Annotated in this window: 53 protein-coding genes, 1 tRNA gene, 6 pseudogenes and 2 riboswitches (1 of these 62 only partly in view); of the genes and pseudogenes, 30 read left to right on the top strand and 30 right to left on the bottom strand. The window is 60.0% G+C overall.

Annotated features, from left to right (window positions below):
• Nucleotides 1–174: 174 nt before the first annotated feature.
• A riboswitch (SAM riboswitch) is annotated at nucleotides 175–284 on the top strand.
• Between the two features lie 287 nt (nucleotides 285–571).
• The 9 genes and pseudogenes from GKZ67_RS20190 to GKZ67_RS20150 all read left to right on the top strand — a co-directional run bounded on the left by GKZ67_RS20190 (nucleotide 572) and on the right by GKZ67_RS20150 (nucleotide 10373).
• A complete protein-coding gene (locus GKZ67_RS20190; RefSeq protein ID WP_173246119.1) occupies nucleotides 572–1573 on the top strand; it encodes a RimK family alpha-L-glutamate ligase in 1002 nt (333 codons plus the stop codon).
• 2 nt (nucleotides 1574–1575) lie between these two features.
• Nucleotides 1576–2600 (top strand): annotated as a pseudogene (locus GKZ67_RS25385) (LLM class flavin-dependent oxidoreductase).
• A gap of 372 nt (nucleotides 2601–2972) precedes the next feature.
• Complete coding sequence (locus GKZ67_RS20180) at nucleotides 2973–4205, top strand: NADP-dependent isocitrate dehydrogenase (protein ID WP_173246116.1); 1233 nt, start codon at nucleotides 2973–2975, stop codon at nucleotides 4203–4205.
• Between the two features lie 633 nt (nucleotides 4206–4838).
• Nucleotides 4839–5549, top strand: a complete 711-nt coding sequence (locus tag GKZ67_RS20175; protein WP_173246113.1) for a hypothetical protein — start codon at nucleotides 4839–4841, stop codon at nucleotides 5547–5549.
• On the top strand, nucleotides 5528–6016 hold the full coding sequence (locus tag GKZ67_RS20170) for a TolC family protein (RefSeq protein ID WP_173246110.1): 489 nt from the start codon (nucleotides 5528–5530) through the stop codon (nucleotides 6014–6016). The genes GKZ67_RS20175 and GKZ67_RS20170 overlap by 22 nt, the downstream gene beginning before the upstream one ends.
• 266 nt (nucleotides 6017–6282) lie before the next feature.
• On the top strand, nucleotides 6283–6954 hold the full coding sequence (locus GKZ67_RS20165) for an HlyD family efflux transporter periplasmic adaptor subunit (protein WP_173246107.1): 672 nt from the start codon (nucleotides 6283–6285) through the stop codon (nucleotides 6952–6954).
• Nucleotides 6924–7121, top strand: a complete 198-nt coding sequence (locus GKZ67_RS20160) for a hypothetical protein (protein ID WP_173246104.1) — start codon at nucleotides 6924–6926, stop codon at nucleotides 7119–7121. Before GKZ67_RS20165 ends, GKZ67_RS20160 begins: the two co-directional genes overlap by 31 nt.
• 31 nt (nucleotides 7122–7152) lie before the next feature.
• On the top strand, nucleotides 7153–8769 hold the full coding sequence (locus GKZ67_RS20155; RefSeq protein WP_173246101.1) for an efflux RND transporter permease subunit: 1617 nt from the start codon (nucleotides 7153–7155) through the stop codon (nucleotides 8767–8769).
• Nucleotides 8709–10373: an efflux RND transporter permease subunit gene (locus GKZ67_RS20150; protein WP_254244968.1), complete on the top strand. Its 1665-nt coding sequence runs from the start codon at nucleotides 8709–8711 to the stop codon at nucleotides 10371–10373. The genes GKZ67_RS20155 and GKZ67_RS20150 overlap by 61 nt, the downstream gene beginning before the upstream one ends.
• Nucleotides 10374–10441: 68 nt before the next feature.
• On the opposite strand, the gene GKZ67_RS24010 is transcribed toward GKZ67_RS20150, so the two are convergent.
• From GKZ67_RS24010 to GKZ67_RS25380, 7 genes and pseudogenes are all read right to left on the bottom strand, one after another.
• Complete coding sequence (locus tag GKZ67_RS24010) at nucleotides 10442–11140, bottom strand: prolyl oligopeptidase family serine peptidase (RefSeq protein ID WP_254244967.1); 699 nt, start codon at nucleotides 11138–11140, stop codon at nucleotides 10442–10444.
• On the bottom strand, nucleotides 11065–12654 hold the full coding sequence (locus GKZ67_RS20145) for a DPP IV N-terminal domain-containing protein (protein ID WP_254244966.1): 1590 nt from the start codon (nucleotides 12652–12654) through the stop codon (nucleotides 11065–11067). The genes GKZ67_RS24010 and GKZ67_RS20145 overlap by 76 nt, the downstream gene beginning before the upstream one ends.
• A gap of 524 nt (nucleotides 12655–13178) precedes the next feature.
• Nucleotides 13179–13328: a hypothetical protein gene (locus GKZ67_RS24005; protein WP_254244965.1), complete on the bottom strand. Its 150-nt coding sequence runs from the start codon at nucleotides 13326–13328 to the stop codon at nucleotides 13179–13181.
• Nucleotides 13301–13474, bottom strand: coding sequence for a chloride channel protein (locus GKZ67_RS24000; RefSeq protein ID WP_254245292.1), 174 nt, complete (start codon nucleotides 13472–13474; stop codon nucleotides 13301–13303). Before GKZ67_RS24000 ends, GKZ67_RS24005 begins: the two co-directional genes overlap by 28 nt.
• Nucleotides 13475–13517: 43 nt before the next feature.
• Nucleotides 13518–14596, bottom strand: a pseudogene (locus GKZ67_RS20140) (chloride channel protein).
• Between the two features lie 544 nt (nucleotides 14597–15140).
• Nucleotides 15141–15512, bottom strand: a complete 372-nt coding sequence (locus tag GKZ67_RS22780; protein WP_254245291.1) for an amidohydrolase family protein — start codon at nucleotides 15510–15512, stop codon at nucleotides 15141–15143.
• 466 nt (nucleotides 15513–15978) lie between these two features.
• Nucleotides 15979–16251, bottom strand: coding sequence for a hypothetical protein (locus tag GKZ67_RS25380; RefSeq protein WP_410505095.1), 273 nt, complete (start codon nucleotides 16249–16251; stop codon nucleotides 15979–15981).
• Between GKZ67_RS25380 and GKZ67_RS23995 the strand changes: the two genes are divergently transcribed.
• Complete coding sequence (locus tag GKZ67_RS23995; RefSeq protein ID WP_254244964.1) at nucleotides 16237–16377, top strand: hypothetical protein; 141 nt, start codon at nucleotides 16237–16239, stop codon at nucleotides 16375–16377. The two genes, GKZ67_RS25380 and GKZ67_RS23995, sit on opposite strands and share 15 nt — an antisense overlap.
• 142 nt (nucleotides 16378–16519) lie before the next feature.
• Here the strand turns inward: GKZ67_RS23995 and GKZ67_RS22770 are convergent, their stop codons facing one another.
• From GKZ67_RS22770 to GKZ67_RS20120, 4 genes and pseudogenes are all read right to left on the bottom strand, one after another.
• Nucleotides 16520–16663: a hypothetical protein gene (locus GKZ67_RS22770; RefSeq protein ID WP_217278642.1), complete on the bottom strand. Its 144-nt coding sequence runs from the start codon at nucleotides 16661–16663 to the stop codon at nucleotides 16520–16522.
• 17 nt (nucleotides 16664–16680) lie between these two features.
• A complete protein-coding gene (locus tag GKZ67_RS20130; RefSeq protein WP_217278641.1) occupies nucleotides 16681–17487 on the bottom strand; it encodes an aspartate carbamoyltransferase catalytic subunit in 807 nt (268 codons plus the stop codon).
• A 647-nt stretch (nucleotides 17488–18134) separates the two neighbouring features.
• Nucleotides 18135–18317 (bottom strand): annotated as a pseudogene (locus tag GKZ67_RS25375) (IS3 family transposase); the annotation flags it as partial.
• A gap of 63 nt (nucleotides 18318–18380) precedes the next feature.
• Entirely contained in the window at nucleotides 18381–18542 is a 162-nt protein-coding gene (locus GKZ67_RS20120; protein WP_173246099.1) for a hypothetical protein, read from the bottom strand.
• Nucleotides 18543–19222: 680 nt separating this feature from the next.
• On the opposite strand from GKZ67_RS20120, the gene GKZ67_RS20115 reads away from it, so the two are divergent.
• Together GKZ67_RS20115 and GKZ67_RS20110 are read left to right on the top strand one after the other, a co-directional pair.
• Entirely contained in the window at nucleotides 19223–19465 is a 243-nt protein-coding gene (locus GKZ67_RS20115; RefSeq protein ID WP_173246096.1) for a hypothetical protein, read from the top strand.
• A gap of 103 nt (nucleotides 19466–19568) precedes the next feature.
• Complete coding sequence (locus GKZ67_RS20110; RefSeq protein WP_173246094.1) at nucleotides 19569–19763, top strand: hypothetical protein; 195 nt, start codon at nucleotides 19569–19571, stop codon at nucleotides 19761–19763.
• A 297-nt stretch (nucleotides 19764–20060) separates the two neighbouring features.
• Here GKZ67_RS20110 and GKZ67_RS20105 read toward each other — a convergent pair whose 3' ends face one another.
• The 3 genes from GKZ67_RS20105 to GKZ67_RS20095 all read right to left on the bottom strand — a co-directional run bounded on the left by GKZ67_RS20105 (nucleotide 20061) and on the right by GKZ67_RS20095 (nucleotide 22321).
• A complete protein-coding gene (locus tag GKZ67_RS20105; RefSeq protein WP_173246091.1) occupies nucleotides 20061–20708 on the bottom strand; it encodes an HNH endonuclease in 648 nt (215 codons plus the stop codon).
• Between the two features lie 9 nt (nucleotides 20709–20717).
• Complete coding sequence (locus GKZ67_RS20100; RefSeq protein WP_173246088.1) at nucleotides 20718–21992, bottom strand: AAA family ATPase; 1275 nt, start codon at nucleotides 21990–21992, stop codon at nucleotides 20718–20720.
• A gap of 256 nt (nucleotides 21993–22248) precedes the next feature.
• A tRNA-Gly gene (locus GKZ67_RS20095) sits at nucleotides 22249–22321 on the bottom strand.
• Between the two features lie 208 nt (nucleotides 22322–22529).
• Here GKZ67_RS20095 and GKZ67_RS24165 point away from each other — a divergent pair.
• From GKZ67_RS24165 to GKZ67_RS20085, 3 genes are all read left to right on the top strand, one after another.
• Nucleotides 22530–22652: a hypothetical protein gene (locus GKZ67_RS24165; protein ID WP_262889618.1), complete on the top strand. Its 123-nt coding sequence runs from the start codon at nucleotides 22530–22532 to the stop codon at nucleotides 22650–22652.
• Nucleotides 22653–22855: 203 nt separating this feature from the next.
• Nucleotides 22856–23254, top strand: coding sequence for a GNAT family N-acetyltransferase (locus GKZ67_RS20090; RefSeq protein WP_173246085.1), 399 nt, complete (start codon nucleotides 22856–22858; stop codon nucleotides 23252–23254).
• Nucleotides 23255–23265: 11 nt separating this feature from the next.
• A complete protein-coding gene (locus tag GKZ67_RS20085) occupies nucleotides 23266–24252 on the top strand; it encodes a hypothetical protein (protein WP_173246082.1) in 987 nt (328 codons plus the stop codon).
• 3 nt (nucleotides 24253–24255) lie between these two features.
• On the opposite strand, the pseudogene GKZ67_RS20080 reads toward GKZ67_RS20085, so the two are convergent.
• Nucleotides 24256–26519: pseudogene (locus GKZ67_RS20080) on the bottom strand (B12-binding domain-containing radical SAM protein).
• 126 nt (nucleotides 26520–26645) lie between these two features.
• Nucleotides 26646–27902, bottom strand: coding sequence for an Nramp family divalent metal transporter (locus GKZ67_RS20075; protein ID WP_254245290.1), 1257 nt, complete (start codon nucleotides 27900–27902; stop codon nucleotides 26646–26648).
• 310 nt (nucleotides 27903–28212) lie between these two features.
• Between GKZ67_RS20075 and GKZ67_RS20070 the strand changes: the two genes are divergently transcribed.
• Together GKZ67_RS20070 and GKZ67_RS20065 are read left to right on the top strand one after the other, a co-directional pair.
• Nucleotides 28213–29214: a cation diffusion facilitator family transporter gene (locus GKZ67_RS20070; RefSeq protein WP_173246079.1), complete on the top strand. Its 1002-nt coding sequence runs from the start codon at nucleotides 28213–28215 to the stop codon at nucleotides 29212–29214.
• Between the two features lie 10 nt (nucleotides 29215–29224).
• A complete protein-coding gene (locus GKZ67_RS20065; RefSeq protein ID WP_173246076.1) occupies nucleotides 29225–29662 on the top strand; it encodes a GNAT family N-acetyltransferase in 438 nt (145 codons plus the stop codon).
• Between the two features lie 133 nt (nucleotides 29663–29795).
• On the opposite strand, the gene GKZ67_RS20060 is transcribed toward GKZ67_RS20065, so the two are convergent.
• Complete coding sequence (locus GKZ67_RS20060) at nucleotides 29796–30272, bottom strand: DNA-3-methyladenine glycosylase (RefSeq protein ID WP_254244963.1); 477 nt, start codon at nucleotides 30270–30272, stop codon at nucleotides 29796–29798.
• Nucleotides 30273–30401: 129 nt separating this feature from the next.
• A riboswitch (cobalamin riboswitch) is annotated at nucleotides 30402–30625 on the top strand.
• A 162-nt stretch (nucleotides 30626–30787) separates the two neighbouring features.
• Here GKZ67_RS20060 and GKZ67_RS20055 point away from each other — a divergent pair.
• Together GKZ67_RS20055 and GKZ67_RS20045 are read left to right on the top strand one after the other, a co-directional pair.
• Nucleotides 30788–32799, top strand: a pseudogene (locus GKZ67_RS20055) (TonB-dependent receptor).
• 51 nt (nucleotides 32800–32850) lie between these two features.
• On the top strand, nucleotides 32851–33894 hold the full coding sequence (locus tag GKZ67_RS20045; protein WP_173246068.1) for a YncE family protein: 1044 nt from the start codon (nucleotides 32851–32853) through the stop codon (nucleotides 33892–33894).
• Between the two features lie 87 nt (nucleotides 33895–33981).
• Here GKZ67_RS20045 and GKZ67_RS20040 read toward each other — a convergent pair whose 3' ends face one another.
• The gene (locus tag GKZ67_RS20040) at nucleotides 33982–34149 is read right to left on the bottom strand and encodes a hypothetical protein (RefSeq protein WP_173246066.1); all 168 of its coding nucleotides are present in this window, start codon (nucleotides 34147–34149) and stop codon (nucleotides 33982–33984) included.
• Nucleotides 34150–34798: 649 nt separating this feature from the next.
• Here GKZ67_RS20040 and GKZ67_RS20035 point away from each other — a divergent pair.
• On the top strand, nucleotides 34799–35371 hold the full coding sequence (locus GKZ67_RS20035) for a helix-turn-helix domain-containing protein (protein ID WP_151087123.1): 573 nt from the start codon (nucleotides 34799–34801) through the stop codon (nucleotides 35369–35371).
• 83 nt (nucleotides 35372–35454) lie between these two features.
• Here the strand turns inward: GKZ67_RS20035 and GKZ67_RS20030 are convergent, their stop codons facing one another.
• From GKZ67_RS20030 to GKZ67_RS20020, 3 genes are all read right to left on the bottom strand, one after another.
• Nucleotides 35455–35790 (bottom strand): four-helix bundle copper-binding protein, encoded by a 336-nt coding sequence (locus tag GKZ67_RS20030; protein WP_173246063.1) that lies wholly within the window; start codon nucleotides 35788–35790, stop codon nucleotides 35455–35457.
• Nucleotides 35791–36605: 815 nt separating this feature from the next.
• Nucleotides 36606–37199, bottom strand: a complete 594-nt coding sequence (locus GKZ67_RS20025; RefSeq protein WP_173246060.1) for a T9SS type A sorting domain-containing protein — start codon at nucleotides 37197–37199, stop codon at nucleotides 36606–36608.
• On the bottom strand, nucleotides 37187–39085 hold the full coding sequence (locus GKZ67_RS20020) for an IPT/TIG domain-containing protein (protein WP_173246059.1): 1899 nt from the start codon (nucleotides 39083–39085) through the stop codon (nucleotides 37187–37189). The genes GKZ67_RS20025 and GKZ67_RS20020 overlap by 13 nt, the downstream gene beginning before the upstream one ends.
• Before the next feature lie 488 nt (nucleotides 39086–39573).
• Between GKZ67_RS20020 and GKZ67_RS20015 the strand changes: the two genes are divergently transcribed.
• Nucleotides 39574–40266, top strand: a complete 693-nt coding sequence (locus tag GKZ67_RS20015) for a CPBP family intramembrane glutamic endopeptidase (protein ID WP_173246054.1) — start codon at nucleotides 39574–39576, stop codon at nucleotides 40264–40266.
• 111 nt (nucleotides 40267–40377) lie between these two features.
• Here GKZ67_RS20015 and GKZ67_RS20010 read toward each other — a convergent pair whose 3' ends face one another.
• A complete protein-coding gene (locus tag GKZ67_RS20010; protein ID WP_173246051.1) occupies nucleotides 40378–41370 on the bottom strand; it encodes an aspartate-semialdehyde dehydrogenase in 993 nt (330 codons plus the stop codon).
• Nucleotides 41371–41526: 156 nt separating this feature from the next.
• Here GKZ67_RS20010 and GKZ67_RS20005 point away from each other — a divergent pair, with 156 nt between their 5' ends.
• The 3 genes from GKZ67_RS20005 to GKZ67_RS19995 are packed head-to-tail and all read left to right on the top strand — an operon-like array spanning nucleotide 41527 to nucleotide 44104.
• The gene (locus GKZ67_RS20005) at nucleotides 41527–41955 is read left to right on the top strand and encodes a hypothetical protein (protein ID WP_173246048.1); all 429 of its coding nucleotides are present in this window, start codon (nucleotides 41527–41529) and stop codon (nucleotides 41953–41955) included.
• Nucleotides 41889–43532 carry a lamin tail domain-containing protein gene (locus GKZ67_RS20000; RefSeq protein WP_173246045.1) on the top strand — a complete coding sequence of 548 codons (1644 nt, stop codon included), beginning with the start codon at nucleotides 41889–41891 and terminating at the stop codon, nucleotides 43530–43532. The genes GKZ67_RS20005 and GKZ67_RS20000 overlap by 67 nt, the downstream gene beginning before the upstream one ends.
• Nucleotides 43533–43573: 41 nt before the next feature.
• Nucleotides 43574–44104 (top strand): hypothetical protein, encoded by a 531-nt coding sequence (locus GKZ67_RS19995; protein WP_173246044.1) that lies wholly within the window; start codon nucleotides 43574–43576, stop codon nucleotides 44102–44104.
• 553 nt (nucleotides 44105–44657) lie between these two features.
• On the opposite strand, the pseudogene GKZ67_RS19990 reads toward GKZ67_RS19995, so the two are convergent.
• The 6 genes and pseudogenes from GKZ67_RS19990 to GKZ67_RS19965 all read right to left on the bottom strand — a co-directional run.
• Nucleotides 44658–44935 (bottom strand): annotated as a pseudogene (locus tag GKZ67_RS19990) (transposase); the annotation flags it as partial.
• Nucleotides 44936–45216: 281 nt separating this feature from the next.
• Nucleotides 45217–45612 carry a hypothetical protein gene (locus tag GKZ67_RS19985; RefSeq protein ID WP_173246042.1) on the bottom strand — a complete coding sequence of 132 codons (396 nt, stop codon included), beginning with the start codon at nucleotides 45610–45612 and terminating at the stop codon, nucleotides 45217–45219.
• Nucleotides 45606–46427, bottom strand: a complete 822-nt coding sequence (locus tag GKZ67_RS19980) for a hypothetical protein (RefSeq protein WP_173246040.1) — start codon at nucleotides 46425–46427, stop codon at nucleotides 45606–45608. Before GKZ67_RS19980 ends, GKZ67_RS19985 begins: the two co-directional genes overlap by 7 nt.
• Nucleotides 46424–47113, bottom strand: a complete 690-nt coding sequence (locus tag GKZ67_RS19975; protein ID WP_173246038.1) for a hypothetical protein — start codon at nucleotides 47111–47113, stop codon at nucleotides 46424–46426. The genes GKZ67_RS19980 and GKZ67_RS19975 overlap by 4 nt, the downstream gene beginning before the upstream one ends.
• Nucleotides 47056–47466, bottom strand: coding sequence for a hypothetical protein (locus GKZ67_RS19970; RefSeq protein WP_173246036.1), 411 nt, complete (start codon nucleotides 47464–47466; stop codon nucleotides 47056–47058). Before GKZ67_RS19970 ends, GKZ67_RS19975 begins: the two co-directional genes overlap by 58 nt.
• Before the next feature lie 488 nt (nucleotides 47467–47954).
• Nucleotides 47955–48278: a hypothetical protein gene (locus GKZ67_RS19965; RefSeq protein WP_173246033.1), complete on the bottom strand. Its 324-nt coding sequence runs from the start codon at nucleotides 48276–48278 to the stop codon at nucleotides 47955–47957.
• A 450-nt stretch (nucleotides 48279–48728) separates the two neighbouring features.
• On the opposite strand from GKZ67_RS19965, the gene GKZ67_RS23990 reads away from it, so the two are divergent.
• The 3 genes from GKZ67_RS23990 to GKZ67_RS19955 are packed head-to-tail and all read left to right on the top strand — an operon-like array spanning nucleotide 48729 to nucleotide 51584.
• A complete protein-coding gene (locus tag GKZ67_RS23990; protein ID WP_254245308.1) occupies nucleotides 48729–49160 on the top strand; it encodes a hypothetical protein in 432 nt (143 codons plus the stop codon).
• Complete coding sequence (locus tag GKZ67_RS19960) at nucleotides 49121–50320, top strand: DUF1800 family protein (protein WP_254245289.1); 1200 nt, start codon at nucleotides 49121–49123, stop codon at nucleotides 50318–50320. The genes GKZ67_RS23990 and GKZ67_RS19960 overlap by 40 nt, the downstream gene beginning before the upstream one ends.
• A 37-nt stretch (nucleotides 50321–50357) precedes the next feature.
• Nucleotides 50358–51584, top strand: coding sequence for a DUF1501 domain-containing protein (locus tag GKZ67_RS19955; protein ID WP_173246027.1), 1227 nt, complete (start codon nucleotides 50358–50360; stop codon nucleotides 51582–51584).
• A gap of 7 nt (nucleotides 51585–51591) precedes the next feature.
• Here the strand turns inward: GKZ67_RS19955 and GKZ67_RS19950 are convergent, their stop codons facing one another.
• Entirely contained in the window at nucleotides 51592–52434 is an 843-nt protein-coding gene (locus tag GKZ67_RS19950; RefSeq protein ID WP_254244962.1) for a hypothetical protein, read from the bottom strand.
• A 361-nt stretch (nucleotides 52435–52795) separates the two neighbouring features.
• Here GKZ67_RS19950 and GKZ67_RS19945 point away from each other — a divergent pair, with 361 nt between their 5' ends.
• Complete coding sequence (locus GKZ67_RS19945) at nucleotides 52796–53497, top strand: energy transducer TonB (RefSeq protein ID WP_173246024.1); 702 nt, start codon at nucleotides 52796–52798, stop codon at nucleotides 53495–53497.
• A 10-nt stretch (nucleotides 53498–53507) separates the two neighbouring features.
• Here the strand turns inward: GKZ67_RS19945 and GKZ67_RS19940 are convergent, their stop codons facing one another.
• A complete protein-coding gene (locus GKZ67_RS19940; RefSeq protein WP_173246021.1) occupies nucleotides 53508–54272 on the bottom strand; it encodes an alpha/beta fold hydrolase in 765 nt (254 codons plus the stop codon).
• Nucleotides 54273–54688: 416 nt separating this feature from the next.
• Between GKZ67_RS19940 and GKZ67_RS19935 the strand changes: the two genes are divergently transcribed.
• Together GKZ67_RS19935 and GKZ67_RS19930 are read left to right on the top strand one after the other, a co-directional pair.
• Nucleotides 54689–56062 carry a DUF389 domain-containing protein gene (locus GKZ67_RS19935; protein WP_173246018.1) on the top strand — a complete coding sequence of 458 codons (1374 nt, stop codon included), beginning with the start codon at nucleotides 54689–54691 and terminating at the stop codon, nucleotides 56060–56062.
• 139 nt (nucleotides 56063–56201) lie between these two features.
• Nucleotides 56202–56746: the start of a PQQ-dependent sugar dehydrogenase gene (locus GKZ67_RS19930; RefSeq protein ID WP_173246017.1), read on the top strand. Its footprint extends 742 nt past the window's final position; the window shows 545 of its 1287 coding nt (coding positions 1–545); the start codon lies at nucleotides 56202–56204; the stop codon falls past the right edge of the window.

Raw genomic sequence — 56746 nt, 5'->3', positions numbered from 1 at the left:
GGCGGATACATTGAGGGCCGACGACAACTATAAATGTAGCTGCCAGAAATGTAGCTGCCAGCCACGCTGCCTATAACCAAGCGCTTTCCTGCTACTACACATTGCTACCATAGAGCGCTTATGAAAGCGCGTTCATACCTTTGCTGCATCAATTCCTTTTATCAGAAAGGATTGTTTTTATAACGAGGCGCGGAGAGACAGGCTCGATGAAACGCCGGCAACCTTGGCTTGTGCCAAACGGTGCCAACCGAAGGCTGGCGCACTACGCGCCGGCGGTATAAAAACAACACGCCGTGCGCTCCCTCCTCCCCTCCCCTACCCCGCTTCGCAACTTAGCCTGCCGCTCGTGGGGCTGTTGTAGCCGTGGCTGTTGAGCAGGCTACGCGACACTGCTGGCCGCCGGCTGGCTAAGCCGTCGGCACCTCACTCAGACGGGCCAATCGCATAATATATTAAATTTAATATATTATCAGTCCGAACCTGTACCTTTCTGAGGCTGTTGTTGCTATAACCCGGCGCGTGCGTTGCCTGTCAGGCTTTTGCTTTGTTCCCTTTCACTTCTTTCTTAGTTATGTCGCTTACCTCCAAGCCGATAGGCATTTATTATGAACACCCCGAGTGGTTTAAGCCACTGTTTGCGGAGCTGGACCGCCGTGAGTTGCCTTACGAAAAGATTGACGCTGCCCATCATCTGTTTGACCCGACGGAAGTTGAAAGCCCCTACGCGCTTGTTGTGAACCGGATGAGCTCGTCAGCTTATCTGCGCGGGCACGGGCAGGGTATTTTTCATACCGCAGGCTTCGCTACGCACCTTGAAGGGCTGGGCGTACGCATCATCAACGGCTCGGTAGCTACCAGCATCGAAACCAATAAGGCAAGGCAGTTGGCGCTGTTTCGGTCGCTGGGCTTAAAATACCCTAACTCACGGGTAGTAAACCACGCCTCCCGGGTGCCGGATGCGGCCCGCGAGCTGCGCTTTCCTATTGTGGTGAAGGTAAATATCGGCGGCAGCGGCGCGGGTATTATTCGCTTCGATACCATTGAGGGTGTAGAGGCTGCTGTAGAAGCCGGCCAGATTGACCTAGGTATCGACCAGACGGCCTTGGTGCAGGAATACGTGACGCCCCGGGGCGGCCACATTCACCGCGTAGAAACGCTGGAAGGCAAGTTTTTATACGCTATGAAGGTGTATACTACCGGCGAGAGCTTCAACCTGTGCCCCGCCGAGATATGCCAGATTCCGGAAGCACCGTCGGCTGATTTCTGCCTGACAGAAGCGCCTAAGAAGGGCATTCAGGTAGAAGCCTTTACGCCACCGGCCGAAGTAATTGCTGCGGTGGAGCGCATTGTGGCAGCTGCCAAAATCGACGTGGGCGGCGTAGAGTACCTGATTGACGACCGCACTGGCGACGTACTGTTTTATGATATCAACGCCCTGTCGAACTTCGTGGCCGACGCCGTGAACGTAGTAGGCTTTGACCCGTACGCGCGTTTTGTAGACTACCTCGAAACGCAAGTGCCGGCCGCCCCGGCCGCCGTATCTGCTCACGCCGAAACCGCCCTGGCTGTCTAGTTATGCGCTATGGTTATTGGATGCCCGTCTTCGGCGGGTGGCTGCGCAACGTCGAAGACGAAAATATGCGGGCCGACTGGGACTATGTGAAAACGCTGGCCCAGCGCAGTGAGGAATTAGGCTACGACCTCTCGCTCATTGCTGAGCTGAATCTCAACGATATAAAGGGCGAAGAAGCGCCGTCGCTGGATGCGTGGAGCACGGCGGCGGCCCTGGCGGCCGTTACCAAAAAGATTGAGCTGATGGTGGCCGTGCGGCCAACCTTTCACTCACCGGCTTTGCTGGCCAAGCAGGCCGCCAACATCGACCACATCAGCAACGGGCGCCTGTCGCTCAATGTTGTGTCGTCGTGGTGGCAGGATGAGGCTAAAAAGTACGGTGTGCACTTTGAGCAGCACGACGACCGCTACGCCCGTACTGCGGAGTGGCTGCACGTGGTAGATAACCTCTGGAAGCAGGACCACTTCTCCTTTGAAGGCAAGTTTTACAAGGTGACAGATTCTATTCTTCAGCCCAAGCCGCTGTCGCGGCCGCGGCCGTTTTTGTATGCCGGGGCGAGTCGGAGGCGGCTAAAAACCTGATTGCCAAGCAGTGTGATGGCTACGTGATGCACGGCGACGACCCTGCTGCCATCGGCCGGCGCATTCAGGACCTGAGCGAGCGCCGCGAAAAGCTAGGTTTGCCGCGTATGCAATTTGGCGTGGCCGCCTATTCTATCGTGCGTAACACCGAGCAGGAAGTAAAGAAAGAGCTTGACCGCATTACGAACGTGCAGGGCTCGGCAGCTGGCTACAAAAACTACCAGCAGTGGCTGGCGGGCACCCAGCTCGAAAATCAGGTGTCGCTGCAAGACTATTCGGTATCGAACCGGGGCCTGCGCTCGGGCCTCACCGGCACGCCGGCCCAGGTAGCCGACCGTATCGCGGCTTTCGAGGCGGTAGGCGTCGATTTGTTTTTGCTGCAATGCAGCCCACAGCTGGAAGAGATGGAGCGCTTTTCAGAAGCTGTCATTCAGGTGCTGGCGTAAGCAGGGCTAAATATCTTATTTTACATATATTAGCAAGGCCTTCGGAACTGTTCTTCCGGAGGCCTTGCTGCTTAACGCAAGGGTAGCCAGCCGCGAAGCTTGTGGCAGTTTATGGTTTGCCGGTAACGATTCTCCTAGCGTGCCTAGCAACATGCAAAACGGTGGAAAATGATGCCGAGCAAGCTGTTTTTATAAATAATTAGCAGCGTTTCGCCAGTGCAAACGTTTGCGACAACCTACGGCTGCCCATGCGCAGAAAGCCTTGCTTAATATTGACCCCGGTAATGACCGCGCCAGACTGGTGCGGGCTGGCCGGCTGGCTTCTTCTCTGGCCGGAGCCTGGTAAAAACCCTCAAAAAGCCCTTAGTGGACATGACTAAAATAAAAGTAGCTAACCCCGTAGTAGAGCTCGATGGCGACGAGATGACGCGCATCATCTGGAAGTTTATTAAAGACAAGCTGATTACGCCGTATCTGGACCTCGACATCAAGTACTATGACCTCGGTATTGAGTACCGTGACCAAACTAATGACCAAGTAACCATTGACTCGGCCAACGCCATTAAGCAATACGGCGTGGGCATCAAGTGCGCTACCATCACGCCCGATGAGGAGCGCGTGCAGGAGTTTGGCCTGAAGCAGATGTGGAAGTCGCCGAACGGCACTATTCGCAACATCCTGGATGGCACAGTTTTCCGGGAGCCGATTGTGATGAGCAACGTACCCCGTCTGGTGCCCAACTGGACGGCACCCATCTGCATTGGCCGCCACGCCTTCGGCGACCAGTACCGCGCTACCGACTTCGTAACCAAGGGCAAGGGCAAGCTCACCATCACGTTTACGCCCGAGGACGGCGGCGACGTGCAGTCGTTTGAGGTATTTAACTTCAAAAACGACGGCGTCGCCCTGGCCATGTACAACACCGACGAGTCGATTCGGGGCTTTGCGCACGCCTGCTTCAACCAGGCCCTGATGAAAGGCTGGCCACTGTATTTGTCTACCAAAAACACCATCCTGAAAAAGTACGATGGCCGCTTTAAGGACATCTTCCAGGAGATTTACGAGCAGGACTACCTGGCAAAGTTCAAAGCCGCCGGCATCACCTACGAGCACCGTCTGATTGATGACATGGTAGCTTCGGCCCTGAAATGGCACGGCAACTTTGTGTGGGCCTGCAAAAACTACGACGGCGACGTGCAGAGCGACACCGTGGCGCAGGGCTTCGGCTCGCTGGGCCTGATGACTTCCACACTCGTAACGCCCGATGGCACCGTAATGGAAGCTGAGGCCGCGCATGGCACCGTAACGCGCCACTACCGCGACCACCAGGCCGGTAAGCCCACTTCGACTAACCCCATCGCTTCTATCTTCGCCTGGACGCGCGGCCTGGAGTTTCGGGGTATTCTGGATGGCAACCAGGAGCTTATCGACTTCTGCAAAGCCCTGGAAGCAGTGTGCATCGAAACCGTGGAAAGCGGCAAAATGACCAAAGACCTGGCCGTGTGCATTCACGGCAACAAGGTGCAGCATGGCCGCGACTACCTCTACACGGAGGAGTTTCTGGAAGCGCTAAACGAAAATCTGAAAATTAAACTGGGCAAGTAGGTCGCGGGTTACGCCAACCCGATAGGTTTATCCTGCTGGAAACCAGGCTTACTATTACTTCCTAAATAGCTTTAGAATCAAAATCAGAATCAAAAAGCGCCGGCCCGCAGGTCGGCGTTTTTTTGTGCGTCTGCTTTCGCTATACCCAACGCAATCCCTACCATGACCGCACTAGTGCAGTTTTGCAATCAGGATACCTGTTTCGTTCTAGCTGTGGCCTCACCCCGGCCCCTTCCCCGAAATGGAGAAAGGAGAGGGGAGCCAGTCAAATAGTCGTGTACACATTTGCGCTAAACAGCGTGTTGTTTAGCTGCCCAAGGAGTTTCGCCACTGGGCATGCTTCATTTTGTGACTGCTTTGCTACGACGGGGCTAATTGTTCGTACAAGCTAGGCAATAAACTTACATTTTAATAATATTTTAATTATTACTCATATAAATTAATTTAATTTCTCCGTTTTTCTTCAGAATTTCAGCTGACCTTTATAGTATGCTTATTTGCCTTCGCTTACTACTGCTTGGCTTACTGTTAACTGGGACGGTAGCCCAAGCTCAGGTAAGCCCTTCCAGCCTGGCAACCCTGCCAACCTTACCGATGCCAGAGCCAGCCAGTCCGCGCGCGCTGCCTGGCTTTTTGGCGACAGCCTACCAGCGGAGCCCGCTGCTGAACGACCTGCGCAACCAAGTAGCGCAGAACCGCCTCGACAGCCTGCGTCGCAAAGCGCAGAATGGCCTGCAAGTGGCTGGTGTTGGGGCCGCCGTGGCCACGCCCGTTTTGACCAATAAAAATGGCGACCAAGTACTGGGCTACGACCAAGCCGTGAGCAACGGCGGCAACTACGCCAGCTATGCACAGGCGACCAAGCCAGTGCTCAACCGTTTTCAGCTGCAAACCGACTACCGCATCCTGGGCAACCAAGGGCTGGCGTTACGCAACAGCGGACAGCTTTCGCAGCTCGATTTGCGTCGCTCCGTGACCGACCAGTTTCTTACAGCCTATACTGCCCAGCTGCAGCTTGATTTTAGTCGCACACTGCTGGCGCAGCTGCGCCAGCAGGATAACCAGCTGCGCCAGCTCGTGAACGCCGGTATTTTCAAGCAGACGCAATACCTAAGCTTTTACCTATCGGTACGCACCCAGGAGGTGACGGTGGAACAAAACCGCCTTGCCTACCGGCGGGAGCTGGGTACGCTACGCTACCTGGCCGGCGTGGGCGATACGGTGCTGCTGGCGCTTACGCCCCCGAGCCGCCTACCCACCGGGGGCTGGCTGGCCTCACCTCCATTACCCAGCGGCGATATACGCTTGACAGCCTGCGGAATGTGCTGGACCGCCAAGCCGTAGATGCCACCTACCGGCCTAAGCTGAGCGCGGTGGTGGACGCGGGCGTCCAGTCGTCGCAGCCGGCATTGCTTGCCTTGGGTCACAGCACCGGCTTTGGGGCGGGCTTTCTGCTTTCGCTGCCCATTTTTGATGGCCACCAGCGGCAGTTGCAATACCAGCGCATCGACCTGACCGAGCAGAGCCGACGCGGGTACCGGCAATTTCTGACTATTCAGCGGCAGCAACAGTACGACCAGCTGCGAGGGCTCATCCGGGCCTCCGAGGCGTTGGCCGCGCGCATTCGCGAGCAACTGCGGGTGGCCGAGGCGCTGGTGGGCGCCGCCCAGCAGCAGCTGGCCACGGGCGACGTACTTATTCTCGATTACCTCAACCTGGTGACGAGCTACCGTACCCTGCAATTTAGCCTTACCCAAGCCGAAACTGACCGCCTGCGCAGCCAATATGCCCTGGATTATCTGGGTGAATGATGCGGGTAGCTCCTTTTATTCACTGCCTGACAACCTTTTATAAGCGAACCCCCAGGTGGCTTAGCCTTTTGCTGACGCGTTTGCTCCGCTAAGGTCTACCGTGCTCGTTACGAGCTGCTGACCTTTTACTATGCTTACCCCATGTCCTACCGCCTTCCGTTTGCTTGCTTACTGCTTTTACTCACTGCCTGCCATTCGGGAAGCACCCCGGCCGCTGAGGCGCCCCCGCAGGGGAGGCGGAGGTAAAGCCTCGCGCTATCGTCACGGTGGGTACCGTGCAGCACGATACGCTTACTGATGTGTTGCAACTGAGCGCGGTGTCGGCCTACCCGGCCAAAGACGTGCTACGGGCCACCACCACTGGCTACCTGCTGGCTCCGGTGCCGGTGCCGGGCCAACGCGTGGCGGCGGGCCAGACTATCTTTACGATGCAAACAAAGGAGAGCCGGGTGCTGCATCTCGACAAGCTTACCGGCGACCCCGGGCTGCGCTTTTCGGGCATTATCCGAATAAAAGCCACCCAGGCGGGCGTGCTCGCCACGGTCGATAAGCTGGCCGGAGACTATGTGCAGGATGGCGAGCAGCTGGCCATGAGCTACGACCGTAACCGGTTTGGGTTTCTGCTTGACGTGCCCGTGACGCAGCTGCGCTACGTGCACACCGGCCAGAGCTGCCGCATCAAGCTCCCCGACGGGCGCGTGCTACCTGGGCGCGTGACCCAGGAGCTGGCTACCGGCGACGCTACTCTGCAAACCCAGCGCTACACCGTGCGGCCCACCGGCGCGGTGCCCGACCTGCCCGAAAACCTGGCCGTGCAGGTCGAGCTCGACCGTACCGCTCCCCACCTCACCCCCACCCTACCCGCGCCGCACTGCTCACCGACGAAACGCAGACGGAATTCTGGGTCATGCGCCTGCTCAATGATTCGACGGCCATAAAGGTGCCGGTGACCGTGGGCAACCAGCAAACTGACCGCGTCGAAATTAAGTCCCCCACGTTTACCAGTCGCGATAAAATTTTATTCAGCGGCAACTACGGCCTCGGCGATACAGCAGCCGTGAAAGTGCAGCGCGCTGGCCAAGCTGTGCCGGCGACCACCGAATAAGGAGCGCCGTTTTTATTTTCTCAGACTTCGTATGCGCACTCCTTTTTTGCAGGCCTACAAGGCCCCCATCGCGGTGCTGCTGGCGCTGGCGCTCGCGCTGGGCGGGCTGGCTTACCGGCGCCTCACGGTAGCCCTGTTTCCGGAAGTGACTTTCCCCAAAGTGAAGGTGATTGCCGACGTAGGCCTGGCGCCGGTTGACCGCGTGATGGTGACCGTGACCAAGCCGCTGGAAGATGCCATGAAGCAGGTACCGGGCCTGCGGCTGTTGCGCTCGACCACCAGCCGGGGGTCATGCGAAATCTCGGCCTATCTCAACTGGGGCGTCGATGTGGTGCAGGCCCAGCAGCTCATTGAAAGCCGTCTCAACCAGGCCCGGGGCAGCCTGCCTGCCACTATCAACATCAGCGTGGAGCGCATGAACCCGGCCATTCTGCCGGTGATGGGGTACACACTGGAGGCGCCCGGCCACTCGGCCCTGGAGCTGCGGCGACTGGCCCTCTACACGATTAAGCCTTTTATCTCGCAGGTGGAGGGGGTAGCGGCCGTGCAAATTCAGGGCGGACGCACCAAGGAGTATGAGGTAGAGCTGATTCCAACCCAGCTAGCGGCCCTGGGCATTGGCCCCGAAGCTGTGCAGACCGCGCTGAATAACACCAATTTTGTGCAGAGCAACGGCTATCTGGCCGACTACCGCCGCCTCTACCTCACGGTGACGGACGCGACTATTCTCCAGAAAGAAGACCTGGAGAATGTGGTGCTGCGCAATGATAACCGCCGCATTGTGCGTCTGGCCGACGTAGCCACGGTGCGCATCGGCGAACAGCCCGAATACATCCGCATCAATGCCAACGGGCACGACGCGGTACTCATCTCGGTGCAGCGCCAGCCAGCGGCCAACGTGGTGGAAGTCAGCCAGGGCGTGGCCGCCAAAGTGGCTGCCCTGCGCGTGGGCCTGCCCCGCGGCATTAAGCTGGCGCCTTACTACGACCAAGCCGATTTCGTGTCGGAAGTCGTGCGCTCGGTGCAGGATTCTCTGTGGATTGGTCTGGCGCTGGCCCTGGTGGTGACGTCGCTATTCCTGCGCTCGTGGAAGGCGTCGCTCACGCTGGTGCTTACCATTCCGGTGGCCCTGGCCCTGACCCTGGCAGTACTTTACTTCGTGCTGGGCTATTCGCTCAACATCATGACCCTAGGGGCAATTGCCGCCGCCATCGGCCTCATGATTGACGACGCGGTGGTGATGGTTGAGCAACTGCACCGGGTGGGCGAAGAGCACCCGGCTGCCACGCCCGGTGAGGTAGTGGAGCGCTCAGTAAAACACTTATTACCCGCCCTGATAGGGTCGAGCCTCAGCACCATCGTAATTTTCCTGCCCTTCGCCCTGCTGGGTGGTGTGGCCGGAGCATATTTTAAAGTACTCGCTACCACAATGGTAGTGGCGCTGGTGTGCTCCTTTTTCGTAGCTTGGCTCGGGCTGCCGGTCGCCTACCTCCTGCTCAGCAAAAAGAACAAGGCAACCCAACCAACCAGTCCGCTGCCGGCCAGCGATGGCTTTGGCCCTCCCGATGCCCCGCCGATGCCACCACCGTGGCCGCCGACGACAGCCTGGAGCTGGAAAAGCGCGCATCCGGGCCTTCCAAGCAAATGAAGGGCGGGCAAGCGGTTACGGAAAACGACACGACGGCTACGACCCAGCACCACGACATACCGTGGGTGCGCTCAGTTATCCGCCACCCAGCTTATAGCGTGGTGGGAATTCTGCTGCTGCTGGGGGTGATGGCGTTCGTCATTCCACGCCTGGCCACCGGCTTTTTGCCCGACATGGACGAGGGCGCCATTGTGCTGGACTACCATTCGCCGCCCGGCACGGGCCTCGACGAAACCGACCGCATGCTGCGCCAGGCCGAAAAGCTTATCGTGAAGGTGCCCGAAGTGGCAAGCTACTCACGCCGGACCGGCACGCAAATGGGCTTCTTCATCACCGAGCCCAACAGCGGCGACTACCTCATCCGCCTCAAAACCGACCGTAAGCGCTCAACCGAAGAAGTGATTGCTGACCTGCGCCAGCGCATCGAATCCACGGAGCCGGCCCTGGTGGTAGACTTCGGCCAGGTTATCGGCGACATGCTCGGCGACCTGATGAGCACCGTGCAACCCATTGAAATAAAGGTTTTTGGCCCCGACCCCACGCAGCGCTATGCCCTGGCCAACCAGGTAACCGAGGTGGTGACAAAAACCGCCGGCACGGCCGACGTTTTTAACGGCATCGTGCAGGTAGGCCCCAGCGTGGACGTGCGCCCCAACCCGCGCAAGCTGGCCCAATTTGGCCTTACGGCTACCAGCTTCCAGACGCAGCTGCAAACGCAGCTGGGGGGCACGGTGGCCGGCAACGTGCTCAGCGGCGAGCAGCTGCTCAACATCCGGCTACGCTACCCGCAGGCGGCCGAGGCTACCCTGGCCCAAATGCGCGGTGAGCCCGTATTTCTGCCCAATGGACAGCGCCGCCGCCTCGACGAGCTGGCCGACGTGACCGTGACGACAAGCAGCGCCGAGTTGAACCGGGAAAACCTGCAAGCTATGACGGCCGTGACTGCCCGCCTCGACGGCCGCGACCTAGGCTCGGCCATGCAGGAGATTCAGCAGAAGATTGTGCGTGATGTACCGCTGCCGCCCGGCTATTTCATCCAGTACGGTGGCTCCTACGCCGAGCAGCAGCAGTCGTTCCAGGAACTGCTAACCATCCTGGGCACGGCTTGTTTGCTGGTATTCGCGGTCGGCTTATTTCTGTTCCGGGATATAAAGGCTGCGGGGCTGATTCTACTCGTCGCTATCCTGGGGCCGGCCGGGGGCAGCCTAGCGCTGTACCTTACCAATACGCCGCTGAATGTAGGCTCCTACACCGGCCTCATCATGGTAGTAGGCATCATCGGAGAAAATGCCATCTTTACCTTCCAGCAGTTCAACGACTTCCGAGCCGAAGGCGGCCCGGTGGAGGCGGCCATTGCCTACTCCATCGCCGCCCGGCTGCGCCCCAAGCTTATGACGGCACTCTCGGCCATTGTGGCGCTGGCCCCGCTGGCGCTGGGCATTGGGGCCGGCGCGCAGCTGCACCAGCCGCTGGCCATTGCCGTCATCGGGGGCCTGCTGCTGGCGTTGCCGCTGCTGCTTGTGGTGCTGCCCAGCCTGCTGCGCCTGGCTTACGGGCGGGGCGAAGCTGCTGCCACTAACAAGCCAACACCAGTTAGTATATAGAATTAATACAGCAAACGTATTAACAAGGACAAGGCACTGGCCCCGCCAGCAGCTATTCACTGCTTCGTCTACTGCACCACATTGCGCGGGTCGGGCGCGGGCTTCATTTCGTAGTCGTGCGGCGGCTGGGCACCCGCCAGGTTCTGCACAAAGTAGTCCCAGCGGCGGCGTGTCATATAGGGCGAGTAGGCGCCGTAGCCGTGCGCTGCGTTTGGAAACACTACCAGGTCGTAGCTCTTGTTGGCTTTAGTGAGGGCCTCCACCACGAGCATCGTATTGGAAGAAGGCACGTTGTCGTCCATGAGGCCGTGGGCCAGCATCAGCTTGCCTTTCAAGTTCTTGGCGAAGATGGCATTGGCCTGATTGTCGTAGTTGGTGGTGCCGTCGGGGTTGGTTTTGAGCAGGCCGATATAGCGCTCGGCCCAATCGTCTTCGTAGTTGCGGTTTTCATGGTTACCCGACTCCGAAATGCCCACTTTGAAGAAGTCAGGGTAGCGAAACATGGCCGCAGCCGTGGCGTAGCCGCCGCCCGAGTGCCCCCAGATGCCGGCCCGCTCCAGGTCGATGTACGGATACTTTTGCGCCAGCTGCCGCATACCAGTCACCTGGTCCGAGAGCGTGTTTTCGGCCATATTGCCGTAGCAGCCATCGTGATAAGACTTGGAGCGCAGCGGGTTGCAGCTGCCCTCAATCACCACCACCACAAAGCCCAGCTCGGCCAGCGCCTGATTATCGCCGCGCGCCGCCGAAAACGACCAGCTACCCACGCCCCACCCTGCGGGCCGGGGTAGATATAATTTATAATCGGGTACTTTTTGGCCGGGTCCAGCGTCGTGGGCGTGAACATCAGGCCGTAGAGGTCCGTCCGGCCGTCCTGGGCTTTCACCGTGATGGGCGCGGGCGCTTTCCAGCCGGTGGCCGTAAGGCGCGAGATATCGGTTTTCTCCACCGTTAAAATCAGCTTACCATCGGCCCCGCGCAGCACGGTTGCGCCCGGCTTGTCGGGCTGCGAGTAGGTGTCGAGAAAGTAGCGGCCCGAGGGCGCCAGTGCCACCTGGTGGTTGCCGGCCTCGGGCGTGAGCAACGTCAGGTTCTTGCCATCCAGCCCAATGCGGTAGAGGTGCGTAAAATACGGGTTGCCCGGCTCGCGCCCATCAGCCAGGAAGTAAAGCTGGCGCTTGGCCTCGTCTACCCGCAGCAGCTGCGTCACTACAAAGTTGCCCTTGGTAATCTGGTGTTTCAGCGTGCCGCTGACCGCGTCGTAGAGATACAGGTGTCCCCAGTCATCACGCTCCGAGTACCAGATAACCTCCTTGGTTTTGGGCAGGTAGCGCCAGTTGATGGCGTGCTGGCCCGATTCGTACTGCGTAGCCACGGTTTCGGCAAATACGTCGCGTACTGCGCCGGTGGCGGCATCGGCCACGCGCAGCTTTTCCTGCTTGTGGTCGCGCGAGGTCGATACAAAAGCCAGCTGGCTGGCGTCGGGGCTCCAATCCACGTCGTCGAAGGTGCCGCTGCTCGAAATATCATCCGACAGCGACGCACGGTGCGGGTCCGGAGCTACTTGCAAGCGCACCACTTTGGGGCTGTTCACTTCAATAATCACCCGCTCAATCATGGCAATGTCCTTGTCGCCGGCCAGCGGGTACTTCCACGCTTTCAGCGTGGGGTGGCCTACGTTGGTCGTCATCAGGTACATGTCGCCCACGGCGCGCTGGTCTTGCCGGAAAGTAGCAATTTTGCGCGAGTCTGGCGACCAGCGCAGCACCGGCTGGTCGCTGTGGGTCCAGCCGGCATTGTCAGTGGCGTAGCCGTAGTCCTTAACGCCGTCAGTAGTAAGCTGGGTGGCCTGGTTGGTTTTCGTGTCGCGGACCCACAGGTTATAGTCCTTGATGTAGGCGGCCAGCCGGCCATTGGGCGACTCCACTTCGTTCTGCGCGTTGGGGCCGGGCTGGGCATCACCGGGGCTTAGCTGGCCGCTGCTGAGGTTGTACTGCCAGCTTTTACCGGCGGCAGCGAAGGAAACCGACTTTTCATCGGGCGAAAAGGCAATGTCACGAAATGGCAGCCGGCCGGCCTCGTAGGTTTTGCCGCTGGCCTCAGATAGCGCCGCGGCCAGCCTGGCGTGGTCGAAAGCGGCCGTGCGGGTTTTGCGGACCGGGTCAACCAGCACAAACTCGCTACCCTTGGCCGTCAGTACGCGGTACCAGAAGCGGTCGCCCGGCAGCCAGTGGGGCTGGCCGGGGATGCCATCTACCAGGGCCTGGGTATTATAGCCCATAAAGCGCTCAGCGCGGGCATAGTCCTGGTCCGTAAGAACGGGTCGCTGCTGAGCCGTAGCCCGGCAATACTAAAAAGCGTGGCGGCCACAAGGCCAATACGTACTTAAACATAAGCTTGGCATGAGTTGCGGGCGAAAGGTAGCACGGCGCTCTCTCACCTGGCAAAGCGAATGCCCCGCTACCGGGACTTTCCTATAGCAAGTTCAGGGTGGATGTAGAGACGCCTCTTTGCGTCTCGGCGTCCGCGCCGTAAGAAAAGCCTCGCTCAGCTATCGTTCAACGCCGAGGTGAAAAGTAGTTTTCATATATTTTATATAACATATATTATAATATAATTACTCTACCTAACTGTGTAGCCAGCTTACCTCACGAGCCCCTTTGGGCCGGCCTCCTTACCCAAAGAGAGGCGGAGCCAGACGACTTGTTTTATTAACGGATTTTCCTGGCTCAGCAATAGAATTGGTTGTTGCTCACTGAGCCTCCGCAGCCCGACTTTAGTCTTTAACGGGCGCCGGGGCAGGCTTCACTCTTCAACGCGTGTTGGGGCAGGCTTTTCGTCTACGTCAGGCTGGGTAGCTACCTCCTGCGCCAGCGACTCCCGGATAAAGCCTTGCTTGAGGTGCTCATAGAGGGAGTGCGGGTCGACTAGCGCGGCAACAGCCTGAGCCAGCATGGCCCGAGCAGCAATTGAAAAATAGCCGAGTGCCGGTCTGTCATCTCCAGCACCAGGATAGCAGCCGTGAACGGCGAACGGACCACCCCGGTCAGAAAGCCGACCATGCTGACCAGGATGAGCAGGTTGCGGTCGGGCACAGGCACCCCGGCCAACCGCGCCAGGCCATCGCCCAGCAGCGCCCCGCGCTCAGCGAGGTGGCAAACACGCCGCCGGCCCCGCCGCCACTATAGCTGAGCACCATGCCCACGAAGCGCGCCGGGAACAGGTAGCCGGGGTGACCCCGCTGTTTTGAAACAGCAGCTGATTGATAATTGGCTTGCCCGTGCCGATTCCTTCGCGGCCGACCAGGTAAGCCAGGCTGCCCATCAGCACCCCACAGCCCAGCACCCAGCTCAGTTGCGCCGCCAGGGTTGTGAACCGGCGGCGGTACTGCCCCACGGCTAGCAGCGCCTTGGCAAACAGCGCCCCTGCCAGCCCGCAAGCCAGTGCACAGCCCATAGCCAGCACCTGAAACCAGCCGGCCGGAGAGGTCACCTTCGGGAAGCCTAGGTAGAGGTAGGAACCCAGAAACTGCTGGGCCGTGAGCCCGGCGATAATAACGGCCGCGAATACGGCCAGGCGGAAGCGCGACAAGTGAATCTGGGTGAGCTCCTCAACCACGAACACGATGCCCCCAGCGGCGTATTGAAGGCGGCCGCCAGGCCAGCTGCCCCGCCGGTTACCAGCGCAATCTGGCGCGAAAGGTGTGGCCAGCTGGCTGGCTGCAAGCGATTGATAGTCCGGAATATAGCGGCCGATATCTGGATAGTGGGGCCTTCGCGCCCGATTACGCCCCCACCCAGTAGCAGCACGACGCTGCTCACAACCTTGACGGCAGCAACCCGCAAACTCAGCAAATACTCGGTATGCCGATGCTGAGCGGGGTTGGATAGCTCAATGCCGGCCATGACCTGCGGGATACCGCTGCCCCGCGCAGCAGGTGCCAGGTAGTACACCAACGCCCACGAGAGCAGAAAGGCCAGCGGCGTGAGCACAAAGGCCAGCAGGGGCACGCGGCCCAGCCAGTCAAAGCTGAGTTGCTCGGCCCAGACAAATATTCGTTCATACCCTACGGCTACCAGGCCGGTCAGCAGGGAGGCAATCCAAAACGGCAGACTTTGCAAAATGAGGCGCCGCACCCGTGGCGTATACAGCCGGCGAATCAGGTGCTGGTCGAGCCAGGCAAGCACTCGCGCGTAGTGGGAGTGTGGGATAGAATCGGACATAAAAGGGGCAAGTGCCGCTGGACTGTGCTAGCCTGCACGGGCCAGCAGGGGCATTACCAGGGGCATACGTAAAGCAGCCAGCCAAAAACGAACAGGTTACCTTGTTTCTTCCGGAAATAAGTTGACCGGAGCCCTGCTAGTCTTTGCCCAACTGATACCGGGAGAAGGTAGCGATGGCCTGCCTTGCGCTTTCGTCGACGAATGAGAAAATTATTGGCAGCCAGTATATCAAATAATGAAGCTGTTCAGGAAGTTGAAAGCCCGTCAGGCTTCACTACGCTCAGCCCGACGGGCTACTTTACCTGATGAGACGCCGCCGTGGCCGACTCGGCGGCGTCTCATCAGCAATTTAAGTGAGACGGCTTCCTAAACCGTTGCAACGCATTACGACCCAGTTTAAGGCCTTGATTGCCTGATTTTTCAGTAGGGACATTCTTGCATAGCCTGCGTACGGGCCACCTCTTGCCGCCGCACACGCTCCCGATGGTCAGCTCATTGCAGGACAAACTATTCAGCCTCATTCAGGCCTCAGCGCAATGAACGGTTAGCGCTCCAGCAGGATTTCCGTGCCTAAAATCACCAGGTCTACCCGACCTTTCAGCGTCTGGTTGATAAAGGGTGTGTTCTGGGATTTGGATTTCATGAATTCCCGCGTGAAGGTCGTTTCCGCTTCGGTATCGAATAAGAGGCAGTCGGCTTGCTGGCCGACTTCGATGGCAGCTGCCGGCAGGCCCATCAGGCGGCGGGGCTCCGCCGAATAGCGCTTCACCACCAGGTCCCACCCAAATTTTCCGGGCTCGACGAAGTGGTGATAGAGCGAGACAAGGGCCGTATCGAGGCCGGTGATGCCATTGGGCGCGCTGATAAAATCCTGGGCTTTTTCGAAGGGAGTGTGCGGGGCGTGGTCGGTAGCAATGAGGTCGAATACGCCGTCGATGAGCCCGCGAGTAGGGCATCACAATCGGCCTGCGTCCGCAGCGGCGGGTTCATTTTATAGTTCGTGTCGTAATCCCCGATGTGCTCGTCGGTGAACAGCAGGTGATGCGGGGCCACTTCGGCCGTCACCTTCACATCGCCGCGCGATTTCCACCAGCGAATGGTTTCCATGCCGAGCTTGCTGGACACGTGCTGGATGTGCACGTGCGCGCCCGCCGCCCGGGCCAGGCGAATGTCGCGGTCGATAATGATTTCCTCCGCGCACGCCGGCGAGCCCTTAATGCCGAGCCGGTAGCTCATCACCCCTTCGTTGAGGGCGCGCGGCCCGGCCAGCTCCGGCACCTCGCAGTGGCTGGCAAAAAACATCCCAAACTCGGTGGCGTACTGCATTGCCCGCAGCAGTACCGCCGGGTCGCCGGTGGTGTCGCCGTCGTCGGTGAGCATTTTCACCCCAAGCTCGCGCATGCCCTCGATTTCCGCCAGCTCCTTGCCCTCGCGGTTCTTGGTGACGCAGCCGGAAGTATACACCGGAATGCGCGACCGGTGCTTGGCATTTTCCAGCACGGTGGCCACCGCGGTCGCCGAATCGAGGCCGGGCGGGTGTTGGGCATCATCACCACGCCGGTAATGCCGCCGTTGATGGCCGCTTCGCTACCCGTAGTGATGGTTTCCTTGTTCTCAAAGCCGGGGGCGCGGAAATGGACATGGGCATCAAACATGGCGGGCATCAGAACCCGGCCGTGCGCGTCGATGACGCGGGCGCCCTCGGGAATGGCCAGGCGGCTGCCGATGGCCCGGATTTTTCCTTCGACAATCAGGACATCGCTTTCGAGAAGCACTGGTGAATTTTCGGAGGCAATGCGGGCATTTTGAAGGAGAAGCATAGCTGGATGAGTGCGGTAAACCGGCAAGAGGGTGTTACTATTTTATAATTTTAATATTCAAACGCGCGGGCAAAGCCCGCCGCATCCGGCGGTCAGGGCGTAATCACCGTTGAGCTGGCTCGTTGCGGGCGGCATACGCTTCCTGCCGCGGGAACTCCCCACCCGGCGTGAGCCAGTCGAGCACGGCCATGCGAACGGAGATGCCATTTTCGACCTGGTTGGTGATAAGGCTGCGCTCGTAGTCCATAACGGCGTCGCAGAGCTCTACCCCCGGTTTACGGGGCCGGGGTGCATGATGTAGAGGCCGCGGTCGCGGATTTCCGCCAATCGGGTATTGGTGATGCCGTAGACCCGGTGATATTCGCGCACGCTGGGGAAAAACTGCACGTCCTGGCGCTCCAGCTGCACCCGGAGCAGGTACACCACATCGGGCGCCCAGGTCATGGCCGCCTCATAGTCGGTGAAGCGTCGGATGCTTGCCGGCACATACTTAGGCACCAGTGAGCCTGGGCCGAGGTAAGCAACCTCGACGCCCAGCTTTTGGAGCAGGGTGCTGGTGGAGCGCGCGACGCGGGAGTGAAGAATATCGCCGATGATGAGGACTTTTTTGCCCCTGGGGTCAGGAAATTTCTCCTTAATAGTGAAGGCGTCCAGCAGGGCCTGGGTAGGGTGCTCGTGCGCCCCATCGCCGGCATTGATGACCGCCGCCGTGGTTTGGCGGGCAATCATGCCGGGCAGGCCGGAGTGACTATGGCGGACGACGATGTAGTCAGTGCGCATGGCCTGGAGCGTCTCGATGGTCTCGCGCACCGACTCGCCCTTGGTAATGGAGGAGTGGTCGACGTTGAAATTCGTCACCTCCGCCGACAGGCGCTTGGCCGCGACCTCGAAGGAGGAGTGCGTCCGGGTGCTGGCCTCGTAGAACAGCATGAGCACGGACTTGCCCTCGAGAGCAGGGATTTTTTTCACCGAGCGGGTGAATAGTTTTTTAAACGACGTGGATTGGTCGAGCAGGAACTCGATTTCCTCACGGTGAAGGGATGCGATGTCGAGCAGGTCTTTACGTGCCATACCGAAGCTGAAGAAAATGAGATTGACTAGCTAAAACGGACAATGTGAACTCTTATCTGCCCCGGCCTACGACGGAAAAACGGGCTGCTGGCGTGGGCTAAGGCGCTGGCGGCAGCCGCCACGGTTGCGGGCAAGGCGGTTAGCGTCCACGGGGGTATAGGTGGGGTAGCAGCGGGGTTGTGAAATACAAATTGGCTGTGGGGCAGCACCCGACGAGCTCAACGGGCATAAAAAAACCGTTTCGGAATCCGAAACGGCAGCGGGGCAACAATCAAAAAAAATAACGGAAATACCAGAAGTAAAATCGGGAGAAACGATGGTAGTGAAGACCTTCCGGCTCCCTCGCGGTTCCCGGCCGAGCAGGGTTCCGCGCTTCATCAACAAGTTTTTTGGTTGAAGCATGATGCAAATTTACGGCATTATTACGCCCGGCAATTCATTGGCAATGTTGATTTTTTTGACACTGCTTGTCTCAAATCTTATTTTCGACCTAAGGAGCTATACGACACACTTTTTGTCATTCATTTCGTCATCAAAAAAATGATGGGCCGCGTAACCAGTTGCTTTGCAAGCACAATCCATCTTAACTTTAGAGAGACGTTGCAGTGAGGGGACACACTCCCCCAGCCTGGCTTGGGTTGGTCTAGTTAGGCAGGAGAGAATTGGGCGATAGTGGCAAGTTTCTGTTGATGAAAGGGATAAGGCTTTAAATAGCCAATACTGGAGCGGCGGCGCTGGTGATTGTAGTAGTCAAAATAGTCGACCACGCTGGCTTGCGCGTCGGCCGAGTCCAGGAAAACAGGCCAATCGCGAAGTTCGAGTAGCTCCGTTTTGAGGCGGGACCAGCGGCACTCCGCCTGCGCGTTGTCGTAGCAGCCGCCCCGGCGGCTGTGCTAGAGCTGGGCCTGGGCGTTGCGCAGCAGGGTTTTGTAGCCGTTGCCCAAGTACTGGCCGCCCCGGTCGGAGTGGACAATCAGGCCGGGAGCGGGCCACTGGGCGAGCAGCGCCCGCTGCAAGGCCGTAATCACCAGCGCCTCGGGCATGTCAGCGCGCACCTGCTAAGTGCCGCCCCGGCGGCACCGTGCCCACCACCTGCCTGGTACATACGTCCTGAAAGGCACAGCAGTAAACCTACTGACTGGAGGCCAGCGGCAGATACGTGATATCGCTGGCCAGGCGCAGGGCTTCGGCGCGGAAGGCCGCATCATAGCGCGGCCGTTTCGTGGGAGGCGCTTTTTCCATGGAGGTGGGAAGTTAGCACCTAATTCTCTTCTATTTCACCCGACCACCTCAGTATCACTTGCTCACCCGCCCGCCTGGCTCAGCTGCTGGCGGGCGGGTGACCTACTGGCCTTTCACAAATACCAACGAAGTTGCGCCAGCCCCCTCCAGCGTAAAGGTGCTCTTGATGGTGTAGCCCTCCTGATAAAGTTTGGCAATCAATTTTTGGTACCCTTGCGAAGTAGCCATCTTTTTTTCATCATTTTGCCCAGCCGGTATTTCCAGCACCTCGCTTTTACCATCCTCCCGGGTGATAATAGCCTTAATCGTGAATTTTGTTCGCCCATAGCTTAGGCTTACGACGACAACCCCTGGCCCACTCGTTTGGGCCAGCAGGCACGCGCAGAGAAACAGGAGCTTTTTTATAGCTCCAAAGTATAGCCCTTTTCTGATGAGTGGATGAGGGCTGCCTACCTACTGGCCTACCACCTCAAAAAACCTGCCTTCACCCCACTTGTCACTACCGCCTTTTTACCTAGTCTATGCCAACCTACTGACTCGCCGGGCCTACACGCGCCGCGACTACGTGTTCCTGGCCCAGCACTACCGCCACCGGCCGGCCGCGGCGCTGGCCCACGCCCTGGGCCGCACGCCCGGCAGTCTCTACCGCTTTATTGCCCGCTACCCGAGCTACGCAAGCAGGGCCGCCCCTGAGCACCGATTAGGTATAAGTTGCTTGCCCCAGCCTGGGGGCTAGCCCAGCTTTACCCCCGGGTTCAACAGCCCGTTTTTCATAGTCTAGCGCCGAAAACCCTGTCTGCCTCAGATGGGGCTTTTTCGTAGCCCTGCCCCGCCTGTTTATGACTACCCCCGCGGCCGTGCGCCAGGCCAATCTCGACCAGCGTAACCAGCGGATTCGGGATGCCTTTTATAAGCGCTTCACCAACGTACCCCGGGCCCAGCGGCCCGAACGGGAGCAGGTAGTAGCCCAGTTGGCCGACGAGTACTTTCTGAGTGAGAAAACGGTAGAAAAGGTGCTAGTTGGGTATCGCTAAGCGCAAGGGCCTATCGAGGTCAGAAGCTTCGTGCTGCTGGAAGGGCCCTGGAATGAGGCTTTGGTGAGCTAGGCGGCGGCCTTCCCGACCGCTACGCACGATGACATGCTCGACTGCCTTACACAGGCTATTCGCCGACATGCCACGGCTGCTATCAAGCACATTACTGTTTATCAGACATTTGGGCGCTAATAATAATTATAACACCTGCCTGTTTCGTGCAGGACTTTTCATGTCGTCTACAAATCGGTTAAGAAATGGTTAAAAAGACAATGCCAGTTAAATACCAATTAAAAACTAAATATTTAATCCTTTAGAAATAAAAAAACTTAATGAATTTTTTAGTACAAAGCTAAACTCTTTATCGGGACTTATCATTCCGATTATTTCTTTTTTATAAAGGCTTTTTAAATAAATATTTTGCTCTTTAACATATGCATCTAAATACTTTCTGAAAATAACAAGTGCTTCTTCTCTACGCTCAATTAAATTACCCCTATTTAATTCGAGAAGTTTGTATGTTATTTCTCCTCGCACGCTACCAGGCATATGAATTATCATTGCTCCTGAAGACGTAATGTGTTCATATATTGCATCTGAGTATGGGTTCAAAACCGGGTTTTGAGCATCATAATAATTAGACTTATGCCCATTGCAAACACTGCACGAAAATGTCAAATTATTCCATTCGAAAGTAAGCTTGGGGAAATCAGATTTGGGTAAAATATGCTCAATATCACCCGGATAAACATGTGTGACTTTGCTTTCACAATAAGCACATTTCCCACTAGTTTCATTTACTAATGTCTCCTTTACCTTCTTGTGATTATACTTATTGAGTACAAGCTTAGGTGGCTTTTCATTACGATTTCGGTATGCCATTAGGTTAACAGTCCAAGTTAAAGACCTTAATCTCAGCACAGCAGGCTTAGGTAATTTAATCAAAGGAACCATCTAATTAATTTTCTTATAGTTCTCAAGTAATTTCAATAACGATTCAGGTACGTACTTACCTAGTCCCGCTTTTGACAGATCATCTTTAAAGCTACTGATGCTGGCGTCACCAACTTCGACTGCTTTGTATTTCTCTATGATGCGATTAATCTCATCATCAACCCAATATGGCAAAGTATCCTCAAGTCCTAAAACCTCTTTAAGAATATCGTTAGCCGAACCAGACTTATCTACCCGATCTAAAAGAACAGAATCTACCTTTCCAACGTCATTATACTTCAAGGCGTAGGCATTGGAGTCTGACATAGACGTAATAATGAAAGGGCTATGTGTAACTACAATAAATTGACAATTAGAAAAAGCTAGTGCCATGTTTGGCAATAAGCTTTTTTGTATTTCTGGATGCAAATGATTTTCCGGCTCATCTATAGTCACCACAAATGGCTCACCACCACTGTCAAACATATATATCTGCCAAGCCAAATCAATTATAGATGCTACTCCTCCAGAAACAGCATCGATTGGGAATTCACCCGTCCTAGTTACTAGAACAACTTCAGGAGGCCTTATAGTAATCTTAATAAATCCAAGTGTAGTAGGCAAAACTTTACCTAGTATGATTTCAAAATCGTTGAATAATTTGAGAGCCTGAGGGTTAGGCGCAATAATTGCATTACCAGGGCCGTAAGTAGCCCAAGAAAGAAGTGTTTCTTTTATAAAATATGTTTCATTTTTGTTATTATTGGAATTACCGTAGAATCTATTATTACTTGAGTTCTTATAAAGATTGTAATACTGCTGTTTAGGGAACAAACTAGTTGGGATATGAGAAACTTGTTCATATTTAAACAAGGGCCTTATTGAATTTATAGAAAATCCTTTTACTGGCTGAGGATTAGGAATATGGAAGTTGTATGTAGAACTCGGATTTTGTGGAATACCAATTTCGGCTGACTGTCCATTGTCATAGTAGATAGTGCCTATTCTTGCGAACCCCGCAAACTGTTGCTGTTGATAAGGTTGAATAGGCAAAAGGGATTCAAAAAATCTACGGACTTTAGGAAAACCTGATGTATAAATTAGTCCTGCTAGGCCCATTGTGGGTACACCGACAAGCGGCTGTTGTACTCCACCTAGCTGAGTATTAAGAATATTCAGCAAGGTGGTTTTACCAGCCCCATTAGCACCAGTTATAACTGTGAGTTTTTTATGAAACTCAATGTCTATATTACCGTATTGGCGCCAATCTACTATACGTAATCTTTTAAACATCATTTTTGAATGAGCTGTGTTTTGGCCAGCTTATTTTCTGCAAATGGAAGATAGCCAACTAAGGATGAGCAATAGTACTCAAAATGTGCTTCACATCGTGAAGACCGAAGCAGAATCGGAAAAAGAAACTAAAGAGTCCTCTCAGAATGCAATATGAGAACTATAGCTTGAGCAAGCCGTAGTAACTTGTATAACCCAACGCATAACCCAAAAACAAATCAGCCACTCAGACTTTCATCTAAGCGGCTGATTCTTAACGAGCGAGAAACGAGGTTCGAACTCGCGACCCTCAGCTTGGGAAGCTGATGCTCTACCAACTGAGCTACTCTCGCGGGGTGTTTGGTAGGGCAAAGGTAGGAAAGAGGTAGCGAATCGCAAGCGCGGGAACATCGCGCGGCGGCCGGGGGTTTAGCTACTGCTTATGCCGCGTCGCCCGCCTTCCCGTCGTATTCTTTCGCCTGCTTCGCGCCGTGTGGTGGCCGGGCTGCTGATTGCCGCCGGCATCTTGTTATTTCTGGGGAGCTGCTGCGGCTTTACGTATTGCTTTACGACTGGCGGGCACTCGGCGTGCTTGGTGCCCGGCCGCTGGCGGCCGTGCTGCTGGGGCTGGGAGCGGGCGGGCTCACCAGCTATGCCGGCTGGCGCGTGGGCATGAGCCGCTAGCCGTGGCGGCGTCACAACTGGCCGGGCGGCTGCACCTTTGCAGTCAGTATGTCTTCTCCCCTGCGCATTTCTGTGGCTAAAGCCAGCCTGGCCACCGCTACCCGGCTGGCTGAACTGGGCCGCCAAACCTTCCAGGAAACCTTCGCGGCTACTAATACGCCCGCGGATATGACCGCCTACCTGGCCGAAACCTATAGCCCGAATTGCAGCTGGCCCAGCTGCAAAACGCTGATAACACCTTCCTGCTGGCCGAGATGCAGGGCCGGCTGGTGGGCTATGCTCTGGCAGCAAAAAACTCGACCCTGGGCCTGGCTGCCGCAAGTACGGCCATGGCCTGGCAGCTCGAAATCAAGCAGCTTTACATTGTGGAAGAATGGATTGGCACCGGGCTGGGCGCGGCCCTGATGCGGCGCTGCCTCGACCTGGCGCAGGCCGAAAGCTGCACGGCCGTGGTGCTGGGCGTGTGGGAGCACAACGAGCGGGCCAAGGCTTTTTACCAGCGCTTTGGCTTTCGCGAAGTGGGCGAGGTGGCCTTTAAGCTGGGCCAGGATGTGCAGCGTGACCTCATTTACCGTAAAGGGCTGGCCGGGCGCCCAAGCTAGAACTTTTGGCGATGCAGGCACAGCATATGGTGAAGCGCAGCAGTATAGGACATTGGCTATGTTTGCTCTTGATAGGCCTGGCGGGTTGCCAGGGCCGCCCTGACCAAACCAGCCGGGCTACGGCCCTGCCACTGCCCACCGGCCACTTTGCCGGAAGCCTGCAAGCCCCCGGGCACCCCGAGCTCCGCGCAGCCCTGGAGCTGCGCCACCCAAGTGCCGGCCACTACGATGCCGAGCTGGTTTTGCCCGAGCTGCCCAACCTGAGCTTTGTGGCCGATACGCTGACTTTTGCCCACGACACGCTGTATCTGGTACGCCCCGGCCTGCCTGGTGAAGCGCTAAAGCTGGCCCGGCAGGGCGATTTCTGGCGTGGCACGCTGCGGCTCGACTCCGCTCGCTATCCGGTGCTGCTGGTGCGCCGGGGGCCGCCCGAACCAACTGTGTACCGCGTACAGCGCGATGGCGTAGCGGGAACCGAAGGCCAAGCCCTGCTTTTCAGTCCCGCCGACGAAAGTCTGCCTGGTCTGGCGCTGGCGTTTTTCCCGACGCCCGCCACGGCGGCTACCGCACCGGGCTGGGCCGATGCCCTGGCCCGGCAGGGCCATACCGTACTGCTGCTGCCGGCGGCCGATACGCTCACGGCGCCGGCGCTGGCCAATGCGCTGGCCCTGCTGCGCCGCACGGCGGGCGTCGATACCGCCCGCGTAGGAGTTTGGGTAACCGGGCGGCGGGCCGGCAGATTACCCGAGCTGCTGGCCGAAAACTCAGCGTCGCGCCCTTCCTTCATCCTTATTCAGAATATGCCGGAGCCCCCGCTGTCCACGCGCCGCGACTGGCGGGAGCGGGCCCAGCGCGGCCGCCTGCTGGCGCTGTACGACCCGGCGCTGCCCAGGACGGCAGTAGCCGGTGGCCGGGCACTGCTCGGCAGCCAGCGCGTGCGGCAGGGGCCGGAGGCTTATCTGCAAGCGCAGGTAAGCGCCTGGTTGCGCGACCGTTAATCCTTAAACCAACAGCAAGCCCTTCTCACGCAGCTGCTGCCAGGCCGGGCTTTGCAGGAAGTCTTCCCAGCGGCCGGACCCGGCGGGGAAACTGCTAGCTGCTTCTTTGAGCAGGACTTTCGTCTCGTAGTCGACGCTCAGCTTCGTGATGAGCTGATGCAGCCAGGGGCCAATGGCTTCGGTGGTTTTTACCTCAAAGTCTTCGGCCTGTTCGTAAAAAGTGAGGACGACCCGCGTGGCTTTTTTATCCTTCGGGCTGGCGCCCACCTGGGTATCGAGGCGAAGCTCGGGCGCGTTGCCGAGCCAGAACAGGCGCCGGTTGGGCTGAGCAAAATCAGACTTGGCTACCGCTGACTTTTGGCTGCCGGGCTCGTTGAGGGCTTGCTGAATAAGCTGACGCGGCACCGTGGAGCGCGGCACTTTAAAATCGAACCAGAAGCTCAGCGGCTCGCGCAGGGCCACGCCGTGCATGTAGTTGTAGAGGCTTTTAGCCAGGCCGGGGCCGAAGCTTTCGTGGTCGGTGCCCAGGGGGTCGTCGTGCCAGAGGTCATTCCAGGCAAAGGGGCCGGGCTCGGGCCGATAGCCACCACCTGGTACTTGGCCGGATTTTTTCCCACGGGCGAATGGGCGGTCATGGAGAAGCGATGCCAGTAGCCGCTTTGTACAATGCCGGCTTCAAACATCTGCCGCACCACCTCCAGCGAATCAACCGTTTCCTGCGCCGTCTGGGTCGGGAATCCGTACATCAGATACGCATGCACCAGCACGCCCGCCTGGGTAAAGCCCTGCGTAACGCGGGCGACCTGCGCAATGGTCACTCCTTTTTCCATCAGCGCCAGCAATCTATCCGAGGCCACTTCCAGGCCGCCGCTGATGGCAATGCAGCCCGAGGCGGCCAGCAATCGGCATAGGTCGGGCGTGAAAGTCTTCTCAAACCGAATATTACCCCACCAGCTGATGCTCACGCGGCGGCGCAGCAGCTCAATGGCCAGGTCGCGCAGGGACAGCGGCGGCGCGGCTTCGTCCACAAAATGAAAGCCGGTCTGGCCGGTCTGGGCCACCAGCTGCTCAATCCGGTCCACCAGCAGTGTAGCCGGTGCCGCTTCGTAGCGGCCGATGTAGTCGAGCGTCACGTCGCAAAACGAGCAGCGCTTCCAGTAGCAGCCATGCGCCACGGTCAGCTTGTTCCAGCGGCCATCGCTCCAGAGACGGTGCATGGGGTTCAGCACCTCAATCACCGAGAGGTAGTCGCCGAGCTTGAGGTCGGAGTAGTCGGGCGTGCCCACCTCGGGGTGCGGCACATCGGGGTGCGGGTGGTTAATGTATTCGACCTGGCCCGCCTCATTTCTTAAAAATGTGCGCTGCAACAGCTCGCGGCCATCTGCCTGCCTCTCAGCCCGGTGCTCGTTTTTATGCTGCAGATACTCAAACAGGCGCAGCCAGGGCCCCTCGCCATCGTCGAGCGTCAGATAGTCGATGTAGTCAAAAAAACGGGGCTCCTTCAGCCCCCGCAGCTCGGTATTGGGGTAGCCGCCGCCCATTACGGTTACGGTTTGGGGGCTGACTTCCTTCGTGCGCCGAGCCAGCCGCAGGGCCGCGTAGAGGTTGCCGGGAAAGGGCACGGTAAAGCCCACAATATCGGGCTGCACTTCGGCCAGCAGCTCATCGAGCAGCTCCAGCAGCATCGTATCGACGAGGTTGGGGGACGCTTGCAGGGCTTCGTGGAGCGGGTCGAAATGGGTAGCCGACATGGCCAGGCTTTCGGCGTAGCGCGAGAGGCCAAACTGCGGGCCCACGGTTTCCTTCACAAGGTCGGCGAGGTCTTCCAGGTACAGCGTGGCCAGGTGGCGGGCCTGGTCGGTGAGGCCCATTGTGCCGAAGGCCGCTTCCAGGTCGGCCACGTTGTCGAAGCGGCTGGCTTCGGGCAAAAACCGGCCGTGGCAGATGCGGGCCGCCAGGGTAAGGTCCCGGTTTTGCAAAAACCGGATGGCCGGGCCGATAGTGGCCTCGTAGCGGTGGCGCAGGCGCAGCATCCGGCGGGCATTATCGCTGAGGCGGTAGTCACCGGCTTCGATTTCGTTGAATACGCGCGCCAGGCCGGCTTTCGAAAAAAGCCGGAGCACCAGCTCCAGGCTCAGGTCGGCCTGCCGCACCTGGTAGCCGCGCCCGCCCAAAAACCCTTTGATGTAGGCGGTGGCCGGGTAGGGCGTATTCAGCTGCGTGAGCGGCGGAGTAAGAAGCAGCAGGCGAAGCGGGGACGTTGGCACGGGACTACAAACCTACGGCAAGCCGCAGAGGTTCGGCCCGGCCCCGGCCCCAATGGTCCCAGCGACCGGCGCGGTCTTAATATATTAAATTTACTATATTATAAAACCCGCTTCCGGCAAAGCTTTTTATCCGGCTACCGTTTGCCAAAGCAGAAAAATATTCAGCCCGATAATCAGCCCGGCTACCGCCCAGGCCAGCAGGCGCACCCAGGGCTTGTTGACAAATACGCCCATCTTGAGCTTGTCGCTGGTGAAAAGTACCAGCGGCACCACCGCAAACGAGAGTTGCAGCGACAGCACTACCTGGCTGAATATTAGCAGCTGGCCGGTGCCTTTTTCGCCGTAAAGCACGGCTACCACCAGCGCCGGCACCACCGCCACCAGCCGCGTGATGAGCCGCCGCACCCAGGGCTTAAGCCGCAGATTCAGAAAGCCTTCCATCACAATCTGACCGGCCAGGGTGCCGGTGAGCGTGGAGCTTTGGCCCGAGGCCAGCAGGGCAATGGCAAACACGACGCTGGCCGCTCCCGCCCCGAGCACCGGCGTCAGCAGCTTGTGGGCATCGGCAATGTCGGCCACGTCTTCGTGGCCTTTGCCATGAAATGCCGCGGCGGCCGTCACCAGAATGGCGGCATTGACAAAAAACGCCAGAAACAGCGCCACCGTCGAGTCGATGGTCGCAAACCGGATGGCCTGGCGCTGGCCGGCCTCGGTGGGCTCAATCTGGCGCACCTGCACAATGCTGCTGTGCAGGTAGAGGTTGTGCGGCATCACGGTGGCCCCCAAGATGCCGATGGCCACGTAGAGCATAGCCGGGTTGGTGACGACTGCGCGCTGCGGTACCAAGCCACGGGCCAGGCCCAGCCAATTGGGGTGCGAGGCGAGTATCTCGTAGAGAAAGCAGACAAATATCAGAAAGATGAGCCCGGCCACCAGACTTTCAATTACCTTGAAGCCTTTGTTTTGCAGTAGTAAGACCAGTAGCACGTCGAGCGTAGTAAAGGCCACGCCCCAGGGCAGCGGCAGGCCAAAGAGCAGGTTGAGCGCAATGGCTGAGCCGATAACCTCGGCCAGGTCGCAGGCGGCGATGGCGATTTCGCACAGCACCCACAGGCTGATGGCGACGGGCCTGGAATAGTGGTCGCGGCAGGCCTGGGCCAGGTCGCGGCCGGTTACGATGCCCAGCTTCGCCGCCAGGTGCTGCAAGAGCATGGCAAACAGGTTGGAAATCAACACTACACTCAGCAGCGTGTAGCCAAACCGGGCACCGCCGGCCAGGTCGGTAGCCCAGTTGCCGGGGTCCATGTAGCCCACCGCCACCAGCAGCCCCGGCCCCCAATAGGCCCGAAACCGCTGCCAGAAAGTGGCCCCGGCGCCCGGCATTACGATGCTGCCATGTACCTCACTCAACGAGTTGCTGCTGCGGGCGTGGCGCCAGCCGGGCTCGGGCCGGGCCGGGCCGGCAGGCGTGCTAACGGGAATATCGACGGGTAACAACGCGTGGCAATTCGAATGGTTAAACAAAGCTAACAGCCATTTTTAGGCTAGCCTAAAAATATTTTTAAACTACCCTAAATACTGTTTTCTGCCTAAAAAAGTTGCTGCTGGGCTATGTTGCCGGAGAATATGCCCCGCCCTACTCTGCCCCGGCGTGCCGACCTTTGCGGCGGCTGTTGCCCCAACTCTGCTTTTTATGTCCGCATCTCCTGGCCTCAAGCGCCGCCTGGGCCTGCTCTCGCTCGCGGTGAGCGTGGTGCTGGTGCTTACTAAGTTTTATGCCTACCGCCTTACCCACTCGCAGGTGGTGCTGACGGATGCGCTGGAGAGTATTATCAACATATTTACCAGCGGCTTTGCGCTTTACAGCCTCTACCTGGCCGACTTGCCCAAAGATGAGAATCATCCCTACGGCCACGGCAAGGTCGAATATTTATCGATTGGGTTTGAAGGGGCACTGATTTTCATTGCCGGCGTATTTATTCTATATAGCGCTGGCCTGAGCCTGCTGCACCCTCACCCCGTGGCGCGGCCCGACTGGGGCGTGGCGCTGCTGGCCAGCACTTCGCTTGTCAACTTTGGCCTGGGTTTGTGGCTGATACGGGCCGGCCGGCGCGTGCAGTCGGTAGCCCTGGTGGGCGACGGTCAGCACTTGTACATCGACGCGCTCACGAGTATCGTTTCGTCGGCGGCGCTGGTGCTGGTGCACTTCACCGGCATTATTCGCTTCGATGCCGGCGCGGCGCTGGGGCTGGGCGGCTTCATTTTATTCAACGGCTATAAGATGCTGCGCAGCGCCGTGGGCGGCCTGATGGACGAAAGCGACATCGCCACCGTGGCCGAGGTTATTGCCGAGCTGCAGCGCCTGCGCCGCCCCTGCTGGATAGATGTCCACAACCTGCGCGTGCAGCGCTACGGCGCCAACCTGCACATCGACTGCCACATGCAGATGCCGTATTACTACTCGCTGGAGCATATTCACCGCGAGCTGCACGAGATTGAGGAGCTGATTCGGGCCCGCTTTGCGGCAGTTGAAGTAGAGATGTTTGTGCACGCCGACCCGTGCTCCTTTGCTGCCTGCTCGCTGTGCCACATGCCCGACTGCCCGGTGCGCCACCACGCCTTCGAGCACGAGGTAAGCTGGGGCGTGCACAACGCCGTGAAAGACGAGCGGCACCACCTGGCCCCCGTGCCTTAAGCACCACCGCATGGACTATTTCATCAGCACCGACCCGGCTCGCCTCGACCTAGCCACCATTCACCGCTACCTGAGCCAAGACTCTTATTGGGCCCGGCATATTCCGCTGGCTACCGTTGAGCGGGCTATTGCCCATTCCCTATGCTTCGGCGCCTACGCGCCTGACGGCACGCTGGCCGGGTTTTGTCGGGTTGTTACCGACCGGGCCACGTTTGCCTGGCTCTGCGACGTGTTTGTGCTACCGGCGCACCGCGGCCACGGCTTGGGCAAGCAGTTGGTAAGCAGCGTACTGGCCCACCCAGACTTGCAAAACCTACGCCGCCACTTGCTGGCTACGCTCGACGCGCACGGCCTCTACGAGCAGCACGGCTACACACCACTTCGCCATCCCGAGCGCTGGCTGGAGCGCGCCCACGCCAATCCATATCCTGCCCCAGAAGCCGACTAGCGTATCGGCTACTTCGCCGGGCTGGTCCACTTGCTGTCTTTTAGGCGAAAGCGCCAGGGCAGCGCTACGGCCTCGGGGCCGGCATACCCCAGGCCCACGCGGGAGCTGGCTAAAATATCTTCTTTTTCATATACTACACCCGCATCCTCCAGCCAAAGCAGGGGCCGCTGAGGGGCTCGCCATTCAGGGCGGGCGTGAGGCCCAGAGCTTGGCTTAGCAGCGCCGGGCCACCGGTAAGATTGCGGGCCGGCTTAATGAGGCCCCGGCGGCGCAGCATCACGTCGATTCCGGCGAGCGGCTCGATGGCCCGGATAAGCACCGCATCGGGGTGCGCGGCGTCGTGGGTAGTGATGTTGAACAGCGTATGAATGCGATATACGTTGTACAAATATGCCTGTCCTCCAGTCTGATACAAGGCCTGCGCCTGCTTACGCTTCCGCTGCAGGTGCAGCGTAATAGAGGGGTCGCCCTCGTGCCGGTACGCCTCCGTTTCGACGATGCGGCCGGTAGTCAGCTCGCCGTCGATGCGGGTGCAAAGGTGTTTGCCCAGCAGCTCACGGGCAATGCTGAGCACGTCGGGGCGCTGATAAAAAGAGAGGGGAAGTACCAAAAGTGGGCAGGTAAGGTGCAGCAGGTCGTGCTGACGAAGAAAAGACGCTGCGAGGCCTGGGTACGTACGCAAAACGCCACCGGCCCGGCGGCCCCGGCCAGGCCAACGCACTTTCCGGGTCCAAAGCACCTATCTTTGTGGCGCCACGGTGACCAGACTCCTACCCACGGAGCGAGGTTGAAAAGGGAATCCGGTTCGATGCCGGAGCTGTCCCCGCAACTGTACGCGCTACATCGGGGTGGGCACCCCAAGCCACTGCCAGCGTTAGTTATCAAGTTGATAGTCAGCGCAGCGGGAAGGCCGCCCACCCGGCAGCGCAAGCCAGGAGACCTGCCAGGGCACTCACAGGTTCAGCGCTCGCGGAGGACGAGCGGAGACAGAGAGCGACTGCTCGGCGCGACCCGCAAGGACCCGCGCCGCACGGCGGCTTTCGGCCTCAGCCCCGGCGTGTTTTTGGTTTCGACTTGGAATTTCGACAGGGTTTTGGACTGAATTTTCTGCTGAAAATTTAGTTCGTGTTGATTTTTAACATACTCCCAAGCAGTGGCTCCGGCGGGCAGTGCCGGCGGCAGGTGTGCGCCCTGCTGGCGCTGATAGCCAGCGCCGGGGCGGCCCGCGGCCAGACCGCCCCGCCCCCCGACACCCTTACCACGCGGCGGCACCGGCTGCCCGAGGCGCAGGTACGCGGCGTGCGGCCCGAGCGCTTTGCCGTGGGCAGCCCCCGGCTCGAAGTCGATTCGGCGGTGCTGGCGCAGTACCGGGGCGGCACGGCGGCCGACGTGCTGGGCGCGCGCGAAGGGCTGTATATCAAGAATTACGGGCCAGGACAGCTGGCAACCATCTCGCTGCGCGGCACGTCGTCGCAGCACACGGCCGTGCTCTGGAACGGCTTGAATATTACGCTGCCCACGCTCGGGCAAAACGATTTGGCGCTACTGCCCATCAGCGGCAATACCCAGCTGGCGGTGCAGCCCGGCCCGGCGGCAGCGCTCTACGGCAGCGGCGCGGTGGGCGGGGCCATCCTGCTGCGCACCGACCCCGACTGGCGGCCCGGCCTGCGGGGCAGCGTGCAGGCCGATGCTGGCAGCTTTGGCCTGCACGGCGGCAGCCTGGAAGCCCGCTCGGCCAGCGCCGGGGTGGCAGTGCGCGTAGCAGCCAGCTACCGCCACGCCGATAATAACTACCCCTACCTGCTGCGCGAGCCCGCCGGCCTGGTGCGCTACACCATGCAAAACGCGGCCCTGCGCCACCAATGGAGCTTCAGCCCCGACCTGGCCTGGCGCGTGGGCGCAGCCGGCGAGCTGACCGCGACCGTGTGGCTGACCGATACCGACCGCGAAATTCAGCAGGGCACCGGAGTAGCGGGCTCTAATGCCCGCGAGCTCGACCAAAGCCACCGCCTGGTGCTGGGCTACCGGCGGGCTACCACGGGTGGTGGCCAGTGGAGCGTGCGCGGCGCATGGTTTGAGGATATTATCAATTACTCCGACCAGGGCGCGGTCAGCAACTCGCGGGTGCGCACCACCCAAAGCCAGGCCGAGTACACGGCCCCGCTGGGCCCGCGCGCCAGCCTGCGCCTGGGCCTGGAGGCGCAGCACTTTGCGGCCGTGGTCGATGGCTACGGCCCCGAGCCGATAACCGAAAACCGGGCCGCCGCTTTTGCACTGCTGCGCTACGACCCACGCCCTGCGCTGCGCTTATCGGCCAACCTGCGCCAGGCGGCGCTGCCGGCCGGGCTGGCTCCGCTCGCGCCTACCGTGGGCGCCGAGTGGGACCTCTACCAGGCAGCCGCCACCGACTCACTGGCCGCCACCCGGCCGGGCCTCACCCTGAAAGCCAGCGCCTCGCGCACCTACCGGGCCCCTACGCTCAACGAGCGCTACTGGCAGCCGGGCGGCAACCCCGATTTGCGCCCGGAATCGGGCATGGGCTACGAGCTGGGCCTGCGCCACCGGGCGCGGCTGGCCCCGGCACTGGCCCTCGAAACCGAGCTGACGGCTTTTCACCAGCTCGTTGCTAACTGGGTGCAGTGGCTGCCGCTGGGCCGGGCGGCACCTATTCGCCCCGCAACCTGCGCCAGGTGCGCAGCCAGGGCCTCGAAGCAAGCACGTCGCTGCGGCTGCGCCGGGGCCGCTACCGGGCCGCCGGCCGGCTGGCTTACAGCTTCACCCAAACCCAGAAAACCCAGGGCGTAGCCGCCGACACCGACCCCACCGGCATTCAGTTGGCCTATGTGCCGCTGCACCGGGCCACGCTCACCACCGACCACCAGTGGCGTGGCTGGCTGGCCAGCGCGGCCTACACCTTCACCAGCTACGTGTACACCGATGCCTCGGGCGACGGCTTTCTGCCGGCAGTAGGGCTGCTCAGCGCTACGCTGGGCCGCACCGTGGCGCTGCCTGGCCGCACCAGCCTCACGCTGCTGCTGCAAGGCACCAACCTACTCAACCACAGCTACGAGAGCTACCCGGCGCGGCCCGCGCCGCCGCGGGCCTGCACGGTATCGCTACGGTTTAATTATCGCTGATTATCAATTCCTTACTTTTTTCTGGCCGATTACTTCCGGCACTTTCTTTTTATGAAAAAATCTTTGCTCGTGCTTTTGCTTGGTGGCCTTGCGCTGGCGGGCTGCGACCCCCAAAGCAACCCCACCCCCGCCGTGCCGGCTACTACCGGCGTGTATATTCTTAGTGAAGGCCAGTTCCAGAAAGGCGACGGAGCAGTCAGTGCGTTCGACAAATCGACCAAAACCCTGGCCGTCGATGCTTTCGCCAGCGCCAACGGCGGGGCCAAGCTTGGCGACGTGGTGCAGGATATGGGTATCGTGGGCCAGCGCGGCTACATCTGCGTGAATGCCTCCAACAAAGTAGAGGTCGTGAGCCTGCCCGATTTTAAGTCCGTAGCCACGCTGCGTAATATTCGGCAACCACGATATTTCGCCGCTACTTCGGCCACGCGGGGCTACGTTACCTCGTGGCGCGGCCCCTACACCGGCTACCTGCCCGGCCAGGTGATGGTGCTCGACCTGACCAGCAACACGGTTATCGACAGCATTACGGTGGGCCGCTGCCCCGAGCAGCTGCTTGCCCTCAACGGCCTGCTCTATGTGCCTAACAGCTACGACAATACCGTGTCAATTATCGACGCAACGACCAATAAAGTAACCTCAACCGTGACCGTCACAGCCGGACCTAAAACGGTAGTAGCCGACCAGGCCGGCAACCTCTGGGCTCTGTGCTCGCAGCCCTACGGGGCCAGCAGTACGCCACCGGCCGCGCTGGTGCGCTTCGCACCGGGCAGCACCACGGCGCAGCTAACGCTGCCCTTTGCCAGCAGCGGCCCGGCCCAGCTGCGCATCAGCCCCGATAAAACCCAGCTCTACTACAGCTATAACGGAGCTGAGTACCAGCTAAGCACCACCGCCACGGCCTTGCCCGCAATGCCCTTCATCCGGCGTAATTTCAACGGCTTTGGCATCGACCCCCGCGATAACACTATTTTCGGCGCTATCTCAACGGGCTATACCACTAACGGCCGCTTTCTGCGCTACCCGGCCGCCGGCGGCGCACCCATCGACTCGTTTGAGGTGAAGGTAGGTCCCAACGGCTTCGTATTTAATTAACTTAGCCAGCTCAGCCAGCCGCCTAAGCAAAAGAGGGTCGCCCCGGTGGGGCGACCCTCTTTTGCTTAGGCGGAAGTCAGGGGCATCTTAATCTGCTACTCCGTCGCGGTTGCGGTCGGTCGAGCGGCCCGACTCCTTATAGAGCTGCTTACCAGTAGGATAATGCGTGGTATCGCGGCTGAGGCCGGCCGCGAGCGAGTCGCCATTGGGCGTGCCCTGGTGCGGACTGGCATACTCTCCTTTAACGGACCCCATCTCAACATTGACAGACCCCGGTTTGGCCTTGTCGCTACAAGCGCTAAGCAACGAGGAACAGGCCAGGGCCAAACCCAAAAGGCGATAAGTGCGGCTATTCATAAAGTCTTAAAACTAGGTTGGCTACTCAGCAAGCAGCCGGCAGTGAGGAAAAGTGGCGCGCTAAGGTAACACCTGAGTTAAAATACACCGTCATTTGTGCCCCGGCCCCCACGTAAAAACCGGGCTCGCGGCAGACGCCTGCGCGATACTAGCGACCGCCGTAATAAATTTGTGGCCTAATGGCCCGCTCCGCTCCTGCTCCCCTACCGCTGTCCCAACGCCTGCGCCGTCGCATGGCTGCCTATAACTGGCGGCGGGCAGGCATCCTGGCAACTGCCAGCTTTGTATTGAGCAGCAGCCTGATAGGGTACTTATTCGGAGTAAGCGACCGTTTTTTTGGGCGGCTTGGTGCAGCTTTTTTTCTGGGATTTTGCCTGTTAGCTATTACTTTTCTGGCCATAATTCCGTTTATAGGCTGGGCCACTACGCACTGGTTTGGCAAAGGCTGGGCGGGCGGCCCTACCCCGCCCCGGCGCGGCGGGCCAGCTTGCCAGCACGTCGGCCGTCGGCACCACGCACTTCTACCACTTTACCCTAATTCTATTCCGTGAAAACCACCCTGCTGCACATCAAAAACATGGTTTGCCCGCGTTGTGTCGAGGCGGTTCAGAGTCTGCTGGTTAAGGCCGGCTACGAGCCCACCGATGTCACGCTTGGCCGCGCCCAGCTAGCGCCCAGCACCCCCGTCGACCCCCGCGTAGTAGCCCCGCTACTGCGCGAAGCGGGCTTCGACGTGCTGCTTGACCGGGCCGAGCAGCTGACCGAGCAAATCAAAGCTGTGTTGCAGGAGTACCTGGAGCACCTGCGCACCGCGCCGGCGCCCCTCACCACATCAGCCTTTCTGGCCGACCGCTTTGCCACCACCTACTCGCACCTGAGCAAGGTATTCTCGCGCACGGCCAACCTGACTATCGAGAAGTACCTCATTCGCATGAAGATAGAGCGCGTGAAGGAGCTGCTCAGTTACGGCGAAATGACGCTGGTGCAGATTGCCGACCAGCTGCGCTACAGCTCGGGCCAGCACCTGAGCAACCAGTTCCGGCAGGTGACCGGCCGCTCGGTAAGCGAGTTTCGCCGCATGCTGCAGCCTGAGCGCCTGTCGATGGATGCACTGGGGTAAGGCGCAGTATGAACTACCAAAAAGGACTTGCTTGCACAAGCAGGGCCTTTTTGGTAGTTGACAGCTTTGATAGATGACAGGCGCTAGGCTGCGTAGGTGCGGCAAGCCTCCAGGCATTGCTGGCAGGCCTGGGCGCACTGCTGGCAGTGGCCGTGCTGGTGCTTGGCGCACTCATCGTGGCACTTCTGGCAAAGCTCGATGCACTCCTTGATAATGTGCGGGGCGTGGGGCGAATTGCGGGCGATAAAAGCTGCCGTGAGCCGGCAGATATCGGCGCAGTCGCGGTCGGTGCGGATGCAAGGCACCATCATCTGGATGTTGTCTTCGCCCAGGCAGGCATCGGCACAATATTCGCAGGCGGCTACGCAGCGGGCCAGGGCATCGAGCAGGGAGCGGTAATCGGCAGGAGCATTTTTCATAAAACAGTGGGGCAAGTAGCCGCTGGCCTTCGTGGCCAGAGCGAGTCTGTTGTACGACGCAGGCTAAGCCGATGGCGGTATAAGGTACGGGCCTGGCACGTGCAAAATCCGGGGCTAGCCGGCTGTACGCCCGAATTGGGGCTCTTCTGCCCTAAACCTTTCCGGATAGGCGGGCTGCTACGGGCATGGCATTGCCGTTAAGTTAGCAGTTGAGTACGCGCACTCAGAGGAGAAAAGCTGCTTACTTAGCGGCCGAGGCGCCAGCCCTGGCCCAGCACGCCCCACGCCATGCCCGCCAACGCCGGGCCCGCCCGGTACTACCCGCCGCACCAAAGCGCCCATAGCCAACTCCACCACCAATACCAGTCACGCGCACCGCATGGCTATGAGCGGAGTGCCCGGCATGAGCCACGCCTAGTCGCGCAGTCGGCGCTGAACGCTGGGCGGCCCCAGGCTCAGCGTAGGTGGCCAGCTCACCGGGCAATTTGCATGAGCGCTATTACCGCGCCTTAGCGCAGATTCGTGGTCAGTGCACATATTTTGCCAGACTAGCTCCCCTCTCCTTTTCATTCCGCGCATCAAGCGGCGTAGGGGGCCGGCGCCAAAGGGGGCTCGTGAGGCGAACGCAAGAACAAAACCTGTACACTGACCCGGCTTCCGCCTTAGGCGGGACGGCGGGCTACGGCAGCAAGCAAACAGCTTCACCCTGGCCTTGCGGTGTACGTGCGGCCTGGCGAGCCGTGAATGAAGGCGTTGTAGATACTCTCTGCTCTACCCATGCGTGATGGCGGGCAGCATGCAAAAAATACCCCGGCTTACTCTACAACTATTCGCTGAGCCTGCGTGCCGCTGCGCACCAGGTACACGCCGGCCGGCAACCCGGCCGGCAGCGACACCTGGCCGGTGCCGCTGGCATCGGCCGATGCGCGCTGCACGAGCTGGCCCGTCACGTTATAGACCTCAACTGCGGCCTGCGCTGCGATGCCGGTAACGGTAAGCTGCGCGGCCGCGGGGTTTGGTGATACTTGCAACCCGCCCGGCCAGGAGCCGGGCTCGACGGCCCGCACCGGTGAATAAGCTACGTTACCCCCGATATCTACCTGCCGCAAACGATAATAGATTACGGGGCTACCGGCAGGCAAGGCGGCATCGGCCAGGGCGTAGGTATGAGGCGAGGCACTGCTGCCGGCACCAGCTACCTGGCCAATCTGGCTGAATAGCTGGCCATCGCGGCTGCGCTCCACCACAAAATAGTCATTGTTCAGCTCGGTAGCCGTTGTCCAGCTTAGCTGCACGGTGGCAGCACGTTGGATGGTAGCCGTAAAGCTGGCCAGCTCCACAGGAAGCGGGGAGCTGCTGCCAGTCAGGTAAAACTCGGAAAAATGGTCGGCTACCGTTACATTGGCCACAAACCAGGGGCACCGCTGGGTATGCTCGCCGCAGCGGACAGGGCCCGAAACTCGCCCGTGGAGCTATCATTGCTCAGGTCACAATCTTCATTGGGGCCGCTGTATTGGGTGGCATGAAGGCCTGCCAGCGTTACGGTGGGGTCGGCAGCCTGCAGGCGGGCAAACTCACTGTTCAGCCCGAAGAATCGCAGCGCTACCGTGCGGCCATCGAAGCGCCCGCCACTGGCCGTGAGGTGAAAGTTGCGGTCCAGATACTTACGGCCCTTAGCATCCTGGCGTACGGGCGCGGCTGGGTCAGCAGCCAGCATATCGACGGCCAGATTGCCGAGCGAAGCGCCGGTATAGCTATAGGCCAGCACTACCTCCCCCGATGCGGCAAGCAGATAATGCCACTGCCCATCGTTGGTACTGGCCGTGGCGGGTACTACCGACGCGCAGGTAGCCAGCAAGCTGGGGGTATACACATTCAGCACCGTAAAAGCCGGCGCACTCGCGCTCACGCCGCTACTTGTCCCAACAACTACGCTGCTGCTACCCGCGGCCAGACTACCCGGCACGGTTACCGTGAGCGAAGTGCTGGAGTTGAAGACCACGCTGGTGGCCGCCACGCCCCCAAACGACACGCTGCTAGTAGCCGCGAAGTTGGTGCCGGTGAGCGTTATGGTAGCGCCCGGCAGCTCGGCGCCGGGGCTGATGGCGGTAAGAGCCGGGGCCAGCGCCAGCTTAAAGATGCGCAGCATATTGTCGTTACACGTCACGTAAGCATAGTTACCGACGACAGTAAGGCCCGCCGGCGTGGCGCTCGTGCTGATGCTACCCACCGAAAACGGCGCGTTGGGATTGCTGAAATCCAGCACCTGAAGTGTATTGACGGAGCCTTGGTTGAGAACGTAGCCGAAGTGGTCGTCTACCATCGTCAGCACTCCGGCCGAGGCATCCAGCGTCAGGCTGCCTTTCAGCACGGGCGTCGGGGTACTGATATTCAGTACCTGGAGCAGGGGAGCCGATGGCGTATTGAAGTTCAGCACTACGCCCAGCGTGCTGCCCACTGCTACGGCCCGGTTGCTATTCGGATAAATATCCGTGCCAACCAATACTTCCCCACGCTTGGGGGCCGTGGTTGGCGTCAGGGTCATCACGTTTACCGGCGCGTAGCTGTTGCTGGTTGCGAGGGCGACACTCCCATTCACGGCAAAGGCAGTGGGGGTATAGTGTCCGGTACTCGAATTTTGCCTGAGTACGGGGCTGGCGGGGGCGCTCAGGTCTACCACGGCTACCGTCCCGGCGCCACCGCCGAAGTTATCGCTCAGCGTGTAGGCCGTAGTACCGGTCATCCCCAACCCCGCCACATTATTACCCGGAATGCCAATGCTGCTGAGTTGTGGCAGCGCGGTGGTCGGTGTAGTGGCATCATACGTCACCAAAGTCGATACCTGCACGCCATTGCGTCCGTACTGCTCGTTCAGGTTTAATACCGTAACCAGGTTGCCGGCCGCCGCCAGGTAGTGCGGGTAGGTATTATCTGGTAGCGCCGTAACGGAAGCGAGCGCCGGCGCGGCCGGATTACTGATATTGAAAGTCAGGATGGCTCCCCCATTGGTACCGCCCTTACTATTAAGCACGTAGGCATAATTACCGACAACCGCCACACTGGTAGGGCTATTGCTGCTCACCGGGCTGGTAGTAGCAGTCGTATTACTACCCGCCAGCGTTAGCGGACCGGCACTGGCGGTCAGGCGGGCCGGGCGCGCGGCTGCCGCAAGGGCATGGGGGCCGGTGGGCACGCTGGCCTCCACCCTTGCGATAGCCGCGCCGGGAAGTGCGCCAGCCCAGGCAAGCAGCCACAGGCTGGCACCCAGGACGAAGCGGGTTCTAAAAGCAGCCAAATTCTTGGCTATAAGTTGGGCGTAATTGTAAAGAAGCGCCATGCAGAAGATGAAGAAATAAAATAGCGTAATACTCTCCTCCTGCAATAATCTCGCAACCAGCGGTATTACCCATGGCAAAGATACTCAAAACAATGTGTGGTGTTTACAGTGTAGTGTTACATTATTTAAATATATTTGTAATAACGAAATCAAAAAGCCGTCATTCTTCGACAAGCTCAGCATGACGGTCAGGATAGAATAGATGGCCTTGCTAAACGGCTTCGTAATTACGATACATACCTATGCACACAATAGAGTTGATTTAGAGCGTTTGGCGCTTATTGCAGAGGAGCGCGCTACGCACTCGAAAGCCTAAGCTTTAACCTGTGTCGTATTATTTTACTCTTCTACTCTGGGGCAGTTTTTGGGGCATTTTATGCCTCATATTGTGCATAACAAGGCTAATCACAGCACCCCGGTTACTTTCGCTGGCCGTACTGGCTAGTATGCTGCACATGTGTGCGCTTGTGCTGCCGCCGTGGCAGGTGCTAGTTGCACTACTTGGTATTACTACCCCAAACGTAAATCTTCTTTACCATCCCATCAACTGGACTACTAAGGTAGTTGCCCTTCTGGTTTCTATTTTATGTTTACTGGCGGGTTGGGTAACAGCTGACGAAACCGGTTTACGCGGGCCATCGCGGGCCTCGCTACGTGTGGTAGTGCCCGTTGTGGGGTTGGTATTACTTGTCCTTTTTGCCGACGCCTATTTTTCGCGGCATGCCTTCGCGCCGCTCTGGTGGCACGAGCAGCTATTCTATGCCATCGTTCCGGGACTGGAAGAAGAACTGTTTTACCGCGGAATATTACTTGGCTTGCTTGGCCGAGTGTTTCCCCACACAATACCGCTGCCAGGCACCCGCACTAGCTGGGGCGGACTGGTAGGAGTACTATTATTTGCGCTGGGTCATGGCATCAGATTTTGGTCTGTTTCTCTTCTGGGCAACGGCTGGCAGACACTAACGCATGCTTGGTGGTGGCAATCGCTGTTGCACTTTCCATTTCCCGATGCGGCTTATTACGGGTTGATGGGACTACTTTTTTTATGGGTGCGCGAGCGTACGGGCTCTGTATGGGCTGCGGTAGCCTCGCACTGCCTTGTAAACACCGCACTCACTATTGGCCACGCAATAAGCTGACAGGCTGAAGGATGAAAGACGTAGCATAGAGAGAATAGCGAAGCCTCGACTCGCACAAACGGCGCGACCATAATGCTTCGCTATTCTCTCCATAATGCTGGGATTTCAGCGCTACACCAGTCCTTTGGCCACTAGGTACTCGGCAATCTGTACGGCGTTGGTAGCGGCCCCTTTGCGGAGGTTATCAGCTACCACCCACATATTGAGGGTGTTGGGCTGGGTTTCGTCGCGGCGCAGGCGGCCCACCAGCACGGCGTCGCGGCCGTGGCTGTCTTTGGGCATGGGGTACACGTTTTGCGCGGGGTCGTCTACCACCTCCACGCCCGCAGTGCGACCCAGGATATCGCGCACTTCGGCGAGGTCAAAATCCTGCGCAAACTCTATATTCACCGACTCGGAGTGGCCGCCCATCACGGGCACGCGCACGCAGGTGGCGGTGACGCGGATGCTGTCGTCGCCCATGATTTTCTTCGTCTCATTCACCATTTTCAGCTCCTCTTTGGTGTAGCCGTTGGGCTGAAACACATCGATATGGGGCAGCACGTTCAGGTCGATGGCGTGCGGGTAAGCGGGGCTGGTCACGGGCTCGCCCGCCCGCTCTTGCAGGAGCTGGTCGACGGCTTTTTTGCCGGTGCCGGTTACACTCTGATAAGTGCTGACGACGATGCGCTCGACCTGGTATTTTTTGTGCAAGTCGTTGAGCGCCACTACCAGCTGAATCGTTGAGCAGTTGGGATTGGCAATAATTTTATCTTCCTTGGTAAGCACCGCCGCATTTACTTCGGGCACTACCAGCTTCTTGGTGGGGTCCATGCGCCAGGCCGAAGAGTTATCGACCACCACGGTACCTACCTCCGCAAACCGGGGCGCAAACTCCAGCGACACGCTGCCGCCGGCCGAGAAGATGGCAATGGCCGGCCGGGCCGCGATGGCCGCTTCCATGCTCACCACGGGGTAGTCTTTGCCTTGAAAATGAACCAGCTGGCCCACCGATTTAGCCGAAGCTACGGGCAGCAGCTCGGTTACGGGAAAGCGGCGCTCGGCCAGCACTTTCAGCATTTCGGTGCCCACCAGGCCGGTGGCACCCACAACAGCAATCTTCATGAGGGTAGCAGTAAAGCGGCTCGTTAGTCGGGCAGCTGCGCGCCGGCCGCTAACGGGCAAATGTCGGAATAAATTCGTTATTTAGGCGCTAAAATCTAATTCGACTATTTTTTAATGAAGCAGCTTTACACTCTAGTACTTAGCCTATTTACCTTATTGCCGCAAGCCGGCCACGCCCAGCTCGTCGAGACGTTTGCCGATGGTAATTTCACCCACAACCCGGCCTGGAGCGGCGACGTGGGCAGCTTTGTGGTGACCAGCCAGACCCTGCAAAGCAACGGCCCGGCCGTAACGGGCACCCAGCTCCAGCTCGTGACGCCGTGCCAGGCCAGCACCGGCACTACCTGGGAATTCTGGGCCAATCTGAAGCTGGTCACCTCGTCGGGCAACCTGGCCGATGTGTGGCTGCTGGCCTCGCAGGCCGACCTCCGGAGCCCGGCCACCAAAGGCTACTTCGTGCGGCTGGGCGGTACCGGGGCAAGGTCAGCCTGTTTCGCAAAGACTCGGCCCGCACAGCCGTGGTGCTTATCGACGGGCAAAGCGGCAGCCTCAGCACCACCAACAACCTGGTGCGGGTGCGCGTAACCCGGTCGGTGCAAGGGCAATGGACGCTGGCCCGCGACCTGAGCGGCGGCCGCAGCTTCGGGGCCGAGCCCAATTCGCCGGCCACCGACAACACGTACCAGCGCAGCGCCACGGTGGGCGTGTCGCTGCTGTACTCGTCGGCCAATGGCAGGAATTTTTACTTCGACGATTTTTTTGTAACCGATACCACGGCGCCGCTGCTGGTGCGGGCCGTCGCCGTGGATGCCCGCACCGTAGACGCGGTTTTTAACGAAGCCGTAGATTCTGCGGCCGCCAGCCAGCCGGCGCATTACCGGCTGGCTACGGGCGCAGTACCGGCCACGGCCCAGGTATCGGCGCTCAACCCGGCCGTAGTGCGGCTGACTTTCGCGACAGATTTTTCCAGCACTAACCAGCTGCAAGTTCGGCAGGTAGCCGACCTGTACGGCAACCTCGCGGCGGGCCCGCTACCGGCAACTTTTGCGGGCGTGCCGGTGGCCCCAAAGCCGGGCGAGCTGCTCATTACCGAGATAATGGCCCGCGAAACGCCGGTGGTGGGCCTGCCCGCGTCGGAGTTTGTGGAGCTTTATAATAATACACCCGGCAAAGTACTGAGCCTGCGCGGGGTGCGCCTGCTGAAGCCCGGCAGCAGCACGGCCGCCGTGCTGCCCGATACCGCCCGGCTGCTGCCTGGCCAGTACGCCGTGGTGTGCGGCTCGACGCGCACCGCGCAGTTTGCATCGTATGGCAAGGTGTATGGGCCGACCAACTTCCCCTCGCTCACCAATGCCGGCGACCAGTTGGTGCTGCGCGGCCGCGACGGCACTACCCTGTTTGAAGTAGCCTATGCTGATACCTGGTACCGCGACCAGCGCAAGGCCGCCGGCGGGTGGTCGCTCGAAATGCTCGACCCCGCCAACTACTGCGGCGGGGCCGAAAACTGGCAGGCCAGCCAGGATGCCAGCGGCGGCACGCCCGGCCGCCGCAACAGCGTAGCCACCGCCAACCCCGACCGCACACCTCCCACGCTGCTGCGCGCCGTAGCGCTCACGGCCAGCACCATCCGGGTGTATTTTGGCGAGAAGCTGGACAGTGCCGCTGCTGCCAATCCGGCCCTCTACGCCGTGCAGGGCAGCGCCAGCACAGTACCGGTTGTGAGCCGGGCTGCGCCCCTTGGCCCCGATTTCCGGGCCGTTGACCTGGCGGTGAGCCCTGCCCTGCAACCCAGCCAGCCCCTGACCCTGACCGTAGCCCGTGCCACCGACTGCGCCGGCAACGCCAGCGGGCCGCTCCGCGCTACCAACGTGGCGCTGCCCGAGGCCGCACAGCCCGGCGATATCGTCCTAAATGAGGTATTATTCAACCACGCGCCCGGCGGCGTGTACTTTGTGGAGCTGCTCAACCGCTCGCTGCGCTACGTCAGCCTGCAAGGCTATCAGCTTTCGCATCAAAAGACCAGCGGTACGGGCACGGCCATTATCAGCCCCCCCGTGCCCTACGTGCTGGCGCCCGGCCAGCTGGTGGCGCTCACTTCGGCCCCGATATTCTGCAAGCGCAGTACCCCACGAGCAGCGACGCGGCGGCGCTGCTGGCCGTAAGTGGCTTTCCGGCCCTGGATAATAGCGCCGGCACTATATCGGTGTACGACCAGCGCGGCACTGAGCTCGACCACTATGAGTACAACAAAAGCCAGCATCTCAGCCTGCTGAGTACCCAGGCGGGGGTGTCGCTGGAACGCATTCGGGCCGCCGGGCCGAGCCTGGCCGGCAACTTCCACTCGGCGGCCAGTGCGGCGGGCTCGGCCACGCCCGGCCGCCCCAACTCGCAGGCCCAGGATGCGGTGGGCAACGGCCAGGAGCTGAGCCTGGTGCCCGAGCTGTTTACGCCCGACGACGATGGCCAGCAGGATTTTACCACCCTCAACTACCAGCTCGACCAGCCCGGCTACGTGGGCTCCGTAACGGTGTACGATGCCCTGGGCCAGCTCACGCGCCGGCTACTGCGCAACGAAAGCCTGCCCACCACCGGCTTTGTGCAATGGGACGGCCTGGATGAGCGCGGCCGCAAAGCAGCCATCGGATATTATATAGTATTTATTGAATTATTCGGACCAAGCGGTGGCGAGCGGCGCGAGTATAAGAAAACCGTGGTGGTGGGCGCCCGGCTGTAACGGCCAATGAATAGCACGGATAATATATAATTTATTTAAATACTGTCATGAGACAACTCATTTCTAAAGCCTAAATTCACCAGGTGCATTTTACTTACTACTAAGTGGTTAGGCCTAAAAATCTTGCCTATAGCCTCTGCGCCCCCTGGCTATATTACCGACTGAGGCCTGGTTCCCAGCCTCACGGCTGGGCGTAGGAATAATGGCATTATTATCCCGACTTATGCCCCAGCTTGGTTTAAGCTCCAGCTTAGGAATACCTCAAAAATGTATTATATTACTATAGAAATCTATTCAGGTTCTGGGGTTTGTTGCTTTATAATCCTAAAGACACTGTCCTAATTCGTCCCACTCAAGCTATGGGAGTTAAGACATCTGTCGCGTGGGGCATCATAGACCAAGCTACCGGCAGTTCATCGCAAGGTTATGAAGAGGTAAAGCCTGGTCCGCTCAACACGGTGGCCGTGCAGATTCCCTTTTAGCCGATGCGCCCCCTGCTTTCTCTCTGGCTGCTGCTTTTTAACACAGTAGCTGCTGCTCAACTAGACCATCCCAAAATGCTAAAATCAAACCCGGCATCGGTCAACTCCAAGCCCAGCAGATACTTCCAGTCAAGGCGACTGCGCAAGGTATCGGCCGCTTGGCGGTCGGAGAGATTTTCGGCGAATTGCAGCAGCGTCACCAGCCCTAACTACCAGGGAGCCTGGGCCGCTTGCCCCGTTGCGGAAATAAGTCGGCAAAGAGGGCATCGTCATATAGGGTGCCCAGGGTATCGCGCAGTTGCAGGTAGCAATTGCCGCGCGGAAAAGCCGCCTGTGCTACCTGGCGCGTTTGGGTCGAAACAGGCGTGCTGGGTTGGGGTGCAGAGCAGAAGCGATTAAGGCGCCTCCGAAAATAGCTTTTTTACTCCAAGACCAATTCGCCAACAGTATCCCGTTAGAAGGAGAACCCCACGTTCAGGGGCGGTGGCCGGCGTCGCGCGGCTTCCCCGGTTAGGCCAGGGCCGCGGTCCAAAAAACCTTGTAGCGCCAACGTTTGGCCAGTCGGGGGTTGTCTTTTCCAACAATCGAACGAGTAGCCCTACTGCTGGCCACCTTTACGCGGCTCCCTCCCTATTTGATGACCCGAATCAGGTTGTTGAAAAAGTCGGCCACGTACACCGTACCACCTGCGTCCACAGCCACCCCGGTAGGGTAGCTGAAGCTGGCGGCCGTGCCCGTGCCGTTGGCGTTGCCCGGCGTGCCTGTCCCGGCCAGCGTGCTCACCACCCCCGCCGCCGTGATTTTGCGAATCAGCTGGTTGAACTGGTCCGCTACGTACACCGCGCCGCCCGCGTCTACAGCCACCCCGGCGGGGCCGTTGAAGCCGGCCGCCAGTGTGCTTACGACCCCGGCCGCCGTGATTTTGCGAATTAGGTTATTATTCTGGTCCGCCACGTACACCGTGCCGCCCGCGTCCACGGCCACGCCAGCCGGGCTGTTGAAGCCGGCCGCCAGTGTGCTCACCACCCCGCGGCCGTGATTTTGCGAATTAGGTTATTGCGCTGGTCCGCCACGTACACCGTACCACCCGCGTCCACGGCCACCCCGGCGGGGTAGTTAAAACTGGCGGCCGTGCCCGTGCCGTTGGCGCTGCCCGCCGTGCCTGTCCCGGCCAGCGTGCTCACTACCCCGGCCCCCGTGATTTTGCGAATCAGGTTATTATGCTGGTCCACCACGTACACCGTACCACCCGCGTCCACGGCCACCCCGGCGGGGCTGTTGAAACTTGCGGCTGTGCCAGTGCCGTTAGCGCTGCCCGGGAAGTTGGCCGTGCCGGCTAGCGTACTTACGACCCCCGCGGCCGTGATTTTGCGAATCAGCTGGTTGCGCTGGTCCGCCACGTACACCGTGCCAGCCGCGTCCACGGCCACCCCGATGGGGTTGTTGAAGCTGGCTGCCGTGCCCGTGCCGTCGGCGCTGCCCGAGCCGCCCGAGCCGGCCAGCGTGCTCACCACCGTCCCATTGGCCGGCACCGTTGAGCCCGTAGCATCCGGTACCCGACCGGTGGTCAGATTCACCCAGGCCACGCCGGTATAGTAGTAGATGCCTGGGGTACCGTCAGTCTGAAACACGAGCAGGCCGGCGGCGGGGCTGGCGATGGCCGCCCGCTGGGCTGCCGTCAGGCGCGGGGGCAGCAGCCCCTGAGTGGTGGAGGTGACGTCGAGCCGGGCCGAGCCATCAGGGGCGGTGGTGCCGATGCCCACCCCCTGGCCGCGGGCGGTCAGGGTGCCCAGCAGTAGGGCCGACAGCAAGAGTCGTCGCAGGGAAAAGAAGGTGGTCATACGCAGGGATAAAAAGCAAATGAAAAGTGGTGCCCCGGCCCTACTCCACCACAAAGCGGGTGATAAAGCTGGCCGTGTCCGTGATGTAGCGCAGCAGATAAGCCCTGCTGGCCAGGCCGGCCAGCGGCACTTTGCCTTGGGCCTGGGCCGTGAAGTCGGTGAGGGGTGAGGGTGAAGGGCAGCGGATTGGCCGATTTGCTCACCGTGGAGCGATTGAGCACCGTGGGCGTGGCGCTCACGCTCAGGCTGCTGCTGGCATCGGCGACCGGTCCGGCCGTGCGCCGGGGCTGGCCCACGGCGGGCTGCTGCCAGGCCCGCGCCGTCGTCAGGTCGCTCAGGCCATTGGTGTTATCGGCCAGCCTGCTCAGGCTTAGCTGCACCGCCGTGGTGGGCTGGGTGGTGAGGGCCACAGTCCAAATCCGGTTGATACCCTTATTAGTACCGCCCACGTTCTGGCCGTAGCTTACATCGGGAGTTCGCAGGCCCGCCCTACAAGTGATGCTGACCGCGCCCAGGCTATTGCCCTGCGGATTGAGCACCACCCCGTGGCCGACGGGCGTGGTACCACTTACCGCGTTGCGGGTGACTTGCAGCACGCCCAACACGTAGCGGCCCGTCGTTTCCCCGCTCACGCTGGCTCCGTTGGGCAGCAGGGTATTGGCCCCAGACGTAGGCTTGTTGACCACGACCTGGTAGAGCGAGGCCCCGCCGGGGTGAGCAGTTGGTTGGCCATCCCACTGAAGGTCACGCTGCCGGTGCCCGGCACCAGGGAGCCCGTGTTGGCCAGGTCGCTGCGCACTTCCAGCGTGCCCGAGTTCAGGTCGAGCGTGCCGGGGTTGGTCAGGGGAACGTCCATGCGCAGCGTGCCCTGGTTGGTGAGCGTACCGCCGGCCTGGTTACTCAGCCCGCCCGTGCCCACATAAAGCGTCGCTCCTGGCTGCACCGTGAGCGTAGCCCCAGCAGTGGTCAGGTCCTGGGCTAGGGCTGGGCAAGCTAACACAAGCCCGCTCGCAACCAACGCAAAGTACTGTTTTTGCATACGAAAGAAGTTGGAAGGGCGCGCCGGCTCCGCCAGCAAAGGTAAACGCGACGTAAGCTCCGCCGTATCGCATGAAGAAGCTAGGCCCAGTGGGCCAGTAGAAACGGAGAGGCGTTGACTGGGCTCAAACTGGGTGCCTTCTCGACAGCCTTTGCTAGTTTAAGAGAAGACAAGGAGTTAGACGAGATACACTCCTTGTACTTTCTCAGTGAACAGGTCCATTCGATTGGGTACTGCCTTCACATGCCAGATGCTTGCTAGACAAACCGGCTCTTGACTTGCTCCCCAAAATAGGGCTAGTCGGAGGTCTTTTGTAGTGGGCTGAGTAAGCCGGGCCGCATAGGCGCTTGGTCTATACCGGCGAGATGAGTAGCTGGCAGACGGAATAGCTAGATGCTATAACCAACTTACCGGGTAGCTAAGCAAGGTGTCGGAGGTGAGGTAGTTTAGTGCTGAGGGCCGAAAAAACGGACGGAACTATCTCTTGGCTAGAAGGCAAGAGCCCCGCCTTTCCAGAGAAAAGCGGGGCTGAGCGGTCTGGGCCGGGAAGCACTATGCTTAGCGGTAGTCGTAGAAGCGATAAGCTGGGCGCGCGTCGTAATCGCGGCGGAAGCGCTGGTCGTAGTCGGCGTGGCGATACGCCCCCTCGTAGCGGGCCCGCTCTTCATAACGGGGGTGCTCGTAGCCCCGCTCCGAGCGGTAGCCCTCGCCCTGGCCGTAGCGCCCGTGGTCAAAGGTGGGGCGGCCGAAGCGCAGAGCGTCGTCGTCAGCAGGGCCGCAGTCGCAATGCAGGAAAAGAGGGAGGCTTTCATGGCAAAAGGAATTGAAAGGATTAAAAGGGAAGAACGCGTCTGCCCTTCCAAAGGCAAGGGCTATGCCAAGGCCTTCGGCAGCAATTTGCCTACTTTTGATTAATTGCTTAACTATTAATATTTTATCTTAAAATAGGCTCTGAATTCATCGCCCAACCCGGCGATTCTACCGTTCAATTCCCAGCCGTAGGCCCGCTAAGAAACCCGGGCGGTTGGGGTGCGCTCAAGCTGTTGCGAGGACTTGGTCCGTAGCGGCGCGATGGAGCAGGCGCTGGACCTGCTTTACCCGACCACCTCACCCCGCTCGTTGTTCGCGCCAGTCGTGCTTACCAAAAGCCAGCAGCCCGCCCCGCTCCCTAACCTGGGAACTGTTTTATTGCTTTTTGCAGCTAGTACCACGGCGGCTGGCTGCTCCATTAAACCTTGGCCGCTGATTAGCCTCCAACTGCCATGAACGCACAGCAGCTCCAGCATTTGTATTGGCGGGCCGGCTTCGGGCCGCGCCCCCAGGATGTGGCCGCCGGCCTCAGCACCGGCAAGGCCCTGCGGCAGCTGCTGCACGAGGCCCGCGCCTACGAGCCCATCACGAGCGCCGCACTTTCTTACAACGACCCGCAGGGGGCCGTGATGGCCGTACCGGCGGCTCCGGCTACCCCGGCGGCCGGGCCGGCAGCGGCTTCGCCTGCCCCCGCCAGCTCAGCGCAGCCGGGCACCCTCAACCCGGCCCGGATGGACGCGCTCCCGGCGGCCGTAGACGCGCTGCGCCCGCGCTCGGCGCTGGCCCTGCGCCGCCAGGGCTTGCCGCAGCTGCGCCGCGCCGACCTTACCCCGAGCAGCGCAAGCTGCAAAATGAGGCCATCCGGGATGCTTTCATTGGCATGAGCACGGCCTGGATGAATAAGATGGCGACTTCGCCCGGCCAGCTTCGCGAGAAGGTGGCGCTGTTCTGGCACGGGCACTTTGCCTGCCGCACCCGCCGCCCCGACGACAGCTTGGCCCTGCTCAATACCATTCGGGAAAAGGCGCTGGGTAAGTTTCCCGACCTGTTGCTGGCCGTGAGCCAGGAGCCGGCCATGCTGCAATTTCTGAATAACCAGCAAAACCGCAAGGAGCATCCCAACGAAAACTTCGCCCGCGAAGTAATGGAGCTCTTTACCCTGGGCCGGGGCAACTACACCGAAAACGACGTAAAAGAGGCGGCCCGTGCCTTTACCGGCTGGAGCTACGACGCGCAAAGCCGCTTCACGTTTCGGGAGCGCCAGCACGACGCCGGCCCCAAAACGCTGCTGGGGCAAACCGGCAATTTCGGGGGCGAAGACGCGCTGCGCATCATTATGCAGCAGCCGGCGGCGGCCACCTTTATTGTGACGAAGCTGTACCGCTTCTTCGTGAACGACGTGCCCAACCCGGCCCACATCGAGCCGCTGACCGTCGCTTTCCGCAAAAGCCACTACGACATCGGCGACCTGCTGGAGCGCATGTTCTCGGCCGACTGGTTTTACGAGCCGGCTGCTATGGCCACCATTATTAAGTCGCCGGTGGTGCTGGTGGCGGGCCTGCGCCGCACCCTCAACCTGAAGGTAGACAACGACAAGCAGCTGCTGGGCTACCAGAAAGCGCTGGGCCAGACGCTCTTTATGCCGCCCAACGTGGCCGGCTGGCCCTGCGGCCGCGCCTGGATAGACTCGTCGTCGCTGCTGCTGCGCCTGCAGCTGCCGAGCATTCTGTTTAAAAATGCCGAGTTTGCCGTGCGCCTCAAAGACGATGAGAACGACATCACGCCCCAAACCACCGGCAGGGAGCGCACGGTGAAAAATACCGAGACTACCCACCTGCCGCTGGCCCCCATTCAGCAGCTGCTGGGCGGGGCACCCACTGAAAACCAGCCGCAGCTGCTGGCCGATTTTCTGCTGCAAGCGCCCCTACGCCCCGAAAATCTGGCCCTGGTGCAGCAGGCCGCGGCTAAAGCCACCACACCCGAAGAGCGCCTGCGCAATACGCTGCTGAGCTTGCTGAGCCTGCCGGAGTATCAGCTGGCGTAGCACGCATCTGTTTAACTAACTTTATTCCCTGGTTTATATGCAACGCCGCCAGTTTCTGCAATCTTCCGCTTTGGCCAGCACCTTGCTGCTGGTGCCCAAGTTTTTGCACGCCCTCGACCGGTCCGAGAACCAGCTGGCGGCCCGGCTGCGCGATGCGCCGGGCGGGACTGCCAAGCGCCTGATTGTGGTGCAGCTCGGCGGCGGCAATGATGGCCTGAATACCCTGGTGCCGTTTCGCAACGACCTGTACTACAAGGCGCGGCCCACGCTGGCGCTCCGCGAAGCCGATGGCCTGCTACCCGTGAGCGACGAGCTGGCCCTGCACCAGTCGATGAAGGGCCTGAAGGGCTTGTTTGACCAGGGGCAGCTGGCCATCTGCAACGCCGTGGGCTACCCCAACCCCGACCGCTCGCACTTTCGCTCGATGGACATCTGGCAGAGCGGCTCGGGCTCGGAGCAGCTGCTGAGCACCGGCTGGCTGGGCCGCTACCTCGACAGCAACTGCGCCGGCGGCGCCCCCGCCTACCAGGCCCTCGAAATCGACGATACGCTGAGCCTAGCGCTGAAGGGCGCGCAGCGCAACGGCCTAGCGCTTAAGAATCCGGGCAAGTTTCATCAGCTTACCCAAAGCCGCTACCTCAGCCGGCTAAGCCAGGAAAAAGCGGCCGCGCCGGCGGGCTCCGAGCTGGATTACCTGTATAAGACGCTGGCCGAAACCGCCTCGTCGGCCGACTACTTATATGAGAAGTCGAAAATCCACAACAGCACGGCCACTTACCCGAACACCGACTTTGGCCGCAACCTGAAAACCACCGCCGAGCTTATCGGCTCGGGCGTGGAGTCGCGGGTGTACTACCTGGCCTTATCGGGCTTCGATACCCATGTGGGGCAGCACGGCCGCCAGGCCCAGCTGCTGGGCGAGCTGTCTGACGGCCTCGCGGCCCTGGCCGCCGACCTGCAGAAAAGCAGCGAGTGGAACAATACCCTGGTAATGGTTTTCAGCGAGTTTGGCCGGCGCGTGAGCCAGAACGCCAGCAACGGCACCGACCACGGCACGGCCAACAACGTGTTTCTGCTGAGCGGCGCGCTGCGCAGGCCCGGCCTGCTCAACCAGCCTGCCAGCCTCGCCGACCTCGACCAGGGCGACCTGCGCTACCAGCTCGATTTCCGCAGCCTCTACGCCAGCATCCTCACCGATTGGCTCGGCGCCGACGACAAGCTCGTGCTGGGTCCCGGCATTGAGAAGCTGGCCGGGCTGGTTTAATGGTTAATTACAGCGGCACGTTGAAGCCGAAGCCGTAGATGAGCTGGCCCGAGCCGAAATGGTGCGTAACGCGGCCCAGCCGGTCGGCCCCGATGTAGCTGTTGGTGTAATTGGCAAACGCGCCCTGGAAGTCGGTATTCAGGAAAAAATAGCGGTAGAACTCCAGGCGCAGACCGCCACTGGCTCCGACCACCCAGCCTTCGTAGTGAAAAGGACCCTCGGCGTGGCTAGTGAATATAGAAGAAATTGTATATGATATCATGGGGCCACCGCCTACTTTCCCCACGGCGCTGAGAGTTACGTGGCGGCCGGCCGTGAGCTCGTGGCGCTTCACCAGGTTCACCATCAGGTAGTTGTTGCCGTTCGTGTGCTGCAAGTGCACAAAGTTGGGCGTCACGAGCGTATCGCGGTCGAACTTAAAGCCCCGGATTTCGCCCGATGCGCGCATTACCTGGTTGTCATCGACCACGTACTTGAGGTGGTTCCAGCTCACCTCGATTCCCAGGTCGTGCTTATCGTGAAACATGTAGCCCACCGTGAGGTCGTACTGCGGCACGGTCAGGTTGTTGAGCTTCCAGAAGTCGCTCATGCTGGGATGGTCGTGCGCTACCGCGTTGTGAAAGGTAAAGTCGTAGTCATCCGACTTATCATTCCTAAAGCGGATATCCGATTTGGTGTACCAGTCGCGGTTGTAGCTCCAGTTGAGGTACAAGCTGCCGTGGTCGCCGTGCAGGGCCGGCACGCCGGCCAGCGGAGCAGCAGGGCTAACAGGAGTAATCGAAGCAAGCTGGGCAACAGCTGCCTTGCTTAAGCCCAGCAGTAAGGATAGTGTCAGTAAATAAGTACGCATTAGAAATCAATCAGTCAACTTCGTTTTATAGTTAAGGCCATACGAAGTTACTGTCGAGGTAGCGTATAGTCGAGGCTAATTCGGCACATTAATACATTTCCTGGGTCCGTGCATGCGGTGCAGTGGGGCAACCTCGCCCCACTTCTCCAAAAATGAGGGGAGCCAGACGAGTAGTACAGGCAGGTTTATTCGAGCCAGCCCGCGGCTGCACAGCACCTGCTCAGGTATATTGCGCCACTACTATTCGCCAGCTATGCGACATTTTTTTATTCAGCAGCTTCGCCAGCAGGTACCAGCCTGTTTTTCCATCTTTTTTTGGGTGCTGACGGCCTTTGTCGCATGTGCGCAAACGGCACCTACTATGGCCCTATTAGGCAACGACCCCACCGCGATAGCCTACACTGGCCCCCGCTTTCCAGGTGGACCCGACTCGTTACAGGCTCTGCTCACGCGAGTACAGCGGCAGGCCGGACCGGCGCTGACTGGCGAGGTTTTTCTTCGCCTGGAGCTGGATAACCAAGGGAATACCCAAAAGTCTTATTTTTTGATGCCGCCTGCCGGCTCGCCAGCCTTCGCCCTCATTTCTATGCCAGCAGTACAGGCGCTAGCCGGGCAACTGGTGCAGCAGCTCCCCACCTGGCAGCTCGTCACCGGGGCACCCGGCCAAAACAAGTCGGCTCCTATTACCGTGACGTTGCCCCTACTTTTTGGCCAAGCTACGCTGCCCACAGCGCTCAACTACAGCGATGAAAACCCCACATTTCCGGGCCAGAAAGTTCAGAGGCGGCTGATACCCAACCTTGGATATTACGTGCAAACTCAGGTGCGCTACCCCGTAGATGACCTGCGGCACGGCCGCCAGGGAGTGGTATATGCCTATTTCGAAGTGAGCGAAACCGGCGCACTGGAGCAGCGACGTATTGTGGGCAGCGTCAGCCCCACCTTAGATGCGGAAGTACTGCGCGTGCTCAACTCCCTACCCAATGCCCTCACGCCACCCCGCCAGCAAGGCCGCCCGGTGCGGGTGGGCTACGTACAGCCTTTTACGTTCAGGATTCAGTAAACCACCTTCTTTACATCTTGAAAACCGCCTCTGCCAGCGCCAGCACGGCCCGGCGGGTGGCTTCGGGCTGCTCCAGATAAGCCTGGTGGCCGCTGCCTTCCAGAAAAAGCCCGGCGCTCGTGGGAGCCAGCGCCGCCTGGGCTATCGAGTCGGCGAGCGGCACGGCCACGTCGTGCTTGCCGGCCACCAGCAGCACCGGAAATAGGGTCGTGCGCAGCACTGCCGTGCGGTCGGGCCGCGCGGCCATGGCCCGCAGCGCCCCGGCAATGGTAGCGTCGGGCGTAGCCTTGCCAATGTCTTCGAGCAGGGCCTGCGCCTCGGGCAGGCGGTCGCGGTTGGCAGGCGCGAAGAGCGGACGCACGAAGCTGTCCATAAACTTTTCAAGGCCATGGCGCTCCACAAAGCCGATGTTTTTCTCGCGATTCTGGCGCTTCTCGTCGGTATCGGCGTGGGCTGTGGAGTTGATGAGAGCCAGGCCGGCCACGCGGTCGGGGTAGCGCTCGGCCAGGGCCAGGGCCACGTAGCCGCCCATGCTGTGGCCCACCACCAGCACCGGGCCGGGGCAGCCCTTCTGGTCTAGGTAATTGACTACGTAGCGGGCCTGCGCCTCCATCGAGAAGTCGGGCACGGCGGCGCGGTTGGTGCCATGGCCCAGCAGGTTGGGCGTGAGCAGGCGGTAGCCGGCCGGGAACGGCCGGGTAAAGTCGGTCCAGACCTCGCGGCTTTCGGCAAAGCCGTGCAGGAAGAGGATGGTGGGAAGCTGAGCAGTAGACATAGTAATACTACCTTGCAGGCGGCAAGACTAGACACCAAAACTACGGTATGATTTCACGGCAGCGCTACCCGCTTCTATTTGCCATTGGGCTGGGGCTGGTTTATGCGCTGGTTACTCACCGGCTATTTGACCCAGGCCATATTTACCAGCTCTTCGATACTACCCTCCTAAGCCTGGCCTTTCTGGCCGTAATTTCCCTGGGCCTGGGGCCATTACGACCCACTTCACGCCCAAAGCCACTTCCAACCGGTGGCACCTGGTCTGGGCACCGTTTCTGGCTGTACTCAGCTTGGGCTTCATTACGAGCAAGATTCAGCAGCGCATGTTGCTGGTGCTGAAGCACCGCTGTGAAGTCCGGAGCTAGCAGCGGCCCGCGCAAGCCCCCATTTTCACCTGCCTCGTGGCATCGTTCTTATATGCTTGCTACCCTGCTGCGCTTTCTGCACAAGCGCTTTCTGCTGACCGAAGACATGGCCGACCCGGACGAGATTCGGGCTTATGTGGAGACAGGCATTCCGTTTCAGGGTACTAACCTGTGGGTGCTGCTTTTCGCCATACTGGTGGCTTCGGTGGGGCTGAACGTGAACTCGACAGCCGTCATCATCGGGGCCATGCTCATCTCGCCGCTCATGGGCCCCATCGTGGGCATTGGTTACGGCGCGGCTACCATGGAGCTGGCCCTGATTCGGCGCGGGCTCAAGAGCCTGCTCACGGCCACGGTGCTGAGCCTGGTGGTGTCGGCGCTTTACTTTCGCCTCACGCCCCTTACCGACGCCGGCTCCGAGCTGCTGGCCCGCACCCAGCCCTCTACCTGGGATGTGCTCATCGCCTTGTTTGGCGGAGCTGCCGGGGCGGTAGGCCTTACCCGGCGTGAGCACAGCAACGTGATTCCGGGCGTGGCTATTGCCACGGCGCTCATGCCGCCGCTATGCACAGTCGGCTACGGGCTGGCCAACGCGCACTGGGCCTATGCGGGCGGCGCACTGTATTTATTTTCAATTAACTGCGTATTTATCAGCCTTTCCACTTTCCTGGTAGTGCGCATTCTGCCGCTACCCCGGCACACGTTTGATAGTCCGCGGCGCACCCGGCGCGTGCGGGTCATCATCTGGGGCCTGGCCCTGCTCACGGCCGCACCCAGCGTGTACCTGGCCGTTGGCATTGTGCGTGATGACACTTTCACCCACAACGCCGAGCGCTTTGTGGAAGAGCAGCTGAATCGGCCCGGCACCTACGTGGTTACGAGCCGCATCGTGCCGGGCCCGCGCACCATCAATGTACTGCTGGCCGGCCAGCACCTCACGCCTGGCCAGCTCCGCGCCGCCCGTGCCCGGCTGGCCACCTATTGCCTGCAAGGCGTGCAGCTTACGGTGCGCCAGGGCCTGGCACGCGTCGACTCGGCCGATGCGCAGGCCATGCGCTCCAGCCTGCTCGAAGACCTGCGCAGCCGCAATGAGCACACCCTGCTAACCTACCAGGGCCGCCTGGCCCAGCTGCAACAGCTGCTGGCCAGCCGGTCCGATACCCTGGCTCCCCGCCTGCCAGCCGCCGCCACGCTGCTGCGCGAGGTGCAGGCTGAGCACCCCACCGTGCGCCAGCTGGGCCTGAGCTACCTGGTGCGGCCGGCCGCCGACTCGCTGCGCGCCGACACCACCGTGGTGGTGGCCCTGCGGGTGCGCCACTCGCTCCCCGCCCCCGAGCAGCAGCGCCTGGCCGCCTGGCTGCGCGTGCGCGCCGGGGGCCACCAGCCCGTGCAGCTGCTGACCACCCCCGAGCCGCCGGCCCATTAGCCTGCCCGCTGGCGCAACCCGCCGCACCTTTACTTGACTTTTACCGAAAAGTAGGGTCAGGCCCAACCTTCTCCCACTAGTTGCAGTTGGGGGAAGTGCTGACTGCAAGCTTTTCTTCAACCCGTTATCTCCTCGCCTTATGCGCTCTTTTTTCCCTCGCTACCTGTTAGCCGTGCCCGCTCTGGCCGGCAGCCTGGCCCTGCTGGCCAGCAATCCCAACGCGCCCACCGTAGCTCCTGACCCCGACAACGCCGGCCTGAAGTTGCCCGCCGGCTTCGGCGCCCTCAAAGTGGCCGAAACCGGCGGCCGGGCCCGCCACATTGCCGTGACGCCCCAGGGCATAATATATGTAAAGCTGAATAAAGTAAAGGATGGCAAGGGCATCCTGGAGCTGCACCCGCAGGCCAATGGCAAAGCCACCGCCGTCAGCGGCTTCGGCGACTACGGCGGCACGGGCATGTATGAGAAAAACGGCTACCTCTACGCCTCGTCCGACCACGCCGTGTACCGCTACAAGCTCGACGCCAAGGGCGAAGTGACCGACCCTACCAAGCCCGAGCTGCTGGTGCGCGGCCTAAAAGTGGGCAGCCAGCACGAGTCGAAATCCATCGTGCTCGACAACGCCGACAACCTGTACGTCAACATCGGGGCCTACGCCAATGCCTGCCAGGAGCAGGACCGTAC

Origin of the sequence: Hymenobacter sp. BRD67 (assembly GCF_013256425.1) — a bacterium.
Classification (GTDB): Bacteria; Bacteroidota; Bacteroidia; order Cytophagales; family Hymenobacteraceae; genus Hymenobacter.
The sequence above is the reverse complement of the archived record's forward strand: the minus strand, read 5'-3'. Positions and strand labels throughout refer to the sequence as shown.

Bases quoted from the DNA above. Each gene is read 5' to 3' on its own strand.
- GKZ67_RS20190 (WP_173246119.1), top strand. From the start codon at position 572: ATGTCGCTTACCTCCAAGCCGATAGGCATTTATTATGAACACCCCGAG.
- GKZ67_RS20180 (WP_173246116.1), top strand. From the start codon at position 2,973: ATGACTAAAATAAAAGTAGCTAACCCCGTAGTAGAGCTCGATGGCGAC.
- GKZ67_RS20160 (WP_173246104.1), top strand. From the start codon at position 6,924: ATGCGCCTGCTCAATGATTCGACGGCCATAAAGGTGCCGGTGACCGTG.
- GKZ67_RS20155 (WP_173246101.1), top strand. From the start codon at position 7,153: ATGCGCACTCCTTTTTTGCAGGCCTACAAGGCCCCCATCGCGGTGCTG.
- GKZ67_RS20145 (WP_254244966.1), bottom strand. From the start codon at position 12,654: ATGGGCTATAATACCCAGGCCCTGGTAGATGGCATCCCCGGCCAGCCC.
- GKZ67_RS24005 (WP_254244965.1), bottom strand. From the start codon at position 13,328: ATGCTGGCTCAGGCTGTTGCCGCGCTAGTCGACCCGCACTCCCTCTAT.
- GKZ67_RS23995 (WP_254244964.1), top strand. From the start codon at position 16,237: ATGGGCATCAAACATGGCGGGCATCAGAACCCGGCCGTGCGCGTCGAT.
- GKZ67_RS25380 (WP_410505095.1), bottom strand. From the start codon at position 16,251: ATGTTTGATGCCCATGTCCATTTCCGCGCCCCCGGCTTTGAGAACAAG.
- GKZ67_RS22770 (WP_217278642.1), bottom strand. From the start codon at position 16,663: ATGGACTACGAGCGCAGCCTTATCACCAACCAGGTCGAAAATGGCATC.
- GKZ67_RS20130 (WP_217278641.1), bottom strand. From the start codon at position 17,487: ATGGCACGTAAAGACCTGCTCGACATCGCATCCCTTCACCGTGAGGAA.
- GKZ67_RS20110 (WP_173246094.1), top strand. From the start codon at position 19,569: ATGACTACCCCCGCGGCCGTGCGCCAGGCCAATCTCGACCAGCGTAAC.
- GKZ67_RS20100 (WP_173246088.1), bottom strand. From the start codon at position 21,992: ATGATGTTTAAAAGATTACGTATAGTAGATTGGCGCCAATACGGTAAT.
- GKZ67_RS20085 (WP_173246082.1), top strand. From the start codon at position 23,266: ATGCAGGCACAGCATATGGTGAAGCGCAGCAGTATAGGACATTGGCTA.
- GKZ67_RS20075 (WP_254245290.1), bottom strand. From the start codon at position 27,902: ATGCCGGGCGCCGGGGCCACTTTCTGGCAGCGGTTTCGGGCCTATTGG.
- GKZ67_RS20070 (WP_173246079.1), top strand. From the start codon at position 28,213: ATGTCCGCATCTCCTGGCCTCAAGCGCCGCCTGGGCCTGCTCTCGCTC.
- GKZ67_RS20065 (WP_173246076.1), top strand. From the start codon at position 29,225: ATGGACTATTTCATCAGCACCGACCCGGCTCGCCTCGACCTAGCCACC.
- GKZ67_RS20045 (WP_173246068.1), top strand. From the start codon at position 32,851: ATGAAAAAATCTTTGCTCGTGCTTTTGCTTGGTGGCCTTGCGCTGGCG.
- GKZ67_RS20040 (WP_173246066.1), bottom strand. From the start codon at position 34,149: ATGGGGTCCGTTAAAGGAGAGTATGCCAGTCCGCACCAGGGCACGCCC.
- GKZ67_RS20030 (WP_173246063.1), bottom strand. From the start codon at position 35,790: ATGAAAAATGCTCCTGCCGATTACCGCTCCCTGCTCGATGCCCTGGCC.
- GKZ67_RS20015 (WP_173246054.1), top strand. From the start codon at position 39,574: ATGCTGCACATGTGTGCGCTTGTGCTGCCGCCGTGGCAGGTGCTAGTT.
- GKZ67_RS20010 (WP_173246051.1), bottom strand. From the start codon at position 41,370: ATGAAGATTGCTGTTGTGGGTGCCACCGGCCTGGTGGGCACCGAAATG.
- GKZ67_RS19980 (WP_173246040.1), bottom strand. From the start codon at position 46,427: ATGACCACCTTCTTTTCCCTGCGACGACTCTTGCTGTCGGCCCTACTG.
- GKZ67_RS19970 (WP_173246036.1), bottom strand. From the start codon at position 47,466: ATGCAAAAACAGTACTTTGCGTTGGTTGCGAGCGGGCTTGTGTTAGCT.
- GKZ67_RS19965 (WP_173246033.1), bottom strand. From the start codon at position 48,278: ATGAAAGCCTCCCTCTTTTCCTGCATTGCGACTGCGGCCCTGCTGACG.
- GKZ67_RS23990 (WP_254245308.1), top strand. From the start codon at position 48,729: ATGAACGCACAGCAGCTCCAGCATTTGTATTGGCGGGCCGGCTTCGGG.
- GKZ67_RS19955 (WP_173246027.1), top strand. From the start codon at position 50,358: ATGCAACGCCGCCAGTTTCTGCAATCTTCCGCTTTGGCCAGCACCTTG.
- GKZ67_RS19950 (WP_254244962.1), bottom strand. From the start codon at position 52,434: ATGCGTACTTATTTACTGACACTATCCTTACTGCTGGGCTTAAGCAAG.
- GKZ67_RS19945 (WP_173246024.1), top strand. From the start codon at position 52,796: ATGGCCCTATTAGGCAACGACCCCACCGCGATAGCCTACACTGGCCCC.
- GKZ67_RS19940 (WP_173246021.1), bottom strand. From the start codon at position 54,272: ATGTCTACTGCTCAGCTTCCCACCATCCTCTTCCTGCACGGCTTTGCC.
- GKZ67_RS19935 (WP_173246018.1), top strand. From the start codon at position 54,689: ATGCTTGCTACCCTGCTGCGCTTTCTGCACAAGCGCTTTCTGCTGACC.